We start from the raw sequence: 42,892 nt of genomic DNA on the forward strand, positions 1-42,892 counted from the left end.
GTACAAAGTTGATTATCTTTTTTGTTCCGTCTTTGCATGTTACTGTATAGGTTCTTGGTCTCTTTTCACCTTTTTTGACATTTTTTAAGTCATCTATCCATGTAGAGATGACCGTGTGTCTATATAAAGCATCAGGGTATGTCTTTCTAAACCACGTTTTCCCGTCAGGAAGGTCATGAAGATCATAGCCAAAAATTTCCTTGAATTTATTGTTAAGGTAAGTAAAGGTATTATTCTTCCCAATAACCATAATACCATAAGGTGCATTATCTGCGAGGACCTGGAATCTTTTTCGTTCTTTTAATATTTCTTCCTCTGCCTGCTTTCGCTCGGTAATATCCTCATAGAACAATAAATATTTTGAATTCTCTAAAAACCCGGTTTCCAAGATTACAGTAATGATACTTACTACCTTTTTCTCTCCATTTTTGCATGTTACTTCAAGGATTTTTGCTTCTCTTTCGCCCTCTTTTTTGTCTTTTATATCTTCTTCCCATGCTGCTATTACTTTATTCCTGTATCCGGAATCAGGATATGCCTTTCTATACCATTCTTTTTTGGAAGGAATATCCTGCAGGTCATAGCCAAATATTTCTTTAAACTTAGGATTGAGATACATAAAACTCTTATTTTTATCTATGATTGATATTCCAAGTGGGGCATTTTCCGCAAGAGCCAGAAATTTTTGCTTCTCATGGAGGGGTACCGGTTCGCTTATTAGTTGTTCCTCTGGTTTATCTTTGTCTTTCATCCTGCGTATCTCCCTTGCTGGTTCAGATAGATAACAAGTATTGTAGCAATTTTTTCCAGTATAGCCTTATTTTCTCACAAAAACATCCTTTTTTTCGAGTCGCTTACCCGATCCTTATCCTCGGGTCTGCCACTGCATAAGAAATATCAGCAAGCAGGTTACCGAGAAGTGTTAAGAAGGCACCGATTACAAGGATGCCCATGATGGTGGGGTAATCCCTCGCCATAACGCTCATATAAAATAGCTGGCCCATACCCGGTATGGAGAATATGCTCTCAAATATAACACTCCCGCCGATAAGCCCTGGGACAGAAAGCCCTAAAATCGTAATGACAGGGAGAAGTGCGTTTCTCAGGGCATGTTTCCTGAGCACAACACCCTCTGGAAGTCCTTTTGCGTAGGCGGTTGTGATGTATTCCTGTCCTAAAACCTCAAGAAGGCTGCTCTTCCAGATATACATACAGGCAATATAAGATGCTTCAATACATCGATTACCTTCTCAAAGGGTGAGAGCTCACTAAAGTTGAAGGATTTTATGCCTGATATGGGCAGTAGTTCAAGGTAGACACCTAAAAACATCATTAAGAGAAGCGCAAGCCAGAAGGTTGGGGCAGCATACCCTGCAAATACAAAGGAGGTTAAAATCTTATCCATCACGCTATCCTTATATCTTGCGCAATAGATACCGATTGGAATACCCACAAGGAAGATTAATACCATTGAAAGAAGGTTTATTATTATTGTGATAGGAAGCCTCTCTTTGATTTTGTCTATTACCGGTCTTCGATCAGTGGCAAAGGACATACCAAAGTCGAGCTTTACTATTCTTTTCAACCACAGGTAATATTGAACATGCATAGGTTTATCCAGCCCATAAAAACTCCTTATGCGCTCTCTTACCTGTTTTGTAACCTTCGGATTCATCTCGGCTTCAAGAACCCCTGGCTCACCAGGTGTAAGATGAATTACAACAAAGGAAATCAGTGTAATACCAAACAGCATCGGTATCATAAAAAATAATCTTTTAAGGAGATAGCGCAGCATTTATCTTATACCTCTTCTGTCCCTCCGGGACGTACCATTTTATAAAATTATGGGTCAAGCCGGATGGGGAAGGCTCTATCCCCTTAAATCTTTTGTGGATTGCGAGTGTAGCATACGGTACGAATAGAAATGTATGGGGCTCCTCCTCTGCCAGTATCTCCTGTATCCTGAAATAATATTTTTTTCTTTCTTCCTTGTTTAACGTATGCCTCGCCCTTACAAGCAACTCGTCAACCTCTTTATTTTCAAAGGATATAAAATTTAATTCCTTTACCCCCTGTTTTGATGAATGCCAGATGTCATATATATCAGGGTCGTTGGGAATAGTCCAGCCCAATATCACTGCTTCAAAGTTCCTCTTGTCTATGAATTCATTAATAAAGCTGGCCCACTCGATAACCCTGATCTTTACCGTTATTCCAATTTCCGAGAGCCTGTTCTGTACAAGCTCTGCACATTTTATTCTCACATCGTTACCCTGATTAACGAGTAAGGTAAATTCAAAAGGATTCCCATTTTTATAGAGAATGCCATCTGAACCCTTTTTAAACCCTGCCTCATGTAAAAGAGAAAGCGCCTTTTCTTTATTATATTCATACCTCTTCACATCTTTGTTGTATGCCCACATATCAGGCTTAAACGGTCCTGTTGCCTCCACACCCTGGCCAAGGAGTATCCCTTCAATAATCTCCTTTTTATTGATAGCGTAGCTTATTGCCTGCCTCACCCTCTTATCCTTAAAAAATGGGTGTTTAAGATTATAACCAATGTATGTATAACTAAAGGAAAGGTATTTGAATTTATTAAATTCTCTATTAAACCTCGGGTAATCTGTCTGTCTCACAAATTGTAATGGAGTAAGCCCCATCATGTCTATGCTGTAATGTTTCAATTCGAGGAACATTGTCGCACTGTCAGGGATGATCCTCATGATGTACCTCTCTATATATGGTTTGCCCTCAAAGTATTGTTCATTCGCCAAAAGTACAACGCGATCGCCCGGGATCCATTCTTTAAAAACATACGGACCTGTCCCCACCGGTTTCCGGGAAAGGGGGGATGTCGTGATATCGCGGCCTTCCAGGAGGTGTCTGGGGAGTATGGCGGTAGACCAGCTTATAAGCGCAGGTGCGAAGGGTTTACTGTATGTCACCTTGAACGTGTAGTCATCGAGGACCTTTGCTTCCTTGACGAGCAAAAAGTCCCCCGCATAGGCGGTTGGCGTTTTCGGGTCAACTGTTACTCTATATGTATACATCACGTCATGGGCAGTGAATGGTTTTCCGTCATGCCATTTCACATTCTTCCTTAAATGGAACACTATGGATAGGTTGTCCCTGGAAAGCTCCCATGATTCTGCAAGGTCGCCAACAATATTAAGGTTTTTATCGTATTTGACAAGACCGTTATATACAAAAGATGCAACATCATGGGATGGGCTATCCGTTGAAAGTATCGGTATCAGGTTTGATGGCTCACCAATCGATGCAGTAATAATCGTATCACCGTATGTCGGTGTTCCAGGATTATCATACAATGCCACATCCTCTCTCTGAGAGCATGAAATGGACAAAAAGATAAATAATGCATATATAAGAAGTCTCTTCACAGGCATTTTGATTTCCGTTATTCTAACAAAGGTAAAACTTAAAGTAAAGTTAGGCATCTTAAGTATTTGAGCAGGATTAAAAAACTTGTGGATGTTTGTATAAAGTCTTCTTGAAAAAAGGGGGTCAATGTTGTAATTATCATAGTATGGTTTAAGCAATGGGATATAAAAATCGCACGTACAAAAAAAGAAGACGATTGTTTATCCTTTTTTTCTGCCTATTAGCTTTTCTGGCAATTTCAGTAACCTTCCTTATAAGGTTTTCAACAAAGTACATCAGGACAGAGCTTGAGCAAGCCCTTGGAGACAATGTAAAAACAGAGACCGTAGCTATTGGTTGGGGCAGTATCCATGTGAAAGGCCTGGTATTCATTAAGGATGGCGAGATTTCAGGCAGGATAAAACAGCTCAGTATCAGACCAGATTTTCTTAGCCTGCTGAAACGAAGCATTTCCGTCTCAAGCCTTTACCTTGAGGAGCCTTATTTCAAACTTCAGCTAAAAAAAGATGGTCAATTAGTGATACCAATTTCTATACCTGAGAGTAAAAAACAGACAACCCCGGATACAAAAGAACCAACGACGGTGAAGCTAAAAAGAATTTACGTGAAGGATGGAAAAATCGATTTCGAGGACAAAAGACCTGTCCGGCCCACAATAGTTCAAATAACAAATCTTAAGGGAAGACTGGATAATCTGTCATTTCCACTAAAAAACAATCCTTCGTATATAGAGATTCAGGCAAAGGTGAGCGGCACATTGTTATCGGGGTTCATAAAATGTAAGGGCCATACAAATTTTAAAACAGGTGTTTCCAACGTACAATTTAATGTTCAAGGAGTAAATGTCCTGGACGAGTTTGACAGATCAGTGGTGAGCGCTGAAGGTGTCAGCTTCCATCTTTCCCGGGAGAGAGAGGAGGATCCAAGAACCCTTCTTTCTGGCGTTATCATTACAAGACCACATTTCAGGATCGAGGTTGACAAAAAGGGGGGGATTGCGCAACCAGTTGCAGGGGTTAACCCTTCCCAGAAACCTTCAAAAGAGCAAAAGCATGCAGTGGTAGCGATAAAAGACCTTCAGATAAGGCAAGGAACACTCCTCTATCTGGATGGCAAGGTTTCACAACCAGCTCACTCTATAAAAATTGAGGACATAGAATCAACTATTAAGAATATCGCCTTTCCGCCCGAGGATAAAAAAACAAGTTATACCCTATCAGGTCAGACTGTGGGAAAGAACAGCAGGGGAGCCATCGCGATATCAGGCATAACGAACTTCAAATCAAAAGATACCACTGCAAAGATAAAATTAAAAGATATTGATCTGACCACCCTAAGACCCTATATTGAGAACAAAGGCGACCTGGAGATTTCAAATGGTTTTCTCACCATGAATATGGACCTTGGAGTACTAAAAAGACATATACACGCACCAGGAACAGTGGTGCTCAGGGACCTTCAATTTAATTCTACAGGCGGCTTCCGGGATGTCTTTCTTGGAGTCCCAAGGTCTCTGGTGATGAATTTGCTTCAAACAGGCAACAATGAGATCGTCCTGGACTTTACTGTTGAAGGTGACCTTGATAATCCAAAATTTAACATCAGAGAAAGCCTCCTGAGAAGATTGACTGTAGGTCTTGCTGGAAAGGTAGGTCTATCCGTGAAAGAGACTGGAGAATCATTGATTGTACTCGGTGGTAAAGGCATCAAAGAGACTACAAAAACATTAAAGAAGGGAATAGATAAGCTTTTAGGAGGCAAGCGATAAACATGAATTGAGACATACGGGTCAGGGAACAAATTGGATATAAAAAAAATACTTTCATGGTGTCTGTTTGACTTCGCCAACTCAAGTTACTCCGCTGTTATCGCTGCGGTAATCTTTCCTGTCTATTATACAAATGTAATAGTTGGAAATGAATGTGGTAAGGGTGATTTATGGTGGGGTAGAGCGATCGCTTTAAGCATGGCGATTGTGGCAATAAGCTCCCCTTTCCTCGGTGGAATTGCTGATTACGCAAGGATAAGAAAGAGATTGCTTGCTCTTTATACCATCCTCTGTATTGCTGCAGTGGCTTCTTTATATTTCCTTCAAAAGGGCATGATTATTGAAGGCTTCATTCTTATTGTCCTTGCAAATATTGGACTGGAAGGCGGTGTTGTTTTCTATAATTCCTTCCTCCCGGATATTACAGAAACAACGCACCATGGCAGGGTATCAGCCTGGGGCTATGGAATTGGTTATCTGGGTTCCATACTTTCACTATTTCTGGCCCTTTTCCTGATAAAAAATGGTTTTCTGAACATCACATGGCCTGTGGTGGCTCTATTTTTTGGAATATTCTCCTTGCCTGCCTTTCTGTTTCTTCCTGCAGACCTTAAGAAAGAAATAAAAATATCCCGTGCGGCAAAAAGTGGTCTTCATTACACATGGAAAACTTTAAGAAAGATATGGTCGAATAAAGATCAGAGGAGGTTCTTGATAGCCTATCTCCTATACGAGGATGGCGTGAACACGGTTATAGTCTTTTCAAGCATATTTGCTGCCACAACCCTTCGATTCAAATCCGAGGAATTGATCGGTATGTATATTATTGTGCAGGCTACAGCCCTTATAGGGGCATTCTTTATGGCAAGACCAACAGATTACTGGGGGCCCAAAAAGGTAATTACCATATCGTTGAGCCTGTGGATTGCTGTCTCTTTTGCCGTCTTTTTTGTTCAGGAAAAGGGTCATTTTATGATTATCGCTTCTGTTGCAGGGCTTGGCCTTGGCACAGTGCAGGCAGCAACGAGGGCATTCTATACCCAATTTATTCCAAAAGGACAGGAGTCAGAATATTTTGGTGTTTATACCCTTGTAGGCAAATCATCAGCAATTGTTGGTCCCCTTGTGTTTGGCTATACATCTTCAATGTTGGGAAACCAGAGGCCTGCTGTATTATCAGTTGCCTTATTCTTTCTCGTGGGGTTAATTATTATCCAGACGGTTAGAGGTGGAACACCAAATGTATAAAGCTTTTCTTCGATTCAGACATTGGATTAAAGACATTAGACCTTAGACCATAGACTGACGTCCAATGTCCAATGTCCAACGTCTGCTTTGGCTCGTGGTCTATAGTCTAAAGTCTTGTGTCTGAATTACAATAAGGCTTTTACTTGAACTTATGATAATCTTTATTTCTTTCGTAGAGCATCTTGAGCCCTCTTAGGGTGAGAAATTCATCCACCTCATCGATAGTCTCTGATTCTTTATATATCAGGCTGGCAAGACCCCCTGTGGCAATTATATATGGGTCTGTTTTTACTTCTTCTTTCATCCTTTTTACTATCCCATCCACAAGGCTCACATATCCGTATATGATACCTGATTGCATTGCATATACTGTATTTTTCCCTATGATACTTTTTGGCTTAATCAATTCTACCCTTGGAAGTTTAGATGCCCTCTCAAACAGGGCTTCAAGGGATATCATAATCCCGGGCGCAATAGCGCCTCCTACATACTCCCCCTTAGGTGTTATGTAATCAAAGGTTGTTGCCGTACCAAAATCGACAATAATGAGGGCCCTTTTATATTTTTCATACCCTGAAATTGCATTTACAATTCTATCTGCTCCAAGCTCAGAGGGGTTTTCATAAAGGATGGGCATTCCGGTTTTTATCCCCGGTTCAACGAGTATTGGTCTTATACCAACATATTTCCGGCAGATAATTTCGAATGGAATCAAAAGCGGTGGAACTACACATGATATGACGGCACTGTCTATCTGGTTAAGCTTGATTTTTTCAAAGTAAAGCAGGCTATTAAGCAGTATTGCATATTCATCTACTGTCTTCTGAATTGATGTGCTAAGCCTCCAGTGATTTATAAGTACATCGTCCTCATAAACCCCGAAAACTATATTGGTATTTCCAATATCAATTACAAGGAGCATTAATATTCACATCCCCCGCAATAATCCTTTTTACCTTTCCACCTATGTTAAGGAGCATCGCACCATTTTTATCTATACCTTCAGAAAATCCCTTATAGTGTTCCCCCATCTGGACTACTTCTACATACTTACCTTTTACTTCTGCCCTTTTTTCCCAGACCTTACAGATTTCTTCTTCTCCCTTTTCTTTAAAAAATGTATAGTATTTCTCCAGATTTGCAAGCAGGATACCACACACGGGAGCTCTTTCATATATCCTTTTCGTTTCCATGAATAGAGAAGTGGCCTTTTGTTTTATCTCTTCCTCTATCTCCATTTCTTTCATATTTACGTTAAATCCGATACCCACAATAACAAAACTTACAATGTCAGCTTCAGTTGAAAGCTCAAGAAGAGTGCCGCACACCTTCTTCCCCCTGATTAGCACATCATTGGGCCACTTTAGTGTGGGTCTTTCCCCTGTAAGGGCCTCCACTGTATCATATACGGCAAGGGATGATATAAATGTTATTGGATATACATTTGATGGATGAATATGGGGTTTAAGGATGACAGATAAATACAAGTTTTCCCCGCGAGGTGAAAACCACCTTCTCCCAAGCCTGCCTTTCCCCGTCTCCTGCGATTCTGCAATAACGCATGTACCTTCTGGTTCACCTCCAAGGGCCAGCCTGAATGCAAAGGTATTTGTAGAATCAATGTGTTCTTTGTAAATAATCTTCCTTCCAATGAGTTTTGTATTGAGATGTCTATCGACCTCCCATGTGTAAAGTTTATCGGGCGTTTCAACAAGCCTATACCCCTTACCCTTTAATTTCATAATGGAGTATCCCAGGCGCTCAAGTTGATTGATATATTTCCATACCGCTGTCCTTGATACACCCAGTCTGCTGGCGATATAATCCCCGGATATAAAATCCCCTTTCTCCCTTAAAAATGTGAGCGCTGTTCTTATTCTATCCATTTTCGATGTTATCATAATGTGAGAAATACATAGTAAAAGATGCCCTGCCCTGTGAAAGAGATCTCACGTCTGTTGAATAACCAAACATCTTTGTTAAAGGTGCATAAGCCTGAATGACAGTAACCTTATCTTTCGTTGATAAATTTGTAATCTGGCATTTTCTTCCATTTAAATCCCCTATAATATCCCCAAGAAACTCGTTTGGTACCGTTATTGTAAGTGACATAACAGGGACAAGGAGAACGGGCTTTGCCTCCATGCATGCCTTCCTGAATGCTTCATAAGCTGCCATCTTAAGGGTAAGCCTTGCAAACTCAGGATTGTTAAAAGAAGCATCCTGAATGTCAACCATTATATCCGTTAAGGGAAACCCTTTGATAACACCCATATTGGAAGCTTCCATAACCCCTTCTTCAATCGCTGCAATATACGGGAACACAGGATGTTCTTCTGTGATATGGGGTACAATAATAATACCTTTGCCTCTATTGTTAGGCGAAACCCTTAATGATACCCATCCTTTACAGGAAACATTATTTATCAATTTTTCAAAGGACTGCTCTATTGATGCATCCTTTTCGATAGCCTCTTTATAAACTACCTGAGGTTTGCCCACCAGGAGGTCAATTCCAAATTCTTCTTTTATTCTCCTTACAACTACATCAAGATGCAACTCTCCCATGCCTGAAATTACTGTCTGATATGAATCTTCATCGGTTTTTAAAATAAATGTAGGGTCTTCTTCTGTAACCCTCTGCAGTGTAAGAAGAAGCTTATCCTGGTCTATATTCCTTTTTGATTCCACGGCCACCGAGATTACAGGCTGATAGATTTCAATGGGTTCCAAAAGTATTGGTTTAGTTTTGGTTAATGTGTGGCCGGTTGAAGTTTCCTTCAATCCCACAATTCCAACTATTGCCCCTGTTCTGGCTTCCTCTATCCTTCCCCTGTGGTTGGCATGGATTCTAAATATTCTTGAAATCTTTTCTTTCTTTTCAATGTTGACGTTATATACTTCATCACCTACCTTCAATACCCCTGAGTATATCCTGATATAGGTGAGTTTCCTTCCCTCTTCTATAACAACCTTAAATGCAAGGGCAGTGAAATCTTCATCGTCTTTTGCTTCTCTATATTCCCATTCACCTGTCTTAGGGTTTTTGCCCTGAACCGGTGGGACATCAAGGGGCGAAGGAAGATAGTTTATAATTCCATCCAGAAGGGGTTGTATACCCTTATTCCTTAATGCAGCACCACATAATACAGGTACACATTTTAGTGAGATGGTGGCTTTTCTCAAGGCACTATGGATTATGGGCTCTTCTATTTCTTTCCCATCCAGATAGAGTTCCATAAACTGGTCATCGACTAACGATAATTTTTCAAGGAGTTTTTCTCTATATTTGCGGGATTGCTCCCTGTACTCCTTTGGAATCGATATATAATTATATGTTGCGCCAAGGTCTTCTTCGTCCCAGACAATGCCTTTCATCATTATCAAATCAATAACACCAAAAAAACCGTCTTCCTTACCGAGAGGTATCTGCAAGGGGATTGGATTTACCCCAAATTTGTCAATCATCATGTCCATCACATGAAAGTAATCAGAGCCAACCCTATCGAGCTTGTTTACAAAGGCAATCCTTGGTACCTTGTATTTATCTGCCTGATGCCAGACAGTTTCTGACTGGGGCTCTACGCCTCCAACTCCGCAGAAGATTGCTACCATCCCGTCAAGAACCCGAAGCGACCTCTCCACTTCAATGGTGAAATCTACATGTCCTGGCGTATCTATAAGCTGAATTTCATGATTATCCCAGTATAAAGTTGTTACCGCAGAAGTAATGGTTATACCTCTTTCCTGTTCCTGAGGAAGATAATCCATTATCGCAGTCCCTTCATGTACCTCTCCTATCCTATGAGTTTTTCCTGCATAGTAAAGTATGCGTTCTGTAACGGTTGTTTTACCAGCGTCTATATGTGCTGCAATACCGATATTCCTTATCCTTTTTATTCTCAAAGTTTCCCTCTTCATTTCGGTAAAGATATTGGACTATTATGCTGAAAAAGTCAATAAATTAAGGGTAGAGAGCGGGGTACAATATGCAGAATATGAAAGTCAGCATTGTTTAAAATATTTTTTCTTGATGTCCAGCATAAAGCTGGATTAAACCATACTGACTACTGGTTACTGAACTCTCATATTTCTTCAAGACCATTAATATATTCAGCAATGACCTGACAGTGATCTGATATCCTGCCAAGGTTTATCAGCATATCAATAAATATCGGGCCTGCCTCTGCCCGACAAATCTTCTTGTAGAATCTTTCTAAATGTTTTTCCATTGCTCCATTAATTTTAAAATCAACTTCTTTCTTACGCTCAAAAACGTTTTTTATTTTCCCATCATCCCTTTCCTCAATCAGAAAGGCAGCATCTTCAAGATTTTCAATAACCAGTTTCTCAATCTCCTTTAGTTCCACTTTCGCTGCTATAGAAAATACTGCTTTCCGCTTATATTTTGATTCAGACAGGTCAACCAGGTTTATTGAGTGATCGCCTATTCTTTCAATATCATAAACAATTGCAGCAAAAGCAAACAGTTTTTTAGACAATTCGGGGGAAAGTTGCCCACAGGAAATATTCCACAGATACCTTGTTATTTCAGCCTGCAAATTATCAACTACCAGCTCAATATACATAATATCCCTTCTTTTCACTTCACTATACGTTGATATTAGACCCAAACTCTCAGAGAGCATCCTCTGGGCAAGGATAATCTCTCTTTTTAACTCCTTTTTCACACAAATAAGTGCATCTTCAGCTTTTGATAAACATTTTTCATCAAGAAATTCTGGCCATAGCGGTAATGTTTCATCTTTGCCAGGAATGACCCTTTTAATCAATTCAGAAAAAGGGGTGAGCAGAAAGATAAAAATAAAAACAACCAAAAGGTTAAACAAAAAGTGACTGAGGGCAATCTGTTGCGCCACATTTGAAGACATTTTTTTAAGAACCACAATAAAAAAAGGAAAAACTATCAGGCCTATTATTACCCCAAAAAATTTAAAAAAGATATGGGAAACAGCGCTTCTCTTTCCATTGATATTTGCAACAATACCGCCCATTAGAGCAGTTACTGTTGTACCAATATTTGCTCCTAATACAACAGGAAAGGCATTCTCAATGGTGATTAAACCCTGCTGGCCCAGAATAATGAGTATACTAATTGGAATAGCCGAGGCATGAACAATGCCGGTAAAAATAATCCCGATACCCACACCAAACAGGGGGTTTTTTGTTTTTTGAAAAAAATTGACAAATGTCTGATTATCCTTTAAAGGAAGGGTTGCTTCTGCTGCCAGACTTAAACCAAAAAATATTAAACCAAAATATAGTATTGCCTCACCGATTGGTTTCCACCTTTCCCTCCCCAAAAGCCAGAGGATACCGCCTAAGAATATAAAAATTGGCGAGATGGCAGTGAAATTCCATACAACGAGTTGAGCTGTGAGCGTTGTTCCAATATCGGCACCTAAAATTATACCCAGTGAGTGGTAGAAGCTTATTAAACCGGCGCTCACTATCCCGACGGTAAGAAGTGTAGTTGCAGAACTACTCTGAAAAAGAACAGTTGCTACTATACCCATAAATAAACCGTAAAGCGGTTTTTTAACAGAAAATTTAATATATTCACGGATACGAACGCCAAAAAGCTTTTGTATTCCAGCGCTCAATTTTATCATCCCGAACAAAAAGAGGGTCAAGCCTGTAATGAAAAGAAGAATGCTATTAATCATATAGCAACTGCGATAGGGTTCAAGGAGTCCTTGTCCCCTTGATTCCTGATCATTATTTTATGAAATCCTGCTGCCATCTGGAATATCACTATCAGGGGTTATCAACACTATAGAAGTTCTATCTTCATTCGATGCCGCAAGAAGCATCCCATGGGATGTTACCCCCTTTATGGTTCTTGGCTCTAAATTGGTAACCACCACTATCTTTTTACCAACCAATGCCTCTCTTGTATAAAAAGGCTTGATGCCGGCAACAATGGTACGTTCCTCCCCGATATCTATTGTCAGCTTGTAGAGCTTGTCAGCTCCCTTGATCTCCTCACATGCCTTAACCCCTGCAACCCTCAAATCCATCTTCTGAAAATAGTCAAAGGTGATATCCTCCATAGTTTTACTCCTTTGCCACTATATTTTTTAAAATACCAATGCCTTCAATTTCCACCTCAACTTCATCGCCAACCTCAATTGGACCCACCCCTGGAGGTGTCCCTGTGATTATCACATCACCGGGCAACAGGGTCATAATTGCAGAAATAAAGGCAACCAGCTCATATACATCAAAAATCATGTTTTTTGTGTTTGAATGCTGTTTGGTAACTCCATTCACTCTTGTGGTGATATCCAGATGAGGAGTGTCTACATCCGAAACAATTCTGGGACCCAGAGGACAGAATGTATCAAAAGACTTTGCCCTCGTCCACTGCCCGTCTATCCTTTGCAGGTCTCTTGCGGTAACATCATTCGCACAGGTATAACCAGCAATATAGTGATGGGCCTCCTTTTTAGAAATATTTCTAACCTTATCCTTAATCACGATTGCCAGCTCCCCTTCATAGTGGACTTCCTTACTTTGCGGGGGATACATTATCAACCCTTCATTTTCGATGACGGCAGTCGGCGGCTTAAGAAATATCAGTGGATAGTCCGGCACCTGTACATTCATTTCTTTTGCATGGTCATGGTAGTTTAGCCCTATGGCGATTATTTTCGTTGGATGGAACATAATTCCTCCCTTTCTTAATGTTTAATCTATTTTACGCTTCTCATATTATATGCTGTCAAGAAAGAAATTGTTGCACAACTGTAGTCTATTGACAAAAAAAATGTTTGCAGTAAAATATTAATTAATAGTGTATTACCATGCATAATTACCAAATACAACCAATGGCAATTAAAAAAATCCTTATAATACCTTTCACTTTTCTTTTTTTATTTGCCCTTATCGGTTGTGCCATAAACCCTGTAACAGGAAAAAGTGAGTTGATGCTCGTATCTGAACAAGAGGAAATAGAAATGGGCAGAAATCTGTATCCAAGCGCCATGTGGGGGGCTGAAGGAGGTGGAGGGGAATACAGAGACGAGAAACTAAAGGCTTATCTAAAAGATATTGTGCTGAACATTCACAGGGTCTCTCATAGACCGAACTTGCCAGTGGCATTTGCAATCCAGAATAGCTCCGTACCCAATGCGTGGGCAATTCCAGGTTATGTGGTGATTACGAGAGGGCTGCTCACAGGACTTGATAATGAGGCAGAATTTGCCTATGTTATGGGGCATGAAATGGGCCATGTATCTGCAAGACACTCTGCAAGTCAAATATCCTATGGGATGTTGACCCAGCTTGCGCTGGCAGGTGCGGGGGTTGCTCTCACAGGGAGTGACTATTCGGATATTGCACTAACGCTTGGATCAGTCGGGGGTAGCCTATTACTCCTGAAATATAGTAGAGATGACGAATTGGAAGCCGATAGATTGGGCGTATCATATATGTCGAAACTTGGATACAGCCCGAGAAACGCAATAAGTGCCCACAGGAATCTTGAAAGGGTATCAAATGAATACATGAAGTCCCTGGGAAAAGATCCACAGGAGAGGGGATTTTTTGAAGATTTACTTTCTACACATCCGAGGACTTCGGTAAGGATGGAGGAGTTGCAACATATCATAAATACCACACAACCTGCTGCTGTGAGGGGAGATGGCACCAACAGAAACAAATTTCAGACATTGATTGGGGATATAAAAAATATAAATAATGTTTACCTGGAATATTATGATAAAGCAGTAAGGGCATTGAGAAAAGGCAACACATCAGAGGCTACAACCCTTGTATCAAGGGCTATAGCTATAAACAAAGCACAACCACCCTTTCATGCACTAAATGGTTTCGTAATGCTCAAAAACAAAAATTACGCGAGCGCTGAAAGATCATTTAACAATGCACTGAGCCTGGATAACAATTATCAACCTGCATATAGGGGATTAGGAGCCGCTTGCTACCTCCAAGAAAACTATGCAGAAGGTATACAATACCTAAAAAAGAGTATATCCCTTTTCCCCGAAGATGTTCCCTCCCATTACTTCCTGGGTATGAGTTATTTTAAAACAAGGGTGTACGGGTCAGCAATTCCACATCTGAGATTGTTTGCCAAGGCACAACCAAAGCACCCGAGCATACACGGTGTGCTGGGTATATGTTATGAAGGCGTAAACGACCTTTCTTCCGCCTATAATGAGTATGCTTTGCAACTCAAAGTAAACCCGAATAACGAAATGGGGAAACGCTCTGCCGCACGGGTAGAGGTGCTAAGACAAAGAATCAGATAAAATATAGTATGCAGTAGGGAGTAAGCAGAAGACAAAAGCAAACACCAGCAGGCACCAATAAAATCCTAAATCAGCAATCCAGCATCCGCTATCAAATATCAAGAAATCACTTCTTCAATTCTTTTCCGATTCTTTTCTCTACAGATTCTATCTTTTGCTTTAATCTGCCACCCTTTCCTTTTCTTATATCCATTTTTACGGATGAATAAACCCTGTTACAATCCGGTTCAAGTACCCTGTATGCATTTTTTACAATATTCAGAGCTTCCTCAAGGGTATCGACTTCAATAATGGTTCCCATCGCAGTTAATCTGTATGAAGTTTTGCTCTCGTCTATCATCTTTATAATCCTGCTCACATATTCACTCATACTTTCCCCCTTATCAATGGGAAACATAGCAAACTCCAATAAAACAGACATACTTCACCCCCTTTCTATCATCAGGAACTATTATATATAACGCTCATCCTTTCATCATATTCCCCTCATATTTATTATGATATAATAACCTGAACAATACAATCCTAACTTAGGAGAGCATGTTATGAATATTGATAGTTTTTTAAAGGGCCTTGAGGATTTTTTAGGAAAGAACCAGATAATTCTGGAAAAAGAGGGACTTTCACATTTTTCTTACGATGCTACAGAACAGCAATTCATGCCAAATGTTGTTGTTATGCCGGAGAATACCGAGCAGGTATCAAAGATTATGAGGCTTGCCTATGAACATGATGTGCCCATAACCCCCCAGGGTGGAAGAACAGGGCTTTCCGGAGGAGCATTGCCTGTTAAGGGTGGTGCGGTGTTATCTCTGCTAAGATTTAACAGAATATTAGAGGTAGATGAGAGGAATATGCTGGTGGTGGTAGAGCCTGGGGTTATATCGAGCAACCTTCAAGAAGAGTTAAAAAGGTATAACCTCTTTTTTCCACCTGACCCTTCAAGTACAGTTGAAAGCACGATAGGCGGGAACGTGGCAGAGAATGCAGGTTATACAAGGGCAGTAAAATACGGTGTTACGAGAGATTATGTTCTGGGAGTTGAAGCGGTCCTTCCAGACGGTGAAATATTGCAATTAGGTGGTAAAACGATAAAAAATGTGGCCGGGTATGATATGGTTTCTCTACTTGTAGGATCCGAAGGAACCCTTGCTATTATAACAAAAATTATTTTTAAGCTCCTCCCACGTCCTAAAGTGAGAAACACCATTATCATATACCTGAACGATCTTTTTAGGGCAGCAGATTTAATCGTTAATGTATTCAAAGCAGGTATCATACCCTGTGCAATGGAACTTATGGATAATACTACAATAAATACTGTAGCGGATTATCTAAACACAATGTTAAGGAGGGATGCTGATGCGCTGGTACTAATAGAAGTAGACGGGCACCACGAGGAAGCAGTGCGTGAGGAGGCTAAAGAAATTTTTACACTGTGTAATAAACTTGACGGGGTCATAGAGGCAAGGCTCGCAGGGGATGAGGAGGAAGCAGACCGATTCTGGAGAATAAGAAGGGAGGTCCTTCCATCTTTAAAGGCGCTCGGCAAGGACCATCTGGAGGCAGACGTGGTTGTCCCCCGTTATCAACTGCCACTTCTCGTAAAGGCTATAAGGGAGCTCGAATATAACAAAGCAATAAGGGTTGCAACATACGGACACGCGGGAGATGGAAACCTCCATGTGACAATACTTCACCGCAGGAGGAATTTTAATGAGTTAAACGAAGCATATAACCTTTTAGAAAAGGTCTACCGGAAGGCATTAGAAATGGGGGGAAGCCTCACAGGGGAACATGGTGTGGGCATTACGGTTAAAGACTATCTAACCCTTCAAATGTCAGATGCAGAAATAGCCCTGATGAAACGTATAAAACAGGCCTTTGACCCGAAAGGGCTTTTAAACCCTGGTAAAATCTTTTAGGATTGATAATAAAAATTCAGCTTTTGGGAGAAAAAACTTATAAATGTCCCTTCTCATATAATCGTATAATATTTATAGTTTACAAATTCTGATCGATAATATATAACTGTATATTCAAAAGATCCTCCATTCTAAAGTGGTAGATATAGATGGACACCAAAATTAAGTCAAATAAGTCATTTACAGAAATGCACCGGCAAAAGAAGAAAATCCCCCATGATAGCCAGGATAGCACATCCAGATATAAAGCCATCTTTAAACATGCAAATGACGCTATATTTCTCATGAAGGGCGATATATTTATCGATTGCAATCCCCAAACCCTGGAGATGTTTAAATGCACGAGAGAGCAGATTGTTGGGCAACCCCCTTATAAATTTTCACCACCACTTCAACCAGATGAACGTGATTCCAAAGAAAAAGCCCTTGAGAAGATAAATGCCGCCCTCTCTGGTAACCCCCAGTTTTTTGAGTGGAAACACTGTCACTATGATGGTACACCCTTTGACGCAGAGGTAAGCCTCAATTCTATAGAATTAGGCGGTGAAACACTTATACAGGCAATAGTACGTGATATCACAGAACGAAAGCAGACAGAGAAAGAGCTCCGTGAAAGTGAAGAGCGTTTCAGGGATATCTCCAATAGTATTGCTGACTGGATCTGGGAGGTTGATGAAAATGGTGTATACAGATATTGTTCAGAGAAAACCAAAGAAGTGCTGGGCTATACCCGGGAAGAAATCATTGGAAAAACTCCCTTTGATTTCATTTCACCAGATGATAGAGAACGGGTTTCAGGCATTTTCTCAGAGATAGCCCGGGATCGAAAACCTATCATAGACCTTGAAAACTGGAACATAAGAAAGGATGGTAAACCTGTCTGTCTTCTCACTAACGGGTTTCCTGTATTTGATGAGCAGGGAAATTTTAATGGATACCGCGGCGTAGACAAAGATATTACAGAACGTAAGAAGGCAGATATAGCTTTAAGGGAGAGCGAAGAGAAATATCGTACCCTTATTGAGGATTCAAGGGATGCGATATTTATCACGACTAAAGAAGGGAATTTTATTGATGTAAATAAATCGTTTTTAACCCTTTTTGGTTATAAGAAAGAAGAGTTGAAAAAACTTAATGCCAGAGATACCTATCTCAACCCCTCTGAAAGAGAAAGGTATAAACAGGAAATGGAAAAAAATGGTTCTTTAAGAGATTTTGAGGTCAGGTTACAGAAAAAGGATGGGAAGGTAATGGACTGCCTACTTACAGCAACTGCCAAGCGCGCCGATGATGGAAGTCTCCTGGGTTATCAGGGTATCATCAGGGACATTACAGGGCGTAAACAAATAGAAGATACAATCAAAGATTCCGAACGGCGGTTAATCGACATCATTAATTATCTTCCTGATACAACATTTGTAATAGGTCTTGATGGCAAGGTAATAGCATGGAACAAAGCCGCAGAAGAAATGACCGGTGTTAAGGCTAAAGATATATTGGGCAAAGACAATTACGAATATGCCCTGCCATTCTATGGAAAAAGAAGACCCATATTAATAGATTTAGCGCTGTCCTTTCATGACGAGACAATTGAAAAGCGGTATCCATTCGTGAAACGGGAGGGTAGTACCCTTGTTACGGAACTATACGTTCCTGCTTTTAAGCCTGGCGGGTCTTATCTATGGGCAAAGGCTAAACCCCTGTATGATGTCCATGGAAATATTGTTGGAGCAATCGAAACGGTGCGTGACATTACTGACATTAAGCACACCGAGGAAAACCTCAAAAATGCTTACAAGACAACCCACGAGATTATAGAAAATGCCCCTTTCGGTGTTTCTGTGTTAAACGAGGAAGGTAGTATCGAATATACAAACCCTGCACAGCTCAGGATAACAGGCGCTACCTACGAACAGTTGATAGGTCTTAACCTGTTGACCTTCCAATCCTACATAGAAACGGGTCTTGTTGAAAAAATCCTTGCAGGTTTACGAGGTGAGCCTTTCAGGGTAGATGCTGTTAAATACACATCACATTTTGCTAAAAAAACTACTATTAGAAACTTTATTGGAATACCATTAGAACAAGAAGGAACAAAAAAGCTGCTTTTATTTGTTGAGGATATTACTGAACGAAAGTTCGCAGAAGAGGCATTAAAGGAAAGCGAAGAAAAATTCCGTTCTATTTTTGAGGGATCGAGAGACGCTATATACACCACCACAGGGGATGGCAAACTCACCAGTGTCAACCAGTCCTTTCTGGACCTCTTTGGCTATGCAAAGGATGAAACAATGAAGCTCAACGCAAAGGCTGCATATGCAACATCTGAAGACCGTGAAATATTTAAACAGGCTATAAAAGAAAGCGGTTCTGTCAGGGATTTGGAACTTAAGCTTCGAAATAAAGATGGAAGAATAATGGATTGCCTGCTCGCAGTCACCACAAAACAGGCCGGTGATGGTAGAATTCTTGAATACCAGGGCATCATCCGTGACGTCACCGAACGTAAGAAGGCAGAAGAGACAATCACACATATGGCTTACCATGACGCCTTAACCGGCTTACCCAACAGAATGCTCTTCAATGACCGTCTTAACATGGCAACGATTAGTGCACAGCGGAACAAACAAAAATTAGCTGTAATGATGCTCGACCTGGATAAATTCAAGGATGTGAACGATACATTAGGGCACAATACAGGTGACATGCTGCTGAAGGCTGTTGCAAACTGTCTCACAGTTGTCCTCAGAAAAGGTGATACCACTGCCCGTCTGGGAGGAGATGAATTCTTATTACTCCTGACGGATATAGTAAAAACAGAAAATGCAGGGGGGGTTGCTCAGAAAATCCTTGAAGCCTTTCAAAAACCTTTTGTCTTTGATGGTCAAGAAGTCTACATTACCACAAGTATTGGGATCGCCATTTATCCTGAGGATGGTGAAGACATCGATACTTTAATAAAGCATGCAGATATAGCCATGTACAGCGCTAAAAAAGGTGGTCGAAACGCATATCAATACTATAAGGCATGAAAGAACCCAAAAAGGAGTCTAAAACTCAACATTTTGTGTGGAAACGTAATGAGACTTCTTCATTTAATCCGTATCACAGGGCGGGACCTTTTCCTTTAAGGTCTTTAGCTTTATATCGGTAAGTTCTGGTTCAATCTCATAAGAGGACTTGGCATATTCATCCTTTTTCTTCATAATAAGCCATTCCTTTGCCTTGCCCTTAAGCCTTGTCATCACGAAGGCCCCTTTGAGCTTTTTCCCTTTAAGTACAAATTCAAGCTGTCCCTTATCCATATAACCCTTTATGAGCTCATATGTCCCAGAATCCCAGACAAGCACCGGGCCTGCCCCATAGTACCCCTCAGGGATTATACCCTCAAAAGTTCCATAATCGAGAGGATGGTCATCTACCATAATGGCAAGCCTTTTGTCGCCCGGAGACATGGAGGGCCCCTTTGGTATTGCCCATGATTTAAGAACACCATCCATCTCCAGTCTAAAGTCGTAGTGGAGTCTTCTTGAATGGTGTTCATGAACAACAAAGTATGCCATGTTCAAATAATACCATACTCGCTAAACTAAAATTCCTCGTATACCCTCTCAGGTCAAGCACAATAACGGTAATATTATCAGTACTCCCTTCATCAATTGCCCTTTCCTTTACCAGTTCTGCTGCCTTTTGAGGGCTTTCCGCTTTTCTCACCAACTCCAAGACTTCCTGAGGGATCAGCACGTCCCATACACCATCACAGGCAAGGATGGCATAATCATTCTCTTTACCCGGGTATCCCACAATTATTCTCGGTTCGCAACTTACGTAAGGTTTAAGGGATGCATCTCCAAGGGCACGGCTCATTGCAAGCATACCCTGAACCCTTGGAACATCGTAAAAAATCACCTTCCCACCGAGGGATTCTATTCTCGATTTTTCTTCAGGCAGGTGCGGTTTATGGTCAACCGTTAGTGCAAAAGCCCCGTGGGCTGTGCCAATTATTATCCTTGTGTCGCCAACGTTTGCAGCTATAAATCTATCATCTATAATATAGAAATTGGCAGCAGCGGTACCACTCTCAATACCACTACTCACAATATAGTCATCAACTATGCGATATGCATCTCTCAAGAGCTCGTACTCATGGCCCTGTTCTCTCAATGGCTTATCTGACTCCCTTGACCATGCATGCAAAAAATGGGGTGTTAACATCTCAGCCGCAACCTGTGCTGCTCTCCTCCCTGCATGACCGTCGTATATCTCGGCACTGAAAAAGTTTTTCTCTGGTATCTGATAAATCGCATGTTCGTCCTCCATCCTCTCCCGCCAGCCAATATCTTCACTGATGCCAATGAGAATATTCATCAACCCACCCTGAGTTCTTCTGTATATATTAGCCTTATATCTTTAAAAATTCCAGCTTTGTGAAACTGGTATATTAAATTTCCTGGGGAATACCTTAATTCCCTGTATACCCTTGTATATAAGGGTTTGAATAATTTGACAAATCTCAGGTAAGGTAGGTATTATATTAGCATGGCAAATAAGAAAAAACTGGTATCAGGCCAAAAACTCTCTGAAAAATTTGTCATTTACAAACCGGATCAACTAAGTTACCAAAAACTACACCTCTGTAATTACTTACGAGAATTACCCGAAATCAATCCTGATGAGGCTGGCAATTCGGGATCAGCACACCAGGGCAATAAAGAAAATCGCGTAACGGTATCTATAATTAAACAATCGAAGACTGCATTCACATAAGGGCTTAAAAAAACAAGAGTTTAATTGACAGATAAAGACAGGACTGTTATATTTAACTCCATCATGTTTGACAGGATACGTGAGGATATCAATGCAGTTTTCGAAAGAGACCCCGCTGCGAAAAGCGTAATCGAGATTATATTCTGTTACCCTGGTTTTCATGCAGTTATATTTTACAGGGTTTCTCGGTGGTTCTGGATTCACAGGATGTACCTGATCGGAAGGCTTATATCGCACATAGGGAGATTTCTGACAGGGATAGAAATACACCCAGGTGCGAGGATTGGTAAAAGATTTTTTATAGACCACGGCATGGGGGTGGTTATAGGAGAAACGTCAGAAATTGGTGATAATGTTACGTTGTACCATGGCGTAACACTTGGAGGCACCACGTGGAAAAAAATAAAAAGGCATCCTACGATTGGAAATAACGTAGTCGTGGGTGTTGGTGCAAAAATACTTGGTCCTGTTAAAATTGGGGACAATACAAAGATCGGAGCCAATTCAGTTGTAGTGAATGAAATACCGCCCAATTCAATTGTTGTGGGCATCCCTGGAAAGGTTGTATTCAGGGTTGAAGGCGAAAAACGGATTCAGATGGACAGTGCATTTATGCCAGATCCCCAATCAAGGGCCATTACAAACCTACTCGAGAGGGTGAAACAACTTGAGGAGAGACTCGATAAGCCAGTGAATAGTGATAAAGCCAGTGAATAGTGAACAGTATAAAATAAATATTCAGAATACAGGGGTCAGAAGTCAGAATTTAAAAAAGGCCGAACTCCGAACTTATAACTCCGAACTAATACCTCAAACAGTCAAATTATTGGATTAAATCGTGTACGAGGAGAGATTTTACAGGGGTATAACAAAACCAAAGGATCTGATATGTTACGAAGTCAAATTGAAAGAAACAGACCTTTTATGCTGTACTAAAGTGGATATAAAGTCATTTATAGAGGATAGGGTATTTTTTTACAGAAATCAGCTTGAGGAATACATAAGGGTGAGGCCTGTATTTAAAGATAGTTTATTGCCCATTGATTACGATGCCTTCGCACCGGAAATTACAAAGGAGATGATAAAGGCTTCGACACTGGTTGGCGTTGGGCCCATGGCTACCGTTGCAGGAGCAATTGCTGAATTTGTGGGAAGGGATATCTCCCCTTTGACGGATGAGTATATTATAGAAAATGGTGGTGATATTTATCTTAAGACAAATATTGAAAGGGTAATCCTCGTATATGCAAAAAACTCCCCATTCAGTGAAAAGATCGGGATAAAGCTGAAACCCGGTAATTCGCCTTATGGGGTGTGCACGTCTTCAGGAACTGTAGGGCATTCCTTGAGTTTTGGGAAGGCCGATGCAGTATGCATTGTGGGGACTTCTTCACTTTTTACAGATGGACTTGCAACTTGCCTGGGTAATATTGTAAAAAATAAGGATGATATCCCGGTTGCCCTTGAAAAGGGGAAGACATATTTAGATGTAATGGGCATATTAATCATCCTTGGAGAAAACCTTGGTGTATGGGGTAATTTAGATATAGTAAAAGTGTGAGGTTTATGATGAAGAAAAGAATAATTCTGAGATTTAAAAGAAATACGGTGGATAAGCCCATAGTGTATAGACTCGTAAAAGATTATAACCTGATTTTCAACATATTGAGGGCTAATTTTTCGCCAAGGGCTGATTCTATGATGGTGATGGAAATAGAAGGTATGGAAGAAAACTTTGAAAGGGGCATTGAGTATCTGAAAAGCTGGAATATAGATATAGAACCTATAGAGCAGGATATAAACAGGAACGAGTCAAAATGTGTTCATTGCGGGGTATGTACAAGTGTGTGTGCACCTGATGCGTTGTATGTTGATAGAAAAACAATGAAAGTGGGGTTTGATTACGAGAAATGTGTAGCCTGCGAGTTGTGCGTGAAGGTCTGTCCCGTGAAGGCTATGAATGTATTTTTTGATTAGAGAGAAACATGAAAAAGGTATATTTCGACAATAATGCCACTACCCCGATTCACCCGGAAGCAGCACATTTTGTAAAGCCTTTTTTTAATGAACTCTTTGGTAATCCATCAAGCCTCCACTGGGCAGGAAGAGAGGCGAGGGTTTATTTTGAGAAGGCACGGGAACAGGTAGCGGGTATAATTCATGCAGAGATAGGAGAGGTTGTCTTTACGAGTTCCGGAACAGAAAGCGATAACCATGCAATAAAAGGTGTAGCCTATGCAAAAAGGGACAAAGGGAATCATATCATAACAACAAAGGTTGAACACCCGGCAGTGTTAAACACATGTAAATATCTTGAGAGTAAAGGGTTCGATGTTACCTATCTTCCCGTTGATGGTAATGGACAGATAGACCTTGAAGATTTAAAGAGGGCGATAAGAAGGAACACTATCCTTATTTCTGTCATGTATGCAAATAACGAAACAGGCACCCTTTTACCGATAAAGGAAATCGGGGAGATAGCAAAAGATTCTAACATTATTATTCACTCAGATATGGTGCAGGCCATGGGGAAGATAGACATTGACATGAACTTTCTGAATGTGGACCTGGCAAGTTTCTCAGGTCATAAGGTGTATGCACCGAAGGGTGTGGGAGCCATCTATATAAGAGAGGGGTTAGAAATAGATAACCTGATTCATGGAGGTCATCAGGAGGCGTCGAGAAGAGCAGGAACAGAAAACGTGATCGGGATAGTAGCCTTTGGCAAGGCCTGTCAAATAGTAAAGTCTGAAATGAAAGAGGATAACAGACGGATTGAAAATTTGAGAAAAAGATTGCTCGAAGGCATTATGGAAAAGGTCGAGCATGTGAGGCTAAACGGACATCCATCGAACAGATTGCCAAACACATTGAATCTGAGTTTTGAATACGTAGAAGCTGAATCATTACTCATTGCCCTTGATTTGAATGGAATTGCAGTTTCTTCAGGTTCTGCCTGCTCATCAGGTTCAACAGAACCTTCCCATGTGCTCCTTGCTATGGGTATCCCGTCAGAGGCATGTCAGAGCGCAGTAAGGTTAAGCCTGGGAAGGGAAAACACCGAAGAAGATGTTAATTATGCACTCTCTGTTATACCAGGCGTTGTAAATAGGCTCAGAGAAATGTCACCGTTCTACAAGAAATAGGGCTAACCCCTGATTTTAATATGAAATTCTTCATACACACAACAGGTTGTAAGGCAAACCAGTGGGATTCATATATAATCTCAAACAAACTCCAGAAAGAAGGTCTTACTCTATGCCCCTTGCCCTATGCCGATTTTATCATTATAAACGCCTGTACATTAACGGCTGGAGCAGAACGGGACATAAAGAGGTTCATAAACCGGGGCAGGAGTATAAACGAAAAGGCAAAAATAATCCTCGCAGGCTGCCATGCTCAAGTCTATCCAGATAAAGCATTTGGTGCAGATATTATACTGGGGCAAAATGATAAATTTCATATCGAAAGATTCTTAAATAAAGAAGGATGTTTTGTGAAAAGTACAAGGGCATTTCCTATGGAAGAAAGTATAATTAATGGTCTTCCAGAGGGCAGAACAAGATTTTTCTTCAAGATACAGGATGGCTGTGATAAGTTTTGCAGTTATTGTATCGTCCCATATGCAAGAGGAAAATCGAGAAACAGGCCCATATCAGAGATTATAGAGGTGATGAAACTCCTGAAAGAGAGGGGCATAAAAGAGGTTGTTCTTACTGGTATTGAAATATCTTCATACAAGGATTTAACAACAGGTATGGATTTAAAGGGGCTTCTGAATTTACTTGAAAAGAGCGATACGCCACAACGGATACGGATCAGTTCAATCGACCCCCTATACATCGATAGGGAGTTCATGAAAACTATTGCACACTCCAAAAAGATTACTAAAAGCCTGCACATACCCTTACAGAGCGGATCTGATAGGATACTCGAGACAATGGGAAGGAAATATTCGAAAGCATTTATAATGGATACCGTGGAAATGCTGAAAAAGGGCATAGAGGATATCGGGATAGGCATGGATGTTATGGTAGGTTTTCCAACGGAAGATGAGGATGCATTCCTGGAAACATATAGACTCCTGGATACAATTGATATCTATTATCTCCATATTTTTCCATATTCCGTTAGAAAGGGGGCTATTTCATCATCTATGGAAGATGATGTGCCGGAATCTATAAAAAAAGAAAGGGCCCACAGGCTTAAGAAACTTGATATAAACAAAAGAAAGGTATTCTACAATCGATTCATAGGCAAGAAGGCATGGATTATCCCTGAAGGAAAAGTATATAAGGGTCTTTTTATGAGGGGGTATACTGATAATTATATTCCTATTTACATACCTTATAAAAAAGGTCTTGAAAACAATCTGACCGAGGTTACAATAAAAGGGATACGTGATAATATGGTAATAGGAGAAGTCAGCAGACAGTAAGGAGTAGACAGTAGGCAGTAGGTGGTTTTTCACTGCTTACTCCATACTGCATACTGCTTATTTAAAGCAAGGGGGTTTATGTTTATTTACGGGAACCTTCTTACAAGTATAGCTTATGTATTGAATATTTTACTTGAGATATACCTGTGGGTAATTATTATAAGGGCTATTCTCTCATGGATTAGACCCAATCCCTATAATCCCCTTGTCAGGATTATATATGGACTGGTAGACCCTATAACATACAGGATTTCAAGATTATTTCCCACAAGGATAGGCATGATAGATATTTCCCCATTTATACTCCTGATTTTTATTATATTCCTTCAGAAATTCCTTATCAGAACGCTTTTTGATATCGGGATGAGGATGGGATAAAATTTAGGGTATAGGGTGTAGGGTACAGGATATAGCTTATCCCTGACGTTAATATGAATATCGAGATAAGGGTCATAACAAACGCAAAAAAGAAAGAGATAAAGAGAGAAGATTCCGGGTGGAAAGTGAAACTCACATCTCTGCCCCGGGGCGGTAAAGCAAATGAAGAACTTATTGAATACCTTGCAAGTCTATTTTCTGTCAAAAAGTCTGAAATAAAGATTTTAAGGGGAAAAAAGGATAAGAAAAAGTTGGTTTTCATACCTGTTGATGAGGAGACATTAAATGCTTTTTTGAAAGAAAAGGCAAGGGTTACAACAAGTTAATTTGCTTGACAACCAAAGGTCAAACCCATTATATTATCAAACTCAAAAGAAGGCAACATTGATTATCAAAATTTCAGCGATTGAAGATAAATTAGTGGTAAGGGGCAATATGGAGAGTTCACAGTTTACAAGAACCGACGAAAATGAATTTGTTTCTCTTTCACCGGTAAGTTATGAGCTTACTATTAAAAAGATTGAAGACCTCGTAACTGTGGAAGGTCCGATTAGCTGCACACTGACCATGACCTGCGTAAAATGTCTGGATGAATTCACCTTACCAATGAATGTAAATCTTGATATAGAGCTCGCACCAAGGGTTCCCACCCCTCATGTATCTGAACTTGAACTAAAAGACAATGATATGGATGTATATTATTATGAAGGAGATGAGATAGATTTAGACCCATTTGTATATGACGAGGTAGTACTGAATATACCTATGAGACCCATTTGTAAAGAGGAATGCAAGGGACTTTGTGATGTTTGTAGAAAAAACAAAAATTACGAAGAGTGTAATTGCAATAAGGTTTCTGACACATTGCTGGGAGAAAAATTAAAATCTTTTTTAACTTAAGTAAGGAGAGACTGATATGGCTGTTCCAAAGAGAAAAACCACAAAATCTAAAAGAGACAAAAGAAGGACCCATTACAAGGCAACACCTTTAAATGTTGTTCTCTGCCCAAACTGTAAAGAACCCAAGTTACCTCATATTGTGTGTCCCAAATGCGGGATGTACAAGGGCAAAAAGTATTTGGAGATAGAGGAAACTTAACATAATGGTGAAGATAGCGGTAGATGGTATGGGGGGGGATTTTGCACCCAATGTCGTGGTATTGGGAGCAGAATCTGCATGTAAAAAAAAGATAGCAGATGTAGTTCTCGTAGGTGATGAAAACGCTATAAAACCCCTGATAAATAATATAGATGGTATAGAGATTGTTCATACCCCCGTATATGTGGAGATGGACGATACTCCCTCAAGTGCCCTGAGAAGAAAAAGGGATTCTTCTATAAATAAAGCCTTTGAATTACTTAAAGCTAAAGATGTTCAGGCCGTTGTTACTGCTGGCAATTCCGGTGCAGCAATGGCCTTTGCAATCTTTACCCTGGGAAGATTGCCGCTGGTTGACAGACCGGCAATTGCAACTCTACATCCAAATATAAAGGGCAGTATATCAATACTTTTAGATGCAGGTGGCAATGTGGACTGCAAATCTATGCATCTTGTTCAATTCGCCGTCATGGGTAATGCATTCGCGCGATGCATCCTCGGGATAGATAGACCCAGGATTGGCCTTTTAAGCAATGCCGAGGAAGAAACAAAGGGGAACGAACTGACAAGGGAGGTTCATGCTATCATCAAGACATTAAACCTCAATTATATTGGTTATGTTGAGGGCACAGACATGTATAATGGGAATGCGGATGTGGTTGTTAGTGACGGTTTTGTGGGCAATGTGGTAGTGAAGGTAAGCGAAGGGGTAGCAGAAATTCTAAACACCTTTCTTAAGGAGAACATTCGCAAGAGTTTCAGGAGGAAGATGGGGTATTTACTTTTGAAAGATACCTTTGAAGAGCTTGCGAGAAAGATGGACTACTCAGAATATGGTGGAGCACCTCTTTTAGGGGTAGATGGTATCTGTATCATATGTCATGGTAAATCCAATGAAAGGGCTATAAAAAACGCAATAGCATTAGCAAAAAGTTTCATTGAGAAAAATTTAAATGAGGCTATTAAAGAGGGAATGCAAAGTTATCAATCGGTTGAGAGGACAAAGGAGAAATAGACATGGACTATTTTATTACAGAAGACCAGAAACACATTCAGGCACTGGCTCGCAGGATTGCAGAGGAAAGGATAGTCCCGATCAGGGCAGAGCTTGATGAAAATGAGGAATTCCCCTGGGGTATAATGAAAATATGTGCAGAGACAGGCCTTTTTGGTGTGAGCATACCCGAAGCATACGGAGGAATGGGCGGGGGATGCTTTGAAAACTGTATAGTTGTTGAGGAATTAAGCAGGGCATGTCTTGGTGTTTCTGTGAGTTATGCGGCAAGTCTTCTCGGGGCACATCCTATCTTACTCGGCGGTTCAGAAGAACTGAAGAAAAAATACCTTACCGATATAGCGAGCGGCAAAAGACTTGCAGCCTTTGCCCTTACTGAACCAAACGCCGGCAGTGATGCTCAGGGTATCAGGACAGAGGCCAAAAAATTGGGTGATGAATACATTCTGAATGGCACAAAACAATGGATTACAAATGGTGGCGAGGCTGAAATATATACTGTGATTGCAAAGACTGACAGGAGTAAGGGCGGAAGGGGTGCAACAGCGTTCATATTAGAAAAAGGGATGGAGGGCTTTTCCTTTGGCAAAAAGGAGAAAAAGCTTGGTATTAGAGCTTCTGCAACAAGGGAGCTCATATTTCAGGATTGCAAAGTTCCCAAAAAAAATGTTATAGGTAGAGAAGGCATGGGTTTTATTTTAGCCATGAGGACCTTCGACAGGACAAGGCCGGGTATTGGTGCTCAGGCAGTGGGAGTGGCCCAGGGTGCTCTTGAGGCTGCCATTAACTATGCAAGGGAAAGGGAACAGTTTGAAAAGAAGATTATCTCTTTTCAAGCAATACAACACATGCTTGCAGATATGGCAACGCAGATTGAGGCTGCCCGTGCCCTTGTCTATGCAGTAGCCCGCTATGTAGACAGTGGTGGAAAAGATTTTTCCAAGGTTTCTGCCATGAGCAAGGTATTTCCTAGTGATACGGCCATGAAGGTGACCATTGATGCAATCCAGATTCTGGGAGGATATGGATATATGAGGGATTATCCTGTGGAAAAGATGATGAGGGATGCAAAGATACTCCAGATATATGAAGGAACAAACCAGATTCAGAGAAATGTCATTGCCCTTGAGCTCGTCAGGGAAGCTGCATCGAAGAGGAGATAAATGAAAAAGATAGGCATTGTTTTCCCCGGCCAGGGTTCTCAATATGTCGGCATGGGGAAAAAGCTTCACGACCGTTTTGATGATGTGAAAGGGTTGTTCAATACAGCCGATGCAACACTTGGTTTTTCTATCACAAACCTATGTTTTAACGGGCCAGAAGATGAATTGAGGCAGACCTACAACACACAACCAGCAGTGTTGCTTGTAAGCTACGTTATCTGGCATGTATTAAAAAAAGAAATGGACATTGAACCATATCTCGCTTCAGGACATAGCCTCGGCGAATACACTGCACTGCTTGTAAGCGGCTTTTTTAATTTTGAAGATGCACTAAGGATCACAAGAAAAAGAGGGTTGCTCATGGAAGAATCGTGCCCAAAGGGCAGAGGTGGTATGGTAGCACTAATCGGAGCAGATATGAAAAAGGTGGAACCTGTTTTAAAAGAGGTGTCTCACAATGATTATGTTGCTGTTCCTGCAAATTTAAACTCCCCTGAACAGGTCGTTTTATCAGGCAATATTGATGCATTAAAGGAAAGTGTGGATAAGCTAAAGGGTATAGGATATAAAAAGGCTATCTTTTTAAATGTTTCAGGCCCGTTTCATAGTCCTCTTATGAAAGAGGCAGCAGAAAAATTGAAGGACGAGTTGAATAAGACTCTAAAAGGAGATATGCGTATACCTGTTGTATCGAATGTGGACGCGACCCCGGGGCAAGAAAAGGATCAGGCCCTTGATAAACTTTACAGACAGATGTTTTCGCCTGTTTTGTGGGAAATGTGTGTCAGGAGAATGACAAAAGAGGGTGTGGAGATATTCCTTGAAGTTGGTCCACAAAAGGTGCTTACGAACCTGATAAAGAGGATAGAACCTAATGTCCCGTGCTACAGTATAGAAGAGATGAAAGACATTGAATCATTAAAGGATATTCTGACATGAATAAGTTGATAGACGCGGGTACCCACTTGTGGGTGGGGGGAATGATCGTCCTTCGTCCTTCGGTAAGGCATCGCAATGCGAAATACCGAACGGGGTTTTAAGATGAACGGTACTGTTACAATAATTACAGGCGGTTCTCAAGGGATAGGAAGAGGTATAGCAGAGTTTTTAGCAGATAAGGGCGGAGATATTGCAATATTCGATATTATTGATGGAAGCGATGTAATAAGTGAAATTATAAAGAAAGGCGGAAGGGCAGAGTTTTTCCATGTTGATGTAACAGATTTTCATGCTGTCGAGGAGGCTGTAGAAGGCGTTATGAGAAAGATGGGGAGAATTGATAATCTTGTAAATAACGCCGGTATTGCAATAGATAAATTGCTGGTGAGAATGAAAGAAGAAGATTGGGATAGGGTCATTCAGGTAAATTTGAAAAGTGCATTTAACTGCACAAGGGCTGTTATTAAGCATATGTTAAAAACAGGTGGCAATATAGTAAGTATCTCGTCAATTACCGGAATAATGGGCAATGCAGGTCAATCAAACTATGCTGCAAGCAAAGCGGGCCTTATTGGTTTTACAAAGAGTATTGCAAAAGAATATGGGGAAAGAGGTATAAGGGCAAATGCTATTGCCCCTGGATACATAAAGACAAAAATGACAGAATCGTTAGATGATAAAACCAGGGAAGAAATGTTTAAGGCAATCCCTTTAAAGAGGTTTGGGAAACCATTAGATGTTGCCCATGTGGTATATTTCCTTCTTTCAGAGTATGGAGGTTATGTGACTGGAGAGGTGATAAATGTTAATGGAGGTTTATATATGTAATGTTTGGGGTATTTCCCCTATAAAAAATGAGGAGGTAGTTAGATGACAGTTGTTGAAAAGGTAAAGAAGATGATAGTAGATCAGCTTGGGGTTAGTGAGTCTGAGGTAATTCCAGAAGCAAAGTTTATTGACGACCTTGGAGCGGATTCGCTTGATATTGTGGAGCTTATTATGGCACTGGAAGATGAATACGGTATTGAAATTCCTGATGAAGACGCAGAGAAAATAGAGACTGTGGGTGATGCAATAAAGTATATAGAAGAACATTTGGCTGAGAAAAAGTAGAGAGGTGGAAAGCGTTGAAGAGAAGGGTCGTTGTCACCGGTGTTGGTCTTGTTACACCTCTTGGTATAGGAATAGACAATGTATGGGATAACATACTGAATGGTAAATCGGGTATTTCGGCGATAACAAGGTTTGATACATCCCAGTTCGAAACAAAGTTCGCAGGTGAGATTAAAGGGTTTAACCCCGAAGATTACATATCTCACAAAGAGGTCAAAAAGATGGATCTTTTTATCCATTATGCCCTCGGCGCTACAAAGATTGCAATGGACGATGCAGGTCTCGATATGTCGAGGGAAGATGCCGAGAGGGTAGGAGTAATTGTCGGAACCGGGCTTGGCGGACTCCCAACACTTGAAAAATACCACAGTGTCCTTCTGGAAAGGGGACCTGGCAGGATAACACCTTTTTTTATCCCCATGCTTATAGCCAATGAAGCGCCGGGTCATATAGCCATTCAATATGGGATTAAAGGGCCCAATCTATGTATTGTAACCGCCTGTGCTACGGGAGCACATTCCATTGGAGATGCATATAGGGTCATCCAGTATGGTGATGCAGATGTAATGTTGGCAGGAGGATGCGAAGCAAACCTGACCCCCCTTACCGTTGGTGGTTTTAATGCAATGAAAGCGCTTTCCAGAAGAAACGATGAGCCTGAGAAAGCCTCCAGGCCTTTCGAGAGGGATAGAGATGGGTTTGTTGTGGCAGAAGGGGCCGGGATAATCATCCTGGAAGAACTCGAGCATGCACTCAAAAGGGGTACGAAGATCTATGCAGAGATAGTAGGTTATGGGTACAATAGTGATGCATATCACATTAGTGCGCCCTGCCCGGATGGGGATGGCTTTATACGGTGCATGAGAATGGCACTAAAGGATGCCCAATTATCAACAGAAGATGTGGATTACATCAATGCTCATGGGACATCTACTGAACTGAATGATCGTGTTGAGACAATTGCTGTAAAGGAAGTTTTTAAAGAACGGGCCTACAAGATACCTGTAAGTTCAACAAAATCCATGACAGGTCATCTATTAGGGGCAGCAGGTGCGATAGAAGCCATATTTACCATCCTGAGTATAAGGGATCAAATCTGCCCCCCAACGATCAACTATGAAAACCCTGACCCCGAATGTAACCTTGATTATGTGCCCAATAAAGCACGGAGCCACAAAATAAATGTTGCAATGTCAAATGCTTTTGGATTTGGAGGAACAAATTGTACACTTGTATTCAGGAGATTCAGATCTTGAAGATCGCTATTGGATCAGACCACGTAGGGTATGAATTAAAGGAATACTTGAAGCAGAAATTAAAAGAAAAAGATTACCATTTAATTGATGCCGGAACAGAAACCGATGCATCAGTAGATTACCCGGATTTTGGCATAAAGGTGGCAAAACTTGTATCAGATGGGGAAGTAGAAAGAGGCATTCTTATCTGTGGAACAGGTGTAGGCATGAGTATCACGGCAAATAAGGTTAGAGGCATAAGGGCAGCACTTGTATATGACCTCTATACTGCCATACAGAGCAGAAAACATATTGATGCAAACATTCTTGTACTTGGAGGCAGAGTAACAGGAAAAGGGCTTGCAGAAGAGATTGTTAAGGTCTGGCTTGATACTCCATTCGACGGGGGAAGACACAAGAGAAGGATAGAAAAAATAGAACAGTGGGAAAACAAACATTTAAATTAAAGTATGAATATGAAAGATAAAGATAGAGAAATCTCCGAGCTTATCAGACACGAGATAGAGAGGGAAGAATACAGCCTTATACTTATCGCATCTGAAAACTATGTGGATGAAGAAATACTCGAGGTACAAGGCTGTGTATTAACAAACAAATATGCAGAGGGTTATCCAGCAAAGAGATACTATAGCGGCTGTAGATATCTCGATGAAATCGAGACTATAGCAATAGAGAGGGCAAAAGCATTATTTAAAGCAGAACACGCAAATGTTCAACCTCATTCCGGCTCTGCTGCGAATATGGCTGTATTTTATGCTGTCCTCAATATAGGAGATAAAATACTCGGGATGGATATAGCCCATGGGGGTCACCTGACACACGGTTCCAATGTGAGTTTTTCTGGAAAATTATATAAGTCTATTGGTTACAAAGTATCGGCAAAAGATGAAATGCTGGATTATGATGAAATCAGAAGCATCGCTTTAAAAGAAAAACCAAAATTGATTATAGCAGGAGCAAGTGCATATTCAAGGACTATAGACTTTAAGAGATTTAGAGAGATTGCAGATGAGGTGGGTGCTTATCTAATGGTAGATATGGCTCACATTGCAGGTCTTGTGGCTGCAGGATGCCACCCAAGCCCCATGGAATTTGCCCACTTTGTAACAACAACAACCCACAAAACCCTCCGCGGTCCACGAGGGGGTATAATTCTCTGTAAAAAAGAGTTTGCAAAAATCATTGATCAGGCTATATTTCCAGGAACACAGGGTGGTCCACTTATGCATGTAATTGCGGCTAAGGCCGTTGCACTGAAAAAAGCAATGAGCGAAGAGTTTAAACAATATCAAAGGCAGATCATTGCGAATGCAAAATATCTATGCAGTTGCATGGAAAAACGTGGTTACAGGATAGTTTCTGGAGGTACGGATAACCACCTCTTTCTTATCGATCTCTCGAATAAAGGGATAACCGGAAAGGAAGCTCAGGAAGCACTTGAAGAAAGTGGTATCATGGTCAATAAAAATCTTATACCCTTTGACAGCAAAGGCCCAAGCGTTACAAGCGGTATAAGAATAGGGACTCCGGCAGTTACTACACGGGGCATGAAAGAGAGAGAAATGGATGTGATTTCTGAACTAATAGATAAAGTTTTAAAATCCCTTGAGGACGAAAGATTACATTCTGATATCAAAGAAAAAGCGAAGGCGTTATGTAAGAAATTTCTTTTTTATTCTCATATATACAAGATATGAAAACATGCCGACCGGATTGGGATTCCTATTTCATGGAAATAGCAAAAATTGTTTCAAAAAGGTCTACCTGTATAAGGAGGAATGTGGGGGCTTTAATCGTTAAGGACAAAAGAATACTCTCTACAGGCTATAACGGTGCGCCAATAAATTTAAAGCACTGCATGGATAGAGGATGCCTGAGACAGACGTTGAACGTGGCATCAGGTGAAAGGCATGAGCTATGCAGGGGGCTTCATGCGGAACAAAATGCAATTATACAAGCCGCATACCATGGTGTATCGATAGATGGTGCCCAGCTCTATTCCACCCATCTGCCCTGCTCTATATGTATAAAAATGATTATCAATGCAGGAATATCAAGGGTATTTTATCTTGATGGTTATCCGGATAACCTTGCCTCTGAACTTGTTCGCGAATCAGGTATTGTTCTACACAAAGTTAAAATCAATGAGCATTCAGAGTTCGGGGTTCGGCCTGCCCTGCTTCGCAGAACGAGGTCAGGGGGTTCGGGGTCTAAAAACTCAAAACTTAAAACTCGAAACTCGAAACTTCATTCGAAGCCATGAAATGTCCTTTCTGTGATTATTTAGAGAGTAAAGTGCTTGATTCGAGGATGAGTAAGGAGATGGATACTATAAGGAGACGTAGAGAATGTCTCAAGTGCGGAAAGAGATTTACTACAGCAGAAAGGCTCGAAGAGGGGCTCCCCTTAGTAATAAAAAAGGATGACAGAAGAGAGGTATTTGATAGAACAAAGATCTTAAGCGGGTTAAAGAAGGCGTGTGAGAAGAGACCCATAAGTATTACAAATCTTGAAAAAATCGTTTCGAGAATTGAATATAATCTTTTGGAGAAAGGTGAAAGAGAAATCAAGGCTTCTGAGGTTGGGGAAATGGTGATGGAAGAACTAAGAAAGCTTGATGAAATTGCATATGTACGGTTTGCATCGGTTTACAGGCAATTCAGGGACATCAACGAATTCATGGAGGAATTGAAAAACCTTCTCTTAAAAAAGGGTGAAGAGTGAAAGAAGAACAATACATGCGCATGGTTCTTTCTCTCGCACGGAGAGGGCTTGGTTCAACATCTCCCAACCCAATGGTTGGTGCAATTCTGGTTAAGGGGAAACGTATTGTCGGGAAGGGGTATCATAAAAAGGCAGGACTTCCCCACGCTGAGATCATTGCAATAAACGAGGCAAAGGAAGAAGCGAGAGGTTCCACGCTTTATGTAAACCTGGAACCCTGTGTTCACGTCGGGAGAACACCCCCCTGTATACACACAATAATAAAGGCAGGGATAAAAAAGGTAATAATCTCCATGCTCGATCCGAACCCCAGTGTAAATGGAAAAGGTATTGAGGCGTTAAAGAAAGCGGGAATAGATGTAAAGGTTGGCCTCCTTGAGAAAGAAGCGAGAAGATTGAATGAAGCCTTTATAGTTTATATGGAGAAAAAAAGACCCTTTTTTGTAATGAAAGCAGCGGTAAGCCTTGACGGGAAAATAGCAACAAAAACCTGTGATTCAAAATGGATATCAAATGAGGAGTCAAGAAGATATGTAAATAAATTGAGGTCGGAAATGGATGGGATAATGGTTGGAATTAATACTGTGATACTGGATAATCCGCTACTTATTCCAAAGGTTTTAAGACCCAAAAAGCACCCTGTTCGAATTATACTTGATTCGAAGCTAAGAATACCGCTTACATGTGACGTTGTGAAGACCTCTGAGAAATATAAAACATGGATATTTACCTCTGAAGATTCCAGAATCGATAAAGAAGCAAAACTTAAATCTATGGGTCTGGAGATTATCAGGATCCCCAAGGATGAGAATGGAAGGGTATCATTAAAACATGTAAATGAAGAATTATATAAAAGAGAGATTGTGGGTGTTCTTGTTGAGGGAGGCGGGGAGATAAACAGCGGTCTTTTAAAAGAAGGTTTTTTAGATAAGATTCTTCTATTCTATGCCCCGATGTTAATCGGCGGCAAGGGCGCCTTAAGCCTCATAGGCGGCAGGGGTGTAGATTTTTTAAAAGATGCATACAGAATAGACATTACTGCTATGAAAAGGTTTAAAGAAGATATATGTTTAGAGGGTTATGTTCACAGGAATTATTGAAAATATTGGAACTATAGTCAGTATAAACAAAATGAGCGGAAGATGGGAGTTTTCTATAAAAACAACCGTCATGCCTAATGATATCCGGGAAGGCGATAGTATCTCAATAGACGGGGTATGCTTAACTGTTAAAAGGGTAGCAAAAAACATGTTCTATGTCGATGCCTCCCTTGAAACTCTAAATTTAACAACGTTCAAGGAAAAAAAGACGGGTGACAGGGTAAATATTGAGAGGGCAATGAAGTCTGATGGTAGATTCGGAGGACACATTGTCATGGGACATGTGGATGGAATTGGCACAATTGTGGAGATGAAACAGTCAGGCGATTCAGTAAGATTAGAAATTCAAGTACCCGCCGATATATCTAAATATATCGTTAAGAAAGGGTCAATTGCAATCGATGGAATAAGCTTGACAGTGAATGAGCAAAGTGATAATAAATTTACGGTTAACATAATCCCGTACACGTTATCCAAAACCACTTTAGGTGAAAAAAACTTACGGGATAAGGTAAATATTGAAACGGATGTAATCGGAAAATATGTAGAGAATTTTATTACAAAAGGTAAGAATAAAGGGATAGACCTTGATTTCCTTTATAAGCATGGGTTTATAAAAGGGGAATAAGAAATGGCAATTTCAAAAATAGAGGATGTTATCCAGGACGCTCGAGAAGGCAAAATGGTGATAATCATCGATGATGAGGACAGAGAAAACGAAGGCGATGTCATGATAGCTGCCGAAAAGGTTACCCCTAAAGCCATAACGTTTATGGCGAGATATGCCTGCGGCCTTATATGCGTTTCTCTCACTGAAGAAAGGGTAAGGGAATTAGACCTTCCCTTAATGGTTAAGGATAATACTTCCCCATATAATACTGCCTTTACAGTTTCAATAGAGGCAAAAAGAGGAGTTACAACGGGTATCTCTGCCCATGACAGGGCAAAAACAATACAGGTGGCAATAGACGAAAAAACAACCCCCGATGACCTTGTAAGACCAGGCCACGTATTTCCTCTCATGGCAAGAAAAGGCGGGGTGCTTTTCAGGGTTGGTCATACAGAAGCCTCTGTGGACCTGGCAAGACTTGCAGGACTTAAGCCTGCTGGTGTTATATGTGAGATAATGAAAGAAGATGGTACTATGGCCCGGCTCCCAGACCTTGAAATTTTTGCGGAGCGCCATAATCTCAAGATAGCAACTATTGCAGACCTGATTAAATATAAGACGAAGAATGAAAAATTGGTAAGGAGGGTGGCGGAAACAAAAATTCCAACAAGATACGGCGGGGAATTCAGGTTAATCGGCTACGAGAATGACGTGGATAAAGAAATGCACATAGCACTTGTTAAGGGTGAAATAAAACCTGAAGATGTTGTGCTTGTAAGGGTTCATTCTGAGTGCTTCACGGGGGATGTGTTTGGCTCTATGAGGTGTGATTGCGGGGAACAATTGCATACTGCCCTGAAGATGATTGAGAAGGAAAAGCAAGGTGTTTTTCTTTACATGAGACAGGAAGGCAGGGGCATAGGGCTACTAAATAAACTTAAAGCTTATACCCTTCAAGATAATGGTAAAGATACCGTAGAGGCGAATATTGCCCTTGGGTTCTCCCCTGACCTGCGCGACTATGGTATTGGTGCACAGATCTTGAGTGACCTTGGCGTGAGAAAGATGAGGCTTTTAACAAACAATCCACGGAAGATAAAAGGACTTGAAGGTTATGGTCTTACAGTAGTTGAGAGGGTACCCCTTGAAATGTCGCCCACAAAAGACAACATTGCTTATCTTAAGACCAAACAGGAGAAGCTTGGTCATATTCTCAATAAAATATAAGGAGTAAATATGATATATGAGGGAAAGCTCAACGCTAAAGGTTTCAAGTTTGCAATAGTAGTGAGCAGGTTTAATAGCTTCATAACTGACAAACTTCTCGAAGGAGCAATTGATGCCTTAAAAAGACACGGGGCGGAAGACAGGCAGATTAATATATACAAAGTCCCCGGTTCTTTTGAAATACCACTAATAGCCAAGCTCCTGGCGAAAAAGAGAGACATTGATGGCATTATATGTCTCGGTACAGTAATAAAAGGGGGAACATCTCATTTCCATTATATTGCATCCGAAGTTGCAAAAGGTATAGCTCAAGCTTCGCTTGAGAGTGAAAAACCTATCTCCTTTGGTATCATCACCAGTGAAAATATCGAACAGGCGATCGAGAGGGCAGGGACTAAATCTGGAAACAAAGGTTATGATGCGGCAATCTCCGTTATAGAAATGGTAAATCTTTTAAAGGAAAAGGCCTTGTGCGGAGACGTAAAGCAAGAGAGTTAGCCTTAAGAATGCTTTATCAGATGGAAACAAATGGTGATAACCCGGAACTTGCTCTCACTAAATATTGTGAAACCTTTCCTTATCATGCAGATGTTGTAGATTATACAAAATTTTTATTATCAGGGGTCTTAAAAGAAAAAGAGACAATAGACAGGTATATAGAGGATACATCTGAGCATTGGAGGCTTGGGAGAATTACTTATGTAGATAAGAATATCTTGAGACTAAGCATATTTGAAATGCTTTTTTCTCCGGATGTCCCTCCAAAGGTTGCAATCGATGAGGCAATCGAGTTAGGTAAAAAGTATGGCAATGAAAACTCAAAAGACTTTATCAATGGAGTTTTGGACAGAATTTTAAAAGACTATTATGAAAAGGAGAACAGGGTAAAAAATGATAGCAGATAAGATCTGGATGGATGGAAAGTTTATTAACTGGAATGATGCAAATGTTCATGTGTGCACCCATACACTCCACTATGGTGTTGGTGCATTTGAAGGGATCAGATGCTACGAATGCCATGATGGGAAAAGCGCCATATTTATGCTCAAGGAACATATCGACAGGTTATTCGATTCTGCCCATATCGTACAGTTAGAAATCCCATACAAAAAGAGCGAGATAATAGACCTTTGCAAGGAGATAGTAAGGGTCAATGGCTTTAAAGAATGTTACATACGCCCCATTGCATTTATGGGGGATAGCCAGTTGGGTCTTTATGTAAAGGACTTTAAGGTCAGGGTGGCAATAATAAGCTGGGTATGGGGTGCATATCTCGGGGATGAAGGTTTAAAAAATGGTATAAGGGCAAAGGTATCCTCCTTTTTAAGAAACCATGTAGATGCCTGTATGTCAAAGGGAAAGATCTGTGGACACTATGTAAATTCCATTTTAGCAAAGAGAGAGGCAATATCAGCAGGATATGATGAAGCAATTATGCTGGATACAGAAGGTTATGTGTCTGAGGCAAGCGGGGAAAATATTTTTATTGCAAAGAAGGGAAAGATAAAAACAACCCCCCTTACATCAATACTGCCGGGAATAACAAGAAGCGCCGTTCTTAAAATTGCATCTGACATGGGGTTTGAGGTGAAAGAAGAGCGGTTTACAAGGGATGAACTCTATATTGCGGATGAAGTCTTTTTCACAGGCACTGCAGCAGAGGTTACACCTGTGAGAGAAGTGGATAGCAGAAAGATTGGAGAAGGAAAACCGGGGCCTGTCACCCTTAAGATTCAAAAGAAATTTTTTGAAGTAGCACGGGGCATGCATAAAGAATATGCAGATTGGCTCATGTATCTGTAACTGATTTCGCATAGGGCATGGAGCTAAGAGCTTGGAGCCAAAGATTTAAACTCTATGCCCTCTGCTCTCTGCTCTCTGCAAATATCACCATACTATTGAAAAACCATGACCCACATCATTATCGACGGATATAACTATTTACACAGGATAAGGTCTTCAGGCATGCAAGATGGCTCCAATCTTGATATACAAAGAAGATATCTGCTTGAAAAATTGGTGCAGTACAAGAAACAGAGAAATGTCAAAGTAACAGTGGTGTTCGATGCCTATAACAGCTTTTCCTTAAATAGACAAAGAGAAAACTATAAGGGTATTAATGTTGTATATTCAAAGGAACATGAAACCGCAGATGATGTTATTATGGGATGGATTCGGGAAAAGAGATCAGGAATTGTTGTGGTTAGTTCTGACCGTGCCATCATAGATGAAGCAAAAAAATACAGTGTTGCGTTTATCACACCTCTTAGAATGGAAGAAGCAATAGATGGGGATTATCCGGATGAAGAAGAAAGAGATACTGAGAAAAAGGGAAACCCGAGAAGGCTTCCAAAAAGATTAAGAAAGGTTAAAAAAACAATAGATAAAATATAATCTCAGAAGACACATATATAAAACAGGTCTTGATAGTATGCTAAAAAAACACGTAGTATTTAATAAATAAAACAATATGAGAGGCTAAAATATGTTAGTGCGAGATATAATGACCCATAATGTGATAACAATAACCAGCGACACCTATGTCCTTGACGCCGAGCGAACCATGGAGCTTCACAAAATTGGCCGTCTTCCGATAGTTGACAAGGGGAAGCTGGTAGGTATTGTAACCAAAGACAATATCTTAAAGGCAAGTCCCTCATCAACTACTCCATATAATCAACGGCAGCTCTTCTATCTTATGTCAAAACTAACCGTAAGGGAAATTATGAAAACAGATGTAGTTACGGTAACAGCCGATACTACTATAGAAAAGGCAGTGGCAATTGCTCAGAAGAATCGGGTTGGATCCCTTCCGGTTGTTGATGGAGAAAGGGTGGTGGGGATATTAACCACAAATGATGTCTTTTACAAAATCCTGAATCCCCTTCTGGGGATAGGAGAAATAGGTAAACGCATTACTATATATGGGGCTGGAAAGAAAGAAGAGATACAGAAGGTTCTGGACTACGTGAATAAAACAGGCACAAAGATAAAAACCTTCTGGTTTCCTGCTGATCTCGAAAAAAAGGACCTTGTCATCCACCTCGATACAGATGATGCTACACCTATAATTTCAGGGCTCAAAGAAATGGGATACTCAGTAGACCTAAGGGAGTTCTCTGCATAAAAGCTGTCCGCCTTCAGCAATCACCGGAAAGAAGAAAGGGAAGCTTAAAGTATGGAGTAGGGAGTAAGAAGTATGAAGCAGACAGTAGTCCCGCCAAAATGTATTTCTTCATAAAAAATGGTCGGCCATAACAGGTTGTTGCCCAAACAAAATTGTCTGCCGGAACACTGTTTCCCTCGCTGCCGGGTACCCTCTGGGTGTGCGCGCGGCTTCATCCCGCCCATAGCGGGATTTACCCACTAATGACCCGCCCTCGCTCAATCCACGAACTCGGACTTTGTCCTCAGACAGCGTGGATTGTCCCCTCGGGAGCACTCGGACGTGCCAAAGTGGGTACCCAAGCCGTACTCGATGTCGCACTCACGAAACAAGTCCCGGCTCGAAGGAACCGTAAGGTTCTTCCGGCAGTGATGTTCACGAAGCAAAAACTTTGGGCAACAAGGCCGTCAAGGACAGACCCCTCTCCTGGCTCTCTACCGCTTACCGCCTACTGCTTGGACTTTCTGGTTCAATCCACTCACCAATATCTTTATGCCTGATGGTATTCTTCAGGATTTCCTTTCTTCTCTCAAGGAACCTGTTCTTCATGCCCCTCAGCCATTCCTTATGCAAGAGCATATGCTCTGGACTGCCGAATATGCCCTCGTCTTTTATTTTTATTCTTTTACCATATTCATCGATTGAAAAATGGCCATGGCAGAGGGTGCAGATGAATTTTCCCTTTTCCATCCTGACAATTTCGCATCCACAAAAAGGACAACCATATCTGTTCTTGATCATTTCTCTGGAGAAAAGAATCTTTCCCAGCCTCTTTGCCTTTTCTATATTTCTTTCATCTGTAAGTATCTCCCCAGGCAAGGCGGCTCTCATGTTTAAACTCGCCTTTATATTAAGCCCGAGAAAGGATGCAAGGCTCATCAGAGTGTGAGGAGCTACCCCTACCCTCTCCTTAACACCATAAATATTTACAAGGATACATGGTTTGCTGTAAGTATTTTCAATAAAATTATAAAAGAGAAGGCCTCTGTCCAGTATCCTCTTGAATATGCTATGGGCACCAAGAAAATATACAGGTGAAGCAACAATAATTGCATCTGATTGGACAATATGGTTTAGCAAAAATTCCATATCATCTTTGTTTGGACATGGTTTATCCATTATGCATCCATAGCATGCCCTGCACGGCAATATCTCAAGGGACGGCATTCTTATAAGGTGAAGTTTATGATCAAGCTCAATGTGTCTCGATATCTCCTTGACAAATACTTCGCAGTTCCCAAGTTTTCTTGGAGAACC

General features: G+C 40.8%; 44 protein-coding genes and 2 pseudogenes. 33 read left to right on the forward strand and 13 right to left on the reverse strand.

Annotation, left to right across the window (positions count from 1 at the left end; translation table 11 throughout):
• The 3 genes and pseudogenes from NTU69_02755 to NTU69_02765 all read right to left on the reverse strand — a co-directional run.
• Nucleotides 1-751 (reverse strand): PAS domain S-box protein (locus tag NTU69_02755; GenBank protein ID MCX5802450.1); only part of this gene is annotated, 751 nt, incomplete at its 3' end.
• A 103-nt stretch (nt 752-854) separates the two neighbouring features.
• Nucleotides 855-1,795 (reverse strand): annotated as a pseudogene (locus NTU69_02760) (ABC transporter permease).
• A complete protein-coding gene (locus tag NTU69_02765; protein ID MCX5802451.1) occupies nt 1,776-3,410 on the reverse strand; it encodes a peptide-binding protein in 1,635 nt (544 codons plus the stop codon). Before NTU69_02765 ends, NTU69_02760 begins: the two are co-directional and overlap by 20 nt.
• A 152-nt stretch (nt 3,411-3,562) precedes the next feature.
• Here NTU69_02765 and NTU69_02770 point away from each other — a divergent pair, with 152 nt between their 5' ends.
• Both NTU69_02770 and NTU69_02775 read left to right on the forward strand, forming a co-directional pair.
• Complete coding sequence (locus NTU69_02770) at nt 3,563-5,173, forward strand: DUF748 domain-containing protein (GenBank protein MCX5802452.1); 1,611 nt, start codon at nt 3,563-3,565, stop codon at nt 5,171-5,173.
• A 33-nt stretch (nt 5,174-5,206) separates the two neighbouring features.
• A complete protein-coding gene (locus NTU69_02775; protein MCX5802453.1) occupies nt 5,207-6,421 on the forward strand; it encodes an MFS transporter in 1,215 nt (404 codons plus the stop codon).
• A gap of 139 nt (nt 6,422-6,560) precedes the next feature.
• Here the strand turns inward: NTU69_02775 and NTU69_02780 are convergent, their stop codons facing one another.
• From NTU69_02780 to NTU69_02805, 6 genes are all read right to left on the reverse strand, one after another.
• Entirely contained in the window at nt 6,561-7,343 is a 783-nt protein-coding gene (locus NTU69_02780) for a type III pantothenate kinase (protein ID MCX5802454.1), read from the reverse strand.
• The gene (locus NTU69_02785; GenBank protein MCX5802455.1) at nt 7,327-8,307 is read right to left on the reverse strand and encodes a biotin--[acetyl-CoA-carboxylase] ligase; all 981 of its coding nucleotides are present in this window, start codon (nt 8,305-8,307) and stop codon (nt 7,327-7,329) included. The genes NTU69_02780 and NTU69_02785 overlap by 17 nt, the downstream gene beginning before the upstream one ends.
• Nucleotides 8,300-10,342, reverse strand: a complete 2,043-nt coding sequence (gene fusA / locus NTU69_02790) for an elongation factor G (GenBank protein MCX5802456.1) — start codon at nt 10,340-10,342, stop codon at nt 8,300-8,302. Before fusA ends, NTU69_02785 begins: the two co-directional genes overlap by 8 nt.
• 164 nt (nt 10,343-10,506) lie before the next feature.
• Nucleotides 10,507-12,108 (reverse strand): Na/Pi cotransporter family protein, encoded by a 1,602-nt coding sequence (locus tag NTU69_02795; protein MCX5802457.1) that lies wholly within the window; start codon nt 12,106-12,108, stop codon nt 10,507-10,509.
• A gap of 57 nt (nt 12,109-12,165) precedes the next feature.
• On the reverse strand, nt 12,166-12,495 hold the full coding sequence (gene metG / locus NTU69_02800; GenBank protein ID MCX5802458.1) for a methionine--tRNA ligase subunit beta: 330 nt from the start codon (nt 12,493-12,495) through the stop codon (nt 12,166-12,168).
• Nucleotides 12,496-12,499: 4 nt separating this feature from the next.
• Complete coding sequence (locus NTU69_02805) at nt 12,500-13,111, reverse strand: fumarylacetoacetate hydrolase family protein (GenBank protein MCX5802459.1); 612 nt, start codon at nt 13,109-13,111, stop codon at nt 12,500-12,502.
• Nucleotides 13,112-13,272: 161 nt separating this feature from the next.
• On the opposite strand from NTU69_02805, the gene NTU69_02810 reads away from it, so the two are divergent.
• Nucleotides 13,273-14,715 carry a M48 family metalloprotease gene (locus NTU69_02810; protein ID MCX5802460.1) on the forward strand — a complete coding sequence of 481 codons (1,443 nt, stop codon included), beginning with the start codon at nt 13,273-13,275 and terminating at the stop codon, nt 14,713-14,715.
• A 106-nt stretch (nt 14,716-14,821) separates the two neighbouring features.
• Here NTU69_02810 and NTU69_02815 read toward each other — a convergent pair whose 3' ends face one another.
• Entirely contained in the window at nt 14,822-15,136 is a 315-nt protein-coding gene (locus NTU69_02815; protein MCX5802461.1) for an MTH1187 family thiamine-binding protein, read from the reverse strand.
• A gap of 124 nt (nt 15,137-15,260) precedes the next feature.
• On the opposite strand from NTU69_02815, the gene NTU69_02820 reads away from it, so the two are divergent.
• The gene (locus NTU69_02820) at nt 15,261-16,640 is read left to right on the forward strand and encodes an FAD-binding protein (protein ID MCX5802462.1); all 1,380 of its coding nucleotides are present in this window, start codon (nt 15,261-15,263) and stop codon (nt 16,638-16,640) included.
• Nucleotides 16,641-16,789: 149 nt separating this feature from the next.
• Nucleotides 16,790-19,672, forward strand: coding sequence for a PAS domain S-box protein (locus tag NTU69_02825; protein MCX5802463.1), 2,883 nt, complete (start codon nt 16,790-16,792; stop codon nt 19,670-19,672).
• Between the two features lie 63 nt (nt 19,673-19,735).
• Here the strand turns inward: NTU69_02825 and NTU69_02830 are convergent, their stop codons facing one another.
• Nucleotides 19,736-20,203, reverse strand: coding sequence for a 3'-phosphoesterase (locus NTU69_02830; protein ID MCX5802464.1), 468 nt, complete (start codon nt 20,201-20,203; stop codon nt 19,736-19,738).
• Nucleotides 20,181-21,008: a PP2C family protein-serine/threonine phosphatase gene (locus tag NTU69_02835; protein ID MCX5802465.1), complete on the reverse strand. Its 828-nt coding sequence runs from the start codon at nt 21,006-21,008 to the stop codon at nt 20,181-20,183. The genes NTU69_02830 and NTU69_02835 overlap by 23 nt, the downstream gene beginning before the upstream one ends.
• Nucleotides 21,009-21,179: 171 nt before the next feature.
• On the opposite strand from NTU69_02835, the gene NTU69_02840 reads away from it, so the two are divergent.
• The 28 genes and pseudogenes from NTU69_02840 to NTU69_02975 all read left to right on the forward strand — a co-directional run bounded on the left by NTU69_02840 (nt 21,180) and on the right by NTU69_02975 (nt 41,596).
• Nucleotides 21,180-21,407, forward strand: a complete 228-nt coding sequence (locus NTU69_02840; GenBank protein MCX5802466.1) for a hypothetical protein — start codon at nt 21,180-21,182, stop codon at nt 21,405-21,407.
• A 63-nt stretch (nt 21,408-21,470) separates the two neighbouring features.
• Nucleotides 21,471-22,124 (forward strand): serine O-acetyltransferase, encoded by a 654-nt coding sequence (gene cysE / locus NTU69_02845; GenBank protein ID MCX5802467.1) that lies wholly within the window; start codon nt 21,471-21,473, stop codon nt 22,122-22,124.
• A gap of 121 nt (nt 22,125-22,245) precedes the next feature.
• The gene (locus tag NTU69_02850; protein MCX5802468.1) at nt 22,246-22,968 is read left to right on the forward strand and encodes a UPF0280 family protein; all 723 of its coding nucleotides are present in this window, start codon (nt 22,246-22,248) and stop codon (nt 22,966-22,968) included.
• Between the two features lie 5 nt (nt 22,969-22,973).
• Nucleotides 22,974-23,384, forward strand: a complete 411-nt coding sequence (locus tag NTU69_02855) for a 4Fe-4S binding protein (protein MCX5802469.1) — start codon at nt 22,974-22,976, stop codon at nt 23,382-23,384.
• An 8-nt stretch (nt 23,385-23,392) separates the two neighbouring features.
• Complete coding sequence (gene nifS / locus NTU69_02860) at nt 23,393-24,553, forward strand: cysteine desulfurase NifS (GenBank protein ID MCX5802470.1); 1,161 nt, start codon at nt 23,393-23,395, stop codon at nt 24,551-24,553.
• A 20-nt stretch (nt 24,554-24,573) separates the two neighbouring features.
• Entirely contained in the window at nt 24,574-25,845 is a 1,272-nt protein-coding gene (gene mtaB, locus NTU69_02865) for a tRNA (N(6)-L-threonylcarbamoyladenosine(37)-C(2))-methylthiotransferase MtaB (GenBank protein ID MCX5802471.1), read from the forward strand.
• A gap of 78 nt (nt 25,846-25,923) precedes the next feature.
• The gene (locus NTU69_02870) at nt 25,924-26,223 is read left to right on the forward strand and encodes a YggT family protein (GenBank protein ID MCX5802472.1); all 300 of its coding nucleotides are present in this window, start codon (nt 25,924-25,926) and stop codon (nt 26,221-26,223) included.
• A gap of 53 nt (nt 26,224-26,276) precedes the next feature.
• Nucleotides 26,277-26,549, forward strand: coding sequence for a DUF167 domain-containing protein (locus NTU69_02875; GenBank protein MCX5802473.1), 273 nt, complete (start codon nt 26,277-26,279; stop codon nt 26,547-26,549).
• Between the two features lie 58 nt (nt 26,550-26,607).
• On the forward strand, nt 26,608-27,123 hold the full coding sequence (locus NTU69_02880; protein ID MCX5802474.1) for a DUF177 domain-containing protein: 516 nt from the start codon (nt 26,608-26,610) through the stop codon (nt 27,121-27,123).
• Between the two features lie 16 nt (nt 27,124-27,139).
• Nucleotides 27,140-27,322 (forward strand): 50S ribosomal protein L32, encoded by a 183-nt coding sequence (gene rpmF / locus NTU69_02885; protein MCX5802475.1) that lies wholly within the window; start codon nt 27,140-27,142, stop codon nt 27,320-27,322.
• Between the two features lie 7 nt (nt 27,323-27,329).
• Nucleotides 27,330-28,337, forward strand: a complete 1,008-nt coding sequence (gene plsX / locus NTU69_02890) for a phosphate acyltransferase PlsX (protein ID MCX5802476.1) — start codon at nt 27,330-27,332, stop codon at nt 28,335-28,337.
• A 2-nt stretch (nt 28,338-28,339) separates the two neighbouring features.
• Nucleotides 28,340-29,500, forward strand: a complete 1,161-nt coding sequence (locus NTU69_02895; protein MCX5802477.1) for an acyl-CoA dehydrogenase family protein — start codon at nt 28,340-28,342, stop codon at nt 29,498-29,500.
• Nucleotides 29,501-30,439 carry an ACP S-malonyltransferase gene (fabD, locus tag NTU69_02900; GenBank protein ID MCX5802478.1) on the forward strand — a complete coding sequence of 313 codons (939 nt, stop codon included), beginning with the start codon at nt 29,501-29,503 and terminating at the stop codon, nt 30,437-30,439.
• A 102-nt stretch (nt 30,440-30,541) separates the two neighbouring features.
• Nucleotides 30,542-31,267, forward strand: coding sequence for a 3-oxoacyl-[acyl-carrier-protein] reductase (gene fabG, locus NTU69_02905; GenBank protein MCX5802479.1), 726 nt, complete (start codon nt 30,542-30,544; stop codon nt 31,265-31,267).
• Nucleotides 31,268-31,309: 42 nt separating this feature from the next.
• Nucleotides 31,310-31,552, forward strand: coding sequence for an acyl carrier protein (locus tag NTU69_02910; protein MCX5802480.1), 243 nt, complete (start codon nt 31,310-31,312; stop codon nt 31,550-31,552).
• Nucleotides 31,553-31,566: 14 nt separating this feature from the next.
• Nucleotides 31,567-32,808, forward strand: a complete 1,242-nt coding sequence (fabF, locus tag NTU69_02915) for a beta-ketoacyl-ACP synthase II (GenBank protein MCX5802481.1) — start codon at nt 31,567-31,569, stop codon at nt 32,806-32,808.
• Entirely contained in the window at nt 32,805-33,254 is a 450-nt protein-coding gene (rpiB, locus tag NTU69_02920) for a ribose 5-phosphate isomerase B (GenBank protein MCX5802482.1), read from the forward strand. Before fabF ends, rpiB begins: the two co-directional genes overlap by 4 nt.
• 3 nt (nt 33,255-33,257) lie before the next feature.
• A complete protein-coding gene (locus NTU69_02925) occupies nt 33,258-34,505 on the forward strand; it encodes a serine hydroxymethyltransferase (GenBank protein MCX5802483.1) in 1,248 nt (415 codons plus the stop codon).
• Nucleotides 34,502-34,945 (forward strand): annotated as a pseudogene (locus tag NTU69_02930) (cytidine/deoxycytidylate deaminase family protein). Before NTU69_02925 ends, NTU69_02930 begins: the two are co-directional and overlap by 4 nt.
• Before the next feature lie 122 nt (nt 34,946-35,067).
• Entirely contained in the window at nt 35,068-35,532 is a 465-nt protein-coding gene (gene nrdR, locus NTU69_02935; protein ID MCX5802484.1) for a transcriptional regulator NrdR, read from the forward strand.
• Complete coding sequence (ribD, locus tag NTU69_02940) at nt 35,529-36,632, forward strand: bifunctional diaminohydroxyphosphoribosylaminopyrimidine deaminase/5-amino-6-(5-phosphoribosylamino)uracil reductase RibD (GenBank protein MCX5802485.1); 1,104 nt, start codon at nt 35,529-35,531, stop codon at nt 36,630-36,632. The genes nrdR and ribD overlap by 4 nt, the downstream gene beginning before the upstream one ends.
• A 31-nt stretch (nt 36,633-36,663) precedes the next feature.
• A complete protein-coding gene (locus NTU69_02945; protein ID MCX5802486.1) occupies nt 36,664-37,260 on the forward strand; it encodes a riboflavin synthase in 597 nt (198 codons plus the stop codon).
• 3 nt (nt 37,261-37,263) lie between these two features.
• On the forward strand, nt 37,264-38,469 hold the full coding sequence (locus NTU69_02950; protein MCX5802487.1) for a bifunctional 3,4-dihydroxy-2-butanone-4-phosphate synthase/GTP cyclohydrolase II: 1,206 nt from the start codon (nt 37,264-37,266) through the stop codon (nt 38,467-38,469).
• A gap of 9 nt (nt 38,470-38,478) precedes the next feature.
• Nucleotides 38,479-38,967, forward strand: coding sequence for a 6,7-dimethyl-8-ribityllumazine synthase (gene ribE, locus NTU69_02955; protein ID MCX5802488.1), 489 nt, complete (start codon nt 38,479-38,481; stop codon nt 38,965-38,967).
• Nucleotides 38,940-39,374, forward strand: a complete 435-nt coding sequence (gene nusB, locus NTU69_02960; GenBank protein ID MCX5802489.1) for a transcription antitermination factor NusB — start codon at nt 38,940-38,942, stop codon at nt 39,372-39,374. Before ribE ends, nusB begins: the two co-directional genes overlap by 28 nt.
• Nucleotides 39,361-40,272 carry a branched-chain amino acid transaminase gene (locus NTU69_02965; GenBank protein MCX5802490.1) on the forward strand — a complete coding sequence of 304 codons (912 nt, stop codon included), beginning with the start codon at nt 39,361-39,363 and terminating at the stop codon, nt 40,270-40,272. The genes nusB and NTU69_02965 overlap by 14 nt, the downstream gene beginning before the upstream one ends.
• A 105-nt stretch (nt 40,273-40,377) precedes the next feature.
• The gene (locus NTU69_02970) at nt 40,378-40,863 is read left to right on the forward strand and encodes an NYN domain-containing protein (GenBank protein ID MCX5802491.1); all 486 of its coding nucleotides are present in this window, start codon (nt 40,378-40,380) and stop codon (nt 40,861-40,863) included.
• A 91-nt stretch (nt 40,864-40,954) separates the two neighbouring features.
• Nucleotides 40,955-41,596, forward strand: a complete 642-nt coding sequence (locus NTU69_02975; protein MCX5802492.1) for a CBS domain-containing protein — start codon at nt 40,955-40,957, stop codon at nt 41,594-41,596.
• A 480-nt stretch (nt 41,597-42,076) separates the two neighbouring features.
• On the opposite strand, the gene NTU69_02980 is transcribed toward NTU69_02975, so the two are convergent.
• Nucleotides 42,077-42,892, reverse strand: an 816-nt coding sequence (locus tag NTU69_02980; GenBank protein MCX5802493.1) for a flavodoxin family protein, incomplete at its 5' end; no start/stop codon positions are given.

This window comes from Pseudomonadota bacterium, assembly GCA_026388215.1.
GTDB lineage: Bacteria > Desulfobacterota > Syntrophorhabdia > Syntrophorhabdales > Syntrophorhabdaceae > JAPLKF01.

Coding starts and splice junctions, on each gene's coding strand:
- NTU69_02770 (MCX5802452.1), top strand. CDS start 3,563: ATGGGATATAAAAATCGCACGTACAAAAAAAGAAGACGATTGTTTATC.
- NTU69_02810 (MCX5802460.1), top strand. CDS start 13,273: ATGGCAATTAAAAAAATCCTTATAATACCTTTCACTTTTCTTTTTTTA.
- fusA (MCX5802456.1), bottom strand. CDS start 10,342: ATGAAGAGGGAAACTTTGAGAATAAAAAGGATAAGGAATATCGGTATT.
- nrdR (MCX5802484.1), top strand. CDS start 35,068: ATGAAATGTCCTTTCTGTGATTATTTAGAGAGTAAAGTGCTTGATTCG.
- NTU69_02975 (MCX5802492.1), top strand. CDS start 40,955: ATGTTAGTGCGAGATATAATGACCCATAATGTGATAACAATAACCAGC.
- NTU69_02855 (MCX5802469.1), top strand. CDS start 22,974: ATGATGAAGAAAAGAATAATTCTGAGATTTAAAAGAAATACGGTGGAT.
- NTU69_02825 (MCX5802463.1), top strand. CDS start 16,790: ATGGACACCAAAATTAAGTCAAATAAGTCATTTACAGAAATGCACCGG.
- NTU69_02945 (MCX5802486.1), top strand. CDS start 36,664: ATGAGCGGAAGATGGGAGTTTTCTATAAAAACAACCGTCATGCCTAAT.
- ribE (MCX5802488.1), top strand. CDS start 38,479: ATGATATATGAGGGAAAGCTCAACGCTAAAGGTTTCAAGTTTGCAATA.
- metG (MCX5802458.1), bottom strand. CDS start 12,495: ATGGAGGATATCACCTTTGACTATTTTCAGAAGATGGATTTGAGGGTT.
- NTU69_02805 (MCX5802459.1), bottom strand. CDS start 13,111: ATGTTCCATCCAACGAAAATAATCGCCATAGGGCTAAACTACCATGAC.
- NTU69_02875 (MCX5802473.1), top strand. CDS start 26,277: ATGAATATCGAGATAAGGGTCATAACAAACGCAAAAAAGAAAGAGATA.
- NTU69_02815 (MCX5802461.1), bottom strand. CDS start 15,136: ATGTCTGTTTTATTGGAGTTTGCTATGTTTCCCATTGATAAGGGGGAA.
- NTU69_02925 (MCX5802483.1), top strand. CDS start 33,258: ATGAATATGAAAGATAAAGATAGAGAAATCTCCGAGCTTATCAGACAC.
- NTU69_02950 (MCX5802487.1), top strand. CDS start 37,264: ATGGCAATTTCAAAAATAGAGGATGTTATCCAGGACGCTCGAGAAGGC.
- NTU69_02835 (MCX5802465.1), bottom strand. CDS start 21,008: ATGAATATTCTCATTGGCATCAGTGAAGATATTGGCTGGCGGGAGAGG.
- cysE (MCX5802467.1), top strand. CDS start 21,471: ATGTTTGACAGGATACGTGAGGATATCAATGCAGTTTTCGAAAGAGAC.
- NTU69_02795 (MCX5802457.1), bottom strand. CDS start 12,108: ATGATTAATAGCATTCTTCTTTTCATTACAGGCTTGACCCTCTTTTTG.
- NTU69_02965 (MCX5802490.1), top strand. CDS start 39,361: ATGATAGCAGATAAGATCTGGATGGATGGAAAGTTTATTAACTGGAAT.
- NTU69_02785 (MCX5802455.1), bottom strand. CDS start 8,307: ATGGATAGAATAAGAACAGCGCTCACATTTTTAAGGGAGAAAGGGGAT.
- NTU69_02765 (MCX5802451.1), bottom strand. CDS start 3,410: ATGCCTGTGAAGAGACTTCTTATATATGCATTATTTATCTTTTTGTCC.
- NTU69_02830 (MCX5802464.1), bottom strand. CDS start 20,203: ATGGCATACTTTGTTGTTCATGAACACCATTCAAGAAGACTCCACTAC.
- fabG (MCX5802479.1), top strand. CDS start 30,542: ATGAACGGTACTGTTACAATAATTACAGGCGGTTCTCAAGGGATAGGA.
- fabD (MCX5802478.1), top strand. CDS start 29,501: ATGAAAAAGATAGGCATTGTTTTCCCCGGCCAGGGTTCTCAATATGTC.
- NTU69_02780 (MCX5802454.1), bottom strand. CDS start 7,343: ATGCTCCTTGTAATTGATATTGGAAATACCAATATAGTTTTCGGGGTT.
- NTU69_02970 (MCX5802491.1), top strand. CDS start 40,378: ATGACCCACATCATTATCGACGGATATAACTATTTACACAGGATAAGG.
- NTU69_02895 (MCX5802477.1), top strand. CDS start 28,340: ATGGACTATTTTATTACAGAAGACCAGAAACACATTCAGGCACTGGCT.
- nifS (MCX5802470.1), top strand. CDS start 23,393: ATGAAAAAGGTATATTTCGACAATAATGCCACTACCCCGATTCACCCG.
- NTU69_02910 (MCX5802480.1), top strand. CDS start 31,310: ATGACAGTTGTTGAAAAGGTAAAGAAGATGATAGTAGATCAGCTTGGG.
- rpmF (MCX5802475.1), top strand. CDS start 27,140: ATGGCTGTTCCAAAGAGAAAAACCACAAAATCTAAAAGAGACAAAAGA.
- NTU69_02820 (MCX5802462.1), top strand. CDS start 15,261: ATGAATATTGATAGTTTTTTAAAGGGCCTTGAGGATTTTTTAGGAAAG.
- NTU69_02840 (MCX5802466.1), top strand. CDS start 21,180: ATGGCAAATAAGAAAAAACTGGTATCAGGCCAAAAACTCTCTGAAAAA.
- mtaB (MCX5802471.1), top strand. CDS start 24,574: ATGAAATTCTTCATACACACAACAGGTTGTAAGGCAAACCAGTGGGAT.
- NTU69_02870 (MCX5802472.1), top strand. CDS start 25,924: ATGTTTATTTACGGGAACCTTCTTACAAGTATAGCTTATGTATTGAAT.